Raw genomic sequence first — 42,016 nt, 5'->3', positions numbered from 1 at the left:
CCCGTTAAACGCGAACCAATCTGTGTGGCTAAACGAATACGCTGTGCTTCTCCTCCTGAGAGTGTAGAAGCCAAACGATCTAAAGTTAGATATCCTAACCCTACATGGTTTAAGAAAGAAAGACGATTGCGAATTTCTTTGGTTACTAAATCAGCTATTTTGGCCTGTGTTGGTGTTAACTGCAAATTATCCATGAATTCAAGTGCCTCTTTAACACTCATGCACGTCCATTCATAAATATTTTTACCAGCCACCTGTACGCTTAATGCCTGTTCATTTAATCTGGCTCCATGACATACTGGACATGGTGAATCCGCTAAAAAAGACCCATACCATTCTCTAGACATAGAAGACGTTGTCTCCATATAACGTCTTTCGATCAATGTACAAACCCCTTCAATATATTCAAGCTTTGTGGAAGTATTTCCACTTCTTGATTCAAGTTTATAGGCAATTGGTACATCGGATCCATATAGAAGATAATTTAACTTCTTCTTTGGAATGTCTTTCATAGGCATATCCATATCAATATCATAATACTTGATCAAAGAATGAATTCTTTGCCATTCTAGATTTTCCGTATTAACGATATTCTTATAAAAATGAATTCCTCCCTGACTGATAGATTTATTCCAGTCTGGAATCAATAGATCTAAATCTACTTTCTGCGTAAATCCTAATCCTTTACATTCAGGGCAAGAACCAAAAGGAGCATTAAATGAAAACAGTTTTGGTTCTAATTTAGGTACAGAAAATCCACAGATCTTGCAGGCATAATTGCTGGAAAAAAGGATTTCCTCTTCTTTTGTCAACAAGATTGCCAATCCATCACTTAATTTCAAGGCAGTTTCTAAAGAATCATGAAAACGAGAGCGATTATCCCCTTTTACGATCCTATCCACTACGACATCAATGGAATGTTTTTTGTTCTTTTCTAATTGGTTCACTTCTTCAAGATAAACAATTTCACCATCCAAACGAATACGCACATATCCTTCTTTGATCAATTTTTCAATCAAATCTTTATGTGTTCCCTTTTTACCTGAAATCACCGGGCTTAAGATCGTGCATCGTGTTCCTTCAGGAAGTTCCATGATCTTATCAATCATTTCTTTGATCGTAGATCCCGTGATTGGCTCATGGTGATGTGGGCAATATGGTACTCCGATCCTTGCATACATCAAACGCAAATAATCATAAATTTCCGTAACAGTTCCAACTGTTGAACGAGGATTGTTCGATGTTGTCTTCTGATCAATTGCTATTGCCGGTGATAATCCATCCATCTGATCCACATCTGGTTTTTCACTGTTTCCTAAAAACTGTCTTGCATAGGCTGACAATGATTCCATATATCGGCGCTGTCCTTCAGCATATATCGTATCAAAAGCTAAAGAAGTTTTTCCACTTCCGGAAACTCCGGTCATAATGACCAATTTATCTTTTGGTATCTGTAAATCAATATTTTTAAGGTTATTTTCGCGAGCTCCTTTTATAGTTATATATTTTTCTTCCATAAAGCCTCCTTCAAACCCATGATATTATATCATACTTAATTTAAGAAAGAATGTTTTGCTCATTTAAGTTTTCAGCTAAAAATTATTATGTAAGGCCATAAAATCAACATATCAATTTATTTTTTCTTTCGTCGTGCTGAAGAAGCAATTTTCATATTTTCACGATATTTTGCTACAGTTCTTCTGGAAACCTGGTAATCAAGTTCTCCCAGCTTTACAGAAATACTTTCATCACTTAAAGGATGACAAGGATCTTCTTGTTTTATCAACGTTCGAATAACATCCTGTATTTCTAAGACACTGTCAAGAGCAAGGCCTTTAGGAAAAAAATATTTAAGCGGAATGACCTGATCATTAAATATCAATGATTTCCCTGCAATACAACGACTAACCGTTGATTCATGTATTTTGGAAATATCTGCTATTTGTTTCATAGTACAAGGTTTTAAACCGGTAGAATGTATAAAATAGTTCTGTTGAAATCGACACACTGCATATCCAACTTTAAGAAGTGTTTGATTTCTTTTTTTTATAGCCGAAATAAGATTTAACGCATTACGATTCCATATCCTGTATTCTTTACGATCCATTTTAGGAAAATCTGACAAATATAATCCATACGTCTCATTCATCAACTCCAAATGAATTTCTCCGTTTTCTATATAACAATATAAATCAGGCTTTAAATATGAGGCTGTATTTGAAAATCTGGCTCCCGGCTTAGGATCCAAACTTTTTATCAAGTTAATCGCATCTTGGATAGTGGTCAAAGAAGTTTTCATTTGTTTTGCCAAAAATGATACATGATTAGAAGCTACCTCTTCTAAATGATCACGCACGATATGTCTAGCAATATCAACAACATATCCTTCTTTTGAAGAAAGCTGAATAAGAAGACATTCAGATAAACTTCTTGCAGCAATGCCTCTTGGCTCCATCATCTGCAAAACTTTTATCGTCTCTTCAACATCTGATTCATCATATTGTGGAAAATACTTTAACAATTCTTCGTTTTTGTAGGTTAAATATCCATTCGAATCAAGCATATCCGCAATGAAATATGCTAAATCTGTATGAATCGAATAATTGCACCATCGAATTTGATCATATAGTTCTTCACTCAATGTTTTCTCTTTAACAACATAATTTAACAATAATTCAAAGTTTGTTTCTTCTTTTTGGATATGTCCCGTTTCATAACTCATATCTTGTTCTAAACAAGGATTTGATTCCAATTCATTTTGTATCGCTTCTTGCAATTCCATATTGGATATTTCTAAAATATCTAGTTCATATCGCTGATGATAAGATAAGTTTTGCCTTTGTTTTAATATTTGACGAGAATCTATTTTATGTTTCATAACCTCATTTTATACTTCAAAATAAAATATTTCCATCAAAATTGGCATGTTTCTTGCGTATGTAATAAGTGAGGAGGTATTTTATGAATTCAATTTTCAAGATTATTTTAGGTAACATTTTTATTACCGGTGCATATGCTTTTATTACCGTTCCTAACGGAATCGTCAATGGCGGAATCACTTCGTTTTCCATGATTTTATCGTCTTTTACCGGAATCGGGATTTCTTTTTTTACAAATTGTATAACTATTCTTTTATTGATTTTATGTCTGATTTTTTTAGGAAAAGACTACTTAGCAAAATCCATTCTAAGCAGTGTTTGTTACATGGTATTTTTTTCAATATTCAGCAGTTTGGATATCGGATATATACAGTTTCCAATACTGATTGATGTCCTTTTAGCAAGTATACTAGTTGGCATTGGATATTATTTATGTCTGTCTGCACGTTCTTCAACAGTTGGATTCGATGTTATTGCTTTGATACTGCATCATAAAAATAAAAACATTCAAATTTCAAAAGTAATGCGTTATATTAACTTTATAGTTATTTTATTTGGATTATTTTCTTATGGGATTTACTCAGTGTTATTCGGAATTCTGTTCACATATATTCAAACAGCCGTCATTCATCTATTATTGGAACAAACAAATTTTGCAGAAAATTTACATCGTTTTATGAGAAAGTTTCGGGAGGTACTCTAATGAAAACAGGAATTACAACAGAAGAATTAAGTTATTTATATCCAGACGAATCACAAGCTATTCGAAAATATGCTGAGATAGGTTTTGATGCACTTGACTATAGTTATGACATGTATGCTTATCCGGATTCTGTTTATGCTCAAGACGGATATTTAGATCACGCAAAGAAAATTAAAAAAATTGCTGATGAAAACCATATAATCATTAATCAACTTCATGCCCCTTTATTCCATCATAGAATCGACAAAGAAATGAATGAACAAGAAATCGAAGAAGAAAATTTCTTAAGTAAAATGACTCTACGTAGTTTTGAAGTCGCTCAAATCTTAGACTGCCATTATATTGTCATGCATCCAAGAAAATTTTATCATTATAAAACTAAACAAGAACATCAAGATCTAAGAAAATACAATATTCAAATGTTCCGAAAATTTATACCTTATGCAAAAAAATATAACGTACAAATTGCTATCGAAAATATGTTTGCCTTCAATCCGAACACTCATACAGCTACTGATACATCACTTCGCACAGCTGAAGAGATAGTTTCTTATATTGAAGAATTAGGTGATGAATATTTCGTAGCCTGTTTAGATACAGGCCATGCAAATATAAATGGTCTAGAACCAGCTAAAATGGTTCATGTTCTAGGACGACATCTAAAAGTTTTACATATAAATGATAATTTTACACATATGGACCAACATTTGATTTGTGGACTGGGAACAATAGAATGGGATTTATTCATACAGGCATTAAAAGAAATTTCTTTTAATGGCGTCTTTTCTTTGGAAACAAATGGAATGGTTTCACATTTAGATGCAAGCATGTGTGAAGACTGTGTGCGCTTTGAATACCAAATCATAAAAAAACTACTCAGTAAATTTGATGAATAAACATTAATTGTGTAAGGAGGATGGATATGTTGCGAAAAGAAAAGATCTATCAAATCATCGACGATGATAGCAAACAATTCACATTAGAAGACCTCAAACAAAAAGATGTTGGCATTACTTCTTATCAAATTGCCGATCAACTTCATATTGCTCGAAATAATGCCAGTACAGACCTTAACGAGTTGTGGGAAGAAGGGAAAATCATCAAAATCACAGGAAAAAAGAAATTTGCGTTTTTTTCCCAGAAAATCTTTTCTGAATTAACCGGAATTTGTCTACAAAAGAAAACTGTCTGTCCTACTCTATCCAAACTTATGAGCGATCATTCTATCATTGAAACTACTCAAGATCCATTTTCCAACCTGATAGGAGCAGACAGCAGTTTAAAAAACTCCATAATATCAGCAAAAGCAAGTATTCTTTATCCTGGTGGGACCATGCACACCTTACTTTTAGGAGACAGCGGAGTCGGAAAAAGCTTATTTGCTAAAACAATGTATCAATTCGGTTTAAACGAACATGTATTTCAAGAAGATTCTAAATTCGTTGTTTTTAACTGTGCTGATTATGCCAATAACAGCGAATTATTGCTGAGCCAACTTTTTGGTAGCTTAAAAGGATCTTATACCGGTGCTGAACAAACCAGAGAAGGACTAATTGCCCATGCCAATGGTGGTGTTTTATTTCTCGATGAAATCCATCGACTTCCTCCGGAAGGACAAGAAATGCTATTTTATTTTATTGATACCGGTAAATATCGAATGTTAGGAGAGTCCGGAGTTGAACATCGAGCAAACGTTTCTTTGATCATGGCAACCACAGAGAATCCAGATAATCATTTATTGACAACTTTTTTACGTCGTATCCCCATGATCATAAGAATTCCAAATCTAGAAGAAAAAAGTATTGAAGAAAAGAAAAATCTTGTATTACACTTATACAACTTAGAGGCAATTGCCACACATATTCCTATCATGATCGATAGAGATGCCTTAATGGCACTCGTATTGTATGATCCTCCGGGAAATATTGGACAATTAAAAAACGATATCCGTCTATCCGTTGCAAGAAGTTATCTTGAACAAAAACAGAGTACCTTGGAACAGTTGAATGTCCATGATTATTCTCTGTCACAATTGGTGCAAAACAGTATAGAGCGTCTTGACAGCAAAACTAAAGAAGATTATACAAAATGCTTAATTAAAGATGCTTACTATGTTCCACCTTATCCTTGTCGCTTTAAAGATGATGAAAATATATCCCCTGTGGATTTTTCTCAACCTACACATACAGATATAAAAAGTCAATTTGAGGAATATGTTCAAAAAATAGCTGCTTCATTGGAAGATTCAACGCATCCAGCCTTTATTTTAGATGACGAAATACAAGATATCATGGCATTTACCCATGAATGGATCTTGTATCATATGAACTTACTATTGGAGAGAAGTCAAAATGCTGCTTTTGCATTTTATTTAAAAAGCATACACGAAAATAATAAAAATAGTTTTAATTTTGTAACTAATGACACCTCCGAGGAAATGATTGAAGTTGGGCGAAATTTGATCAAGGAAATTGAAACACGTTTTCATTTTCAAATACCGGATAGTCAAGTTCATATGATTGCCTCGATCCTTCAAACGTTTAAAAACAATGAACCTCGAACATCTAAAATTCATATGTTTGTATTAGCGCACGGAGATTCCTTAGCCACTAATATTGCAGGAGTCGTAAACAATCTATTAAATGGATCATTTTTAATTCCTTTTGATATGTCCTTAACAAAGAATGTAGATGAGATTTTGGATGATCTAATCATAACCATTCAAAAAGAGCCTGATGACGGAGATATCATTTTATTTGTAGATATGGGATCTTTAACCAGCATTGAAGATATATTAAAACAACATATTTCTCAACGTATTTTTGTGGTTCCTACAATTCATACTGTTATTTTGTTAGAATCTGTTCGCAAAGTATCTTATTTAAATTATACGGCTGAAGCTGTATTAAACGATGTAGTTCGCATGACAAAAAAACTAGATCACGCTCTAGAACATCATATAAAAAAATATATCAAACAATATACTGAAAAAGTAATTTATACAATTTGCCATTCCGGGGAGGGAACCGCTCGCTATCTAGAAATGTATTTAAAAAATATCTTAGAAAAAAATAATATTTTCAATATTGACATTATTTCACTTTCTAATGATTCCCCAAAGAAAATAAGAAAGATGATCCAAAACACTTCTCAAAGAAAAGAAGTCCTCTGCATCATCGGAAATATTGATCCCGAAATTGAAGAATATCCATTTATTTCACTTGAAGATATTTTGATGCGTGATGGAGTAACCAAAGTAATTCGTCTATTAGGAGATGAGCACCTTTTACAAGATCAAAAAACAATATATAGTTTTAAAAGAGATATATTTATTGATGTCTCTCTAGAGACTGTGCAAAAATATTTGCTATACCTTGATGCAAAAAAAATTGCTCCCGTTATTCTAGACTTTATTGAAAAAATCGAAAGAGTTCTTCAAAAAAACTGTGATAACAACATACTTATAAAATTGATCATCCACATCTGCTGTATGGTTGAAAGATTGATGTTTGGTGAATACAGCGCCCCAGATGATATAGAAACAAACACATCCGATCTTCTCAATGCCATCATAAAAAACAAAGCAATACTAGAAAACGCATTTCATATTCAGATAACCTTTGGAGAATGCAAATTCATTTCAGAAATATTTCAAAATGAACAATAAGATTCAACAGACAAGATAAAATTGCTCTTGTCTGTTTTTTTATGTCTTACCAACTGTCTTATTCTGTCTTAAAACATTATAATCCAATCATATAAATAAGTTTTTTTAATTTGGCACATAAATTGCGTATATATATGTGAAAGGATGTGAACAACGTGGATCAAAAAATCGGAATCATTATCACAAGCCACGGAGAGTATTGCCTGGGGGCAGTAGACAGCTTGAACATGATCATAGGAAGGAGTGAACATATTCAAACAGTATCGGTAACACCGACACTTAGTGTTCAAGATGTTGAGAAAAAAATGAATCAAGCATATGAGACACTCTGTGCAAACTGCAAAGAAATCATCATTTTTACAGATTTAATTTGTGGCACTCCCAATAATGTTGCCGTAAAACTGATGATGCAAAAAAATAACATCACCGTTATAACCGGATATAACTTAGCAATTTTGATAGAACTCATCAACAAAAGAAATTGTGGTTGTGACGATGTATCTGAATTATTGGATGGAGAAGAGGAAATATTTCAAAATTCAAATCGAATTTTAAAGAAGGAGGGAGCATAAAATGGCTATCGAACTAGTTCGAATCGATGATCGATTGATTCATGGGCAAATCGCAACAACCTGGATCAATGATTTCAATATCGAGCAGGTGCTGATCATCAACGATGACGTAGTAAAAGATTCAATGCAGCAATCTGTAATCGCTATGACAGCCCCGGCAAATGTAAAAGTAAAAGTTTTTGGTGTAGATTCTTTTGTCAACATCTACAAAAAAAATCCTATAAAACGAAGAACCATGATTATCTTAACCAACTCAATTGACGCTTACAAATTAGCTAAAGGCGGTGTTAAGTTTCCTTATTTAAACGTAGGTGGCATGCGTTTTGTAAACGGACGTACTAAAATTGCCAGAGCTGTGTCAGTTACACCTGAAGAAAGACAAGCTTTCAAAGACATTCTTAAATTGGGTATAAACATAAAAATTCAAATGATCCCTCGAGATGAAGTCGTTAATATGGAAGATGTAATTGACAAGAATATGGAAGGAGAGGAATGATATGTTATTACAAGCTTTATTAGTTGCCATATGGGCAGGATTATGTTCACTAGATGACGGAGGTATCCAATTACAAATTCGAAAACCTCTATTAGCAGGAACAGTAACAGGATTGCTGTTAGGTGATCTAGAACAAGGATTGATTATTGGTGGTACTTTGGAATTGATGTGGTTAGGTGTCAATTCTGTAGGTGCATATAATCCACCGGATATTACCGGAGGTGCCATCATTGGAACAGTTGCCGGAATTACAAGCGGTGGTGGAGTTTCTGTGGGTGTAGCTTTTGCAGTACCTGCAGCTACATTGATCTTACAATTGGTCGTTTTGTTACAAACATACTTATCTGTACATATTCATAGAGCAGAAGCAGATGCTAAAACCGGTGATTTTGATAAAGTCAATCGTTGGCATTTGTTAAGTGGATTATTCTTATTTTTAGTTCGTGCTGTACCTTGTTTTATTGCTGTATTTTTGGGAAACACTATACTGCAAGATTTTATTGACTGGCTTCCAGCTTTCATTACCGATGGTTTAACTGTAGCAAGTGGTATGATCCCTGCAGTTGGAATTAGTATGCTTCTAACAATGATGCTTAAAAAGAATATGTGGATGTATCTTGTTGCAGGATTTGCATTTTCTGCATATTTAGAATTACCGATCTTAGGTGTATCTTTAATTGGTTTAGTATTTGCGGGAATTCACGATTACAACTTTGTACAAAATAAAAAAATGGAAGAATCCATCAATTCAATGGAAGTTGAAGGAGGTATCGATCTATGACAACAACTCAAAACAACCAGACAGCTTCATCAAATGAATTTCAGATGACAAATAAAATTTATCGTGAAATGTTTATCCATCATTTAACTTTTCAATGGAGCTGGAACTATGAAAGACAACAAGCTGCCGGATGTCTTTATACAATGTCTCCTGTATTAAAAAGACTTTATAAAGATGCTTCCGTTGAAGTCAGAGAAAAAACAATTAAGCGCTACTTAGAATTCTTTAACACGCACGCTACTTTAGCTCCATTATTATTTGGTCTATTGGCTGCATTAGAAGTATCTACACCAGAAAACGAAAAAGATAACTTAACTTCAATTAAAACAGGTTTAATGGGACCAATAGCCGGATTGGGTGACGGACTGTTTTGGTTTACCATTTGGCCAATTTGTGCCAGCATTGGGGCATCTATGGCTGTAACAGGAAATGTTTTTGGTGCTATTTTCACATTTGTAGTCTTCAATATCATTAATCAAGGTGTAAAATGGTTCGGATTCCGTATCGGATATACCAAAGGTATGGATATCATTAACTCTGGAAAAAGTGATGAAATCATTCAAAGAATCTCTGGAGCCGCTACTGTACTAGGTTTATTTGTTGCAGGATGTCTAGTTTCCACTACTGTCAGCTTAACAATTCCTTTAGAATTTACAAGTGGAGAGGGTTCTATTGTAATTCAGGATCTAATTGATCAAATCATGCCAAAACTTTTATCTGTTTTATTAACAGCATTCTGCTACTGGAGATTAAAAAAGACAAACGGAAAAGAAACAGTACGTCTGATTTTTGGTATTATGATTGTCGCAATCGTTTTAACATATTTTGGAATTCTTTAATAATTTTATTGTAACCTTGGGAACATATCCTGAGGTTACTTTCAAATAAAGGAGAATAGTTTTATGAGCTATACAAGCATAACTATAATAATATTGATTGGTATATTTCTTGTATTTTATATACTGTTGATTATCGTAAAAAGTAAAATTCAGAAAACATTAATCACATTTTTAAAAAATCACGACTTTTATAGATTTGACACATTAATTTCAAAATCAATTGTGAAAGCTTTATTCCCTCCCTACAATCTAGAATATCTAATATTAAATCGCTATTTGTTAGAAGACAACAAAGCTAAAGTTGATAAACAATTTGAAAAATTATTGCGTGCCTCCAAAAAAAGTCAAAAAAAAGATATCTTCTTAAAAGCCTTTGAATATTACGCTTTTAATTCAGACAAGAAAAAAGCAGCTAGATATTATAATGAACTAAATAAATTACAAGATCCAAAATTGACCAAATACACAGATCTTATTTACGATATATTTATTTTAGATAAGCCAAATCATATTGAAGAATTGGAAAACGATTTTGAAACTCTGCATCCAAATCAACAAAAATTTTATGCACAACTTTTACTAACGCAATATAAATTAAAAGGGAATAAAGCTAAACAAATTTATTATGAAGATTTTTTAAAAAACAACTCATTCTCTATTCTTTAAAACATTAAATCAATAAGAAAGGATAGGCTTTTCTGCCTATCCTTTTTCACCTTCAACCAATGATTTTGAAACATTCTTATAATATTGAGCTTTTTCTTCATTCCCTTTATTTTTATATTGCACACTTAATAAATAGGCATTTGTTGCCCTTTGCATAACTGGTTGTTTATCAAAATCTTTCTCAAGTTCCTTAATATGATTTGATTTTTTTAAGATCATGATATCGTACATCATATTAGCGTATTTCAACATTTTTTCATCATCAAGTTTTTCGATTTCTTTAATGATCTGATCGCATTTTTCTTGATTTTCATCATATACATAATATTCAAAAGCTTTACCTAAAATATCTATTTTGGCATTCTTATCTTTTGCCATAGGGATTAATTTATCAAATGTCGCATCAATTTTTTCTTTACGATCCTGCATGATCAATGCGTTCAAACGAACATATTCTCGATTATACTCTGGAAAAATCGATTTGGTATAAAAAGAATCAATCTTTTTATATAACGTATCAAATTCATTATTCTGTAAAAGATACATGAATTGTTTTTGTTTGGAATTACGTAAAAACTGTAGGACAAACGATATTAACACCGCTACAAAAACGATAATACCGATCAAAACTAATATATTTCTCATAACAAACCCCTTTTCGCAAACATATTATCATAAAAGATTTAATTGTACAAAGCTATCGTTGTTTATATTTAAGGGCATCCTAAATGGATGCCCTTGTTCTTATTTAAATGCTCTTTTAAATCTTTCAAATGGCGAATCGGATTGTCCGCTCTTTAACTGTTCATACAATTCACGCTCTTTGCGAGAAAGTTTCTTTGGAATTTCAACAGCTACTTCAACATATTCATCTCCTTGACCGGAACGAGATTTAACACCTTTTCCTTTCAATCTGAATTTTGTGTTTGGCTGTGTTCCTTCTGGAATTTTCAAATCAATATCTCCATATACCGTAGGCACTTGAACTGTACATCCTATCGTCGCATCAATTGCACTGATTGGAACTTTAATATGAATATCGTTGTTTTCACGTTTGAATGTTGGATGTGGATTTACGATAATTTCGATATATAAATCGCCATTTGGTCCACCATTTGTTCCTCTTTCACCTTTTTGCGCAATACGAATCTGCTGTCCAGTTTGAATACCTGCAGGAATTTTGATATCCAGTTTAACTCGTTTATGTTCATATCCTTTTCCATGACATACATGACAAGAACGAGATACTTTCTTACCTGTTCCATGACAATCAGGACACACAGACTGTTGTTGGATCACACCAAAAGGTGTTCGCTGCTGGCTCATAACATATCCTGAACCATGACATGTAGGACATGTCTGAATATCACTTGGACTTTCTGCTCCACTTCCATTACAGTGTTTACATGTTTCATCGACTTCTAATGAAATCGTTTCTGTTTTACCAAAGATCGCATCCATAAAATCGATACGCATCTGCATATAGCGATCCTGTCCCTGGCGTGGCTGATTGCTTTGACGGCGAGATGAGCCACCAAAACCTGAACCAAATCCTCCACCAAAGAATGATCCAAAGATATCGCCTAAATCACCAAAATCGGTAAATCCCCCCTGGAATCCACCTTGGTTAAAAGCTCCATCCATTCCGGCATGACCGAATTGATCATATGTCTGGCGCTTTTGTTCATCACTTAAGACTTCATATGCCTCATTGATTTCTTTGAATTTATCTTCGGCTCCAGGATCTTTATTGACATCGGGATGGTATTTCATCGCAAGTTTTCGATATGCTTTTTTTATTTCATCGGGCGTTGCGTTTTTAGAAACTCCCAGGACCTCATAATAATCTCTTTTTTCGGCCATGATCCTTCCTCCTTCTACACATGTGAAAGTTCTAGCGCGGGCTAGAACTTTGTTTTATTAATGTTTTTCAGTGAATTCTCCGTCAACTACATCATCATTTGCATGTGTTGTGTTATCTTGTGATGCACCTTGTGACTGAGCTTGTTGTTGATACATCTGCTGACCAGCTGCCTGAGCTGCTTTTTCTAACATGTCAAGTTTAGATTTAACCTCATCCATGTTATTTTCGTCAAGGGCTTTTTGAAGGTCATCTCTTAATTTCTTAGTTTCTTCAGCTTGTTTTGGATCAATTTTATCTTTGTTATCTTCTAACATTGCATCGATTTGAGAAATGAAACCTTCAGCTTTGTTACGTAAATCAATTTCTTCTTTACGTTTTTCATCTTCAGCTTTATGATCTTCAGCTTCACGAACCATACGATCAATTTCTTCATCACTCAATCCACTTGAGTTCTGGATCGTAATAGACTGTTCTTTTCCAGTGCCTTTATCTTTAGCACTTACGTGTACGATACCGTTGGCATCAATATCAAATGTTACTTCGATTTGAGGAACACCACGACGAGCTGGTGCAATTCCTGTTAACTGGAAGTTACCTAATTCTTTGTTGTCAGCTGCCATTGGACGTTCACCTTGCAATACACGGATATCTACAGCCGGCTGATTATCTGCAGCTGTTGAGAAGATCTGTGATTTACTTGTTGGGATCGTTGTATTACGTGGAATCAATACTGTCATGACACCACCCATAGTTTCAATACCTAATGATAGAGGGGTAACATCAAGCAACAATACATCTTTTACATCACCAGAGATGACACCACCCTGGATTGCTGCACCCATAGCAACTGCTTCATCTGGGTTAACTGAGTGACTAGGTTCTTTTCCTAATGCCTTACGAACAGCTTCCTGAACAGCAGGGATACGAGTTGAACCACCAACTAACAATACTTGATCAATATCAGATTTAGATAATTTAGCATCTCTTAACGCATTTTCGATTGGCAATAATGTACGTTCTACTAGTGAACGAGTCATATCATCAAATTTAGCACGAGTTAATGTTGTATCGAAGTGAAGAGGACCAGCAGGACCAGCAGAGATAAATGGTAAGCTGATCTGCGTCTGCATAACTCCACTCAAATCTTTTTTAGCTTTTTCAGCTGCTTCTTTTAAACGCTGCATAGCCATTGGATCAGCTGTTAAGTTGATTCCGTTTTCTTTCTTGAATGTATCAACCATCCAGTCAACCAATACATTATCGAAGTCATCTCCACCTAAGTGGGTATCACCATTTGTAGATAATACTTCAAATGTACCATCGGCTAGATCCAAGATACTAACATCGAATGTTCCACCACCTAAGTCGTAGATCAATACTTTCTGTTCTTTTTCTGTTTTATCAATACCATAAGCCAATGCAGCAGCTGTTGGTTCGTTGATGATACGTTCTACATCAAGACCAGCGATCTTACCTGCATCTTTTGTAGCCTGACGCTGAGCATCATTGAAGTAAGCAGGTACTGTGATAACAGCTTTTGTAACTTTTTCTCCAAGATAGTCTTCTGCATACGATTTCAAATATTGAAGAATCATTGCGGAAATTTCCTGTGGTGTATACTGTTTTCCTTCTGCTTCTACTTTTTGATTTGTTCCCATCAAACGTTTGATAGAACTAATCGTGTTTTTATTTGTTACTGCCTGACGTTTTGCCGCATCACCGATGATACGTTCACCATTTTTAAATGCAACCACACTTGGTGTAGTACGGTTTCCTTCTGGGTTAGGAATTACTTTTGAATCCTTACCTTCCATTACGGCAACACAGCTGTTTGTTGTTCCTAAGTCAATACCAATAATTTTAGACATATTCTTTTCCTCCTTTATTCACTAACTTTGACCAATGCTGGTCTTAAGATTCGATCTTTTAACATATATCCTTTTTGTAAGACCTCAATAACGATACCTGGTTCGACGCCTTCTTTTGCTTCCTGCATTAAAGCCTGCATCGTATTGTGGTCAAAAGGTTTATTTAAAGCTTCAATTGGCTTTACACCTTCATTTTCCAAAACGCCTACAAGTTGTTTATGAATCATTTCAAAACCTTTGACATAATTCTTGATAGCTTCATCTTCAGATTCAACTTTTAACGCCAATTCCATAGAATCTAGAATTGGAAGAATTTCCAAACCTGCCTGCTGGAAACGATATTTCTTTGCGGTATCCGCTTCTTTTTGAAGACGTTTCTTCATATTTTCTGTATCTGCATAGGCTCTCGCCACATCATTTTTTGCCTTATCAAGTTGTACCAAAAGCCCCTGAATGATTTCTTCCTGTGTAGGTTCTTTTGTTTCTTCTTTTTCGACTTTTTCCTTCGTCGCTTCTTCTTTTACTTCTTCTTTTGTTTCAGGCTCTACCTTCTTTTCTTCTTTTTTATCTTTTTTATCTTTTTTACTCACCGTCTTTACCTCCTTTACCGTTACCAAAAACATCTTCGATAACGTTTGACATGTAATCCATCAAGGCTACGACTTTTGAATACTGCATTCGATTAGGGCCAACGACCATAAGTTGTCCTTCTTCTTCATTGTTGTAATGGAACTTTGTCGTTACGACTGAACAGTCCCCGATCTGGATAAGTTCATTTCGTGTACCAATTTGTACTGCTACATTATCCGCCTGGTCTGTCCATTGATGGAAAAGTCTACCATTATCCAGAACCTTCATAAGTTCTTTTAAACGATTGATATCGCTGAATTCTGGTTGACCCAGCATGTTATCTCGCCCTGACACCGCAACCTTCTCTGTAGCAAAGCGCATAAACGCTGTGACAAAAGCCTCAAACAAAACTTCATGTCGAACAAGTTTTGCAGCCATCATTGGTTCGATCTCACTCATCTTGTCAACAACATCACATATTGGTGTACCAACCAACTGATCATTTAATAAATCTGTACAGTTTTTAATATCTTCAACCGATACATCCTGTTCAAACTGGAACATCTTATTTTCCGTATGTCCTTGATTAGTCACAAAGATCGCAACAGCATTCTTTGAATTGATTGGAATCACTTGAATATGCTGTAGAGCTTGATGTCTAGCATCTGGGCCTAATACGATACTTGTCAAATTGGTCATATGACTTAAGATATCGCAACTTTTCTCAACCACTTCATCCAGTGAATAATGTCTTTCTCTAAAAACTTGCTGGAGCGAATTTCTTGTTGAGACATCCAAATGTGTTTCCATCAAATGTTCTACATAGAACCGATATCCTTTTTGACTTGGGATACGACCACTAGAGGTGTGCGTCTTTTCCAACAATCCCGCTTTTTCAAGGACTGCCATTTCATTACGAATCGTGGCACTCGATACAGGGAAATCTAATAACTGCATCAGCGTCTTTGATCCAACGGGTTCAGCCACTCTGGTAAACTCCTCAACGATGGTTTTAAAAATAATTTTTTGACGTTGCGTTAGTTTACTTTCCGGCATATTAAGACTCCTTTCTAGCATTCTTACTCCATGTCTGCTAATAGTATACCACACTTTTTAGCAGTGGCAAGCTTAAAGTGCTAGAAAGTTGCACTTTCTTAAGTTTTTTATTTATATTTTCATTGTTATAATAAGAATATGAAAAAAATATTAACATTTGACTGCTATGGAACTTTATTAGATACTTCAAGTCTTTATGATCTTATTGAAAATATCGCCAAAACAAACAACCTTTCCTCTATAGAAACAATCCATATTTTTTCAAGCTATGAAGATCGTTTAATGTATGGAGAACCATTCATATCCTATGAACAATTGATCAAAAATGTCCTAAGCTATTGTGACATGGAACTAAAGACTTCACTTTTTTCAAATTATTACGATGCAATCATGAAGGCACACCAAGAGTTTCCTGTTTTTGATGATGTCATGCCTTGTTTAACATCATTAAAAGAAAAAGGATATGAATTAGCTTTAATGTCCAATACAACAAACTCCTTAATGAAATACCATCTTCTAAAGATGAATAATATCTTTGATTATGTTCTGACCAGCGATGAAACCAAATGCTATAAACCAAACCTTGAATTCTTTCGATTGGCCGAAATAAAATTTGATCTTATAAACAAGGATCACACTCATATTGCGAAAGGATATTGGTGGGATATCGTACCAGCTGCTAAGATGAACTGGAATAAGATTTGGATCGATCGCAGCCATATAAAGGCAGGAAGAAACAATGAAAAGCCTTATACGATCATACCCAATCTAACAAAACTAACTTTATTATAGAAATAGAAAAGAGGTCATTATGAAACAAATCACATATGTCAATAATTCTATCGTACTTGGAGCAACCACCTTAAAAGATACATCTGTCCCTGAAAATAATAATATGGCTCTTCATGTCTGTTTAGATCCTGAAAAAGTTATGATAAATCGTTATCAATTAAGCCAGGAGTTAAATCAGCCTTTATCCAATTGGGCACTGCCTTGGCAAAAACATACAGCCAACATTTATGAAGTAACACAAAAAGATAAACAAAAAGGAGCTTTCGATAAAGATACAAGCATAATGAATGTAGATGCAGTATATACTTGCGAAAAAAACATTCTTATCGGTGTATTTACCGCAGATTGTGTTGGCATCTTTTTAGTCGATGAAACAAAGCCTAGTATCTGCTGCATACACTCTGGTTGGAAAGGGACCGTTCAAGCTATTACAGATAAGTGCGTCAAAGAACTCATTCAAAACAAAATAATTAATCCTAAAACCACGAAAGCTTTCTTCTCCCCAAGCATTTTATTTGATTCTTTAGAAGTTGGCATGGAAGTCATCGATCAAATTAAACAACTAAATTTTGATGTGGAACCTTTTATTCGTTATATGCCAAATCAAAAGGCGTTTATCGATAATCAAGGTTTAAATATTCAAATGTTATTAAATAATGGATTAAACATTGATAATATCTATCCTTCAAAACTCGACACAAAAAAAGAGCTGAATGATTGTTTCAGCTTTAGAAATGACAAAAAAACCGGTGAACATTTCACTTATGGTTATATAAAATAATCCGATCAATTGATCGGATTTATATCACGCAAGTAGTTATCAAGATTTATCTTTCGATACAAATCTTTATGCACATCATAGAAGCTGATTTTATCAAAATCTTCCTGTTTATTTGGTGCCGGAACAAAACGGTCCAGATAGTAAAGATTATGCGAATCCGAACACATATAAATTAGACCGGCAATCCCAGAATCAAGGACGTAAACTCTGGCATAAACAGATAATTGTTCTTTTTGAAGTATTTTTATAAATTCTTCCGGTTCTAAATGGACAACTTTATTGCACATAACCTTTACCTCCTTTGGACACTTTGATTATCGTTTTAACATCAATAAACCACAATATTATTTTTGAAATTAAATAAATTCAAAAGATATTTTTTTGGTATAATGAAATTAATTGATATAAATATTTTTTATTCAAAAAAGGAGATATTATGACAAAGAAAAAAGAAGCTCGTCAAATTCGTATTCAAAAGATTCTTCTTGAACGCACCAAAGTCAAGATTTCAGATTTAGCCAAAGAGTTAAATGTTACTCCAGAAACTTTACGAAATGATTTAAATGAAATGGAAAACTTATCTTTATTGGTGCGAGAGCATGGATATGCACGTGTGATTTCCTCTTCGTTTGAAACCCCTTTGACCATGCGAAACAGAGAAAATCCAGAAGATAAACGCCGTATAACTTTTAGAGCCTTTCAGGAAATTAAAGATGGACAAATCGTCTATCTGGATTCTGGAAGCACAGTATTGCTTGGTGCTAATGCATTACAGATGAAAAAGGATATTACCGTTGTCACCAACTCGATTCCTTTATTAACGCATTGTATCGCAATGAACATCAATACGATCGTATGTGGCGGTTTTCTCTTTAATACTGGAGCTAGAACATATGGTCATTTTGCCGCAAATATTATTGATCACTTGCATATCGATGTTGCGATCATGGGAACCGATGGAATTTTGGATTCCAATGGATTTACAACGATGAATTCTAACGAATTAAGTCTGAAACGTCATGTAATGAACCAAACAAAAAAACTTATTGCCGTTTGCGATGGCAGTAAGTTTTATACATCCGCTCCATATATATTTTGTAAGTTTAAAGAATTTGATATGTTGATCACAAATAAGCTAACTGATGAACAACGTAAAATGGTTCAAGATATAAAAGAAGTTGTTGAAGTTTAGGCAAATGGATGATCAAGCGTCATCACAAGATACACTTTCCTATCCGAAGAAAGATGATTTAAGATTTCTTCTTTGATTTGATCTTCATTTCGTTTTTCCTCATACGGAATAACCAAGTCAAAAACTAAATTCACATGCGTTGGCCCGGATACGATCCTAAAATCATGAAATTGCCAGGAAGGTTCAATTTCTTTGATTGCACAGGCCAGCTTTTCTTTATATTGGTCGGTTAATGGATCGTTTACTTTCACAGGATCCATATGTAAAGACATTTCTACATTAAATTTACTTTTAATCTCTTTTTCTACATTATCGATATGATCATGCACATCAAAGATATCACAATCTGAATCCACTTCCACATGCGCACTGGCAAACAACTTGTTAGGTCCATAATTATGAATGATCAAATCGTGAACACCTAAAACTCTTTTATCTGTCATCATTTCTTTAACAATATCATCTACAAGTGTTTTATCTGGTGCCTCCCCCAATAGAGAATTTACGACTTCTTTGATCAATCCATAAGCATTATACAAAATGATTGCCGATACGATTACACCCATATATCCATCTAAATTAAAGCCGATAAACGGAGAAATCACTGTAGATACTAAGACCGCACTTGTTCCTATCACATCTGATATAGAGTCTAGAGCTGTAGCCTCTAACATTGTTGATTCATATTTTTTTGATAACGATTTATTATAAAGATACATCCATAACTTCACTAAAATAGAAATAATAAGAATAAATACTGTTACAAGTCTAAAATCAATAGTATCTGGAGATAAGATCTTTCCAAAGCTTTCTTTTGCCATTTCGATCCCCAAAAATCCGATCATCAACCCAACAAACAAAGAAGCAATTGTTTCTGTTCTCTCGTGTCCAAAAGGATGATCTTTGTCAGCTGGCTTATTAGACAGGTAAAAAGAGAAGATAGCGATGATATTGGATCCTGCATCTGTCAAGTTATTAATAGCGTCTGCCTGAATAGAAACAGAATTCACGATAATTCCTATTACAAACTTAATTCCAAATAAAAAGACATTACACAAGATCCCTATCCATCCGCATAAACGTCCAACAGCACTTCTTACATCTGGATTCTTGGTATCTTCCGAATTTTTTACAAATCTTCTAACTATTAAATTAATCATATTGAGAGTATAACATTATCGGGTTTTTAACTCAATGGCATCTAGGTAGTAAAAACTTACTCTATCAACCACCTAGAAGCATGCTTAATAACGGTAAAGTAAATAGCGAAAACAGAGTAGAAACAAAAACCAGCTTTGATGAAAATACGGGATCTTTATCATATGTTTGAGCAAGCATTGCGGTTGTACTTGCAGCTGGCATTCCTGATAAAAGAACACATACATTGGCAACAAGTATATCTATATTCAAAAAACGTACAATTCCCAACAAAACTAAAGGTAATACAATTAGACGAATCATGCTATAAAATAGCGTGGTCTTGTCAAACACATCATCTACATTAACATCACTCAATATACCTCCAATAGCAATCATGCTTAATGCTGTATTACAGCTGGCAATAGCTCCAATCGTATCATCCAATGCTTCCGGTAATACGAATCCAAACATACGACCTATCATCAAAAGTACACCTATAAAAATGGCAATAATACAAGGATGAAATAAGACATTTTTGATCAAATCTTGTTTACGACTTGTCGTATATAAAGATAAACCATAAGACCACATACATACTCTTTGCGGAATCAAAAAAATTGATGCATATAACAAACCGATATCTCCAAATACACCCTGTGCTAATGGCATCCCCATAAATCCTGCATTAGAGACCATTGTGCCATACTGCAAATTGATTCTTCGCGCCAGTGATTGATTTTTCCAAAGAAAACAGTTAAAGAGCCAATATACAAATTGTGTCATAACAGATACCAAAAACACCATGATACAGGACACAATCAAATCATGATCTACATCTATTTCAAAAGATTGTATGATAGAACATGGCAAAACGATCGTCAATACGATCTTAGTTAATTGTTTTCTTGTTAAAGAACTCATTAATCCAGTCTTAGACAAAACAAGTCCAACAACGATCAGTAAAAAAATTTCAATTTGTAAATTTATCATGTGATCTCCTTTTGAACTTATTCTACTCTTTTGTCCAAGTGAATAAAATAATAAAATGTATGACCTTTTCAAAAATCTTAATCTAAGCAGGAGAATAGCAAAATATATATAACTCAAACAATAAACTTATATTATTAAAAAATTGACAAATAAAAAGACACTAGCGTGTCTTCGTTATTTTCATGATCCAATAACCTTTATCACGGGCAACCCTTTCTACATTTGCCTGTTTTTCTTCAAAATAATTAACGGCACTTTGCGCTCCATGTTGTTTGCGCATGACGATCCATAATCTTCCATCCTCATTTAAATGTTCTAAACATTGATCAAACAAGGAATAAATCACTTTCTTTCCCGTGCGTATTGGCGGATTTAAGAGGATACACTCAAAATTGCCCTCTTTGATTCCATCATCATTTTTCAAAGTGGCCTGAATCGAATGTCTTTCAAGATTCTTTTTTGCAAGTTCACATGCTCTTGCATTGATATCGATCATTGTCATGTTTGTTTTCCAAAAAGAGGAAAGTACAATTCCAATAACACCGATACCACATCCTAAATCTAATACTGTTTCAGGGTTGGATTCATATTCTAATACAGTATTTAATAAGATCTTTGTTCCTTCATCCAGCTTATCTTTTGAAAAAACGCCTTGATTCGATTCAAATTCAAATTTCTTTTCTTTTATTTGAAAAGAGAAAGTAAAAGGCTGATCTTTTACTTTCTCATCGTTTATAAAATAGTGACTCATAGATTATTCTTAACTACATTTACGATAGACTGTGGGTCTAAACCGTATGCTTCAAACAATTCTTTTGGCTTTCCGCTTTCACCAAAAACATCTTGAACTCCAACACGAGCCAATTTGCATGGGCATCCAGCTTCAGCCATTACTTCGGCAACAGCACTTCCTAATCCACCAATAATAGAATGTTCTTCACAAGTAACGATCAAATCATGACTGTTTGCCAATTCTACGATCAATTCTTTATCGATTGGTTTGATCGTATGAATATTTACAACAGTTGGTTCAAAGTCTAAAAGTTCACTTGCTTTTAAAGATTCCTGAACCATGCTTCCTGTAGCCACCAAAGCAACTTTAGTTCCTTCTTTTAATACGACACCTTTTCCTAATTCGAATTGGTATCCCTCAGGAGTTACTTCTTCAACACCACTTCTTCCAAGTCTTACATAACATGGACCATCATGGTAAGCAATAGAACGAACAGCCTGTTTTGCCTCGTTATAATCACAAGGAACAACAACAGTCATACCAGGAATACCACGCATTAAGTTAATATCTTCAATACATTGGTGACTTGCACCATCTTCACCAACACTAATGCCTGCATGAGATGCACAAACTTTAACATTTAATCTAGGATAACCAATACTGTTACGAATTTGTTCAAATCCACGTCCAGTTGCAAACATTGCGAATGTTGAGGCAAATGCAATTTTTCCACTTGCAGCCAAACCTGCAGCAACAGACATCATATTCCCTTCTGCGATTCCCATATCAAAATGACGAGATGGGTCTACCTTTTTAGCTTCACCACTCTTTGTACTTCCTGCTAAGTCTGCATCAAGTACAACGATATTTTCATCTTCCTGTAATAGTTCTTTTAACGCATCTCCATATGCGATACGAGTTGCGATACTAGCCATAATTAACAAGCCTCCAATTCTTTGATTGCTGCATGATACTGTTCTTCATTAGGGGCAACACCATGCCATCCAGCCTGATTTTCCATGAAGGATACACCTTTTCCTTTGATCGTTTTCGCAATGATCACAGTTGGTTGTCCTTTTGTTTCTCTAGCTTCTTTAAATGCAGCTCGAATCTGGTCAAAATCATGACCATCAATTTCGATTACATGACAATTGAATGCCTTCATTTTCTCATTTAAAGGATAAATACTCATAACATCTTCCACTTTACCATCAATCTGTAAGTTGTTGTTATCGATGATAATGCATAAGTTGTCAAGTTTATGATGAGCAGCTGCCATAATCGCTTCCCAAACTTGACCTTCCTGACATTCCCCATCCCCACATAATGTATAGATACGGTGGTCATTTTTATCTAATTTATTAGCAAGAGCCATGCCTACAGCACAAGAGATTCCCTGACCTAAAGATCCTGTGGACATATCAACCCCTGGAAGTGCACGCATACTTGGATGTCCTTGAAGTCTAGAACCTAAACGACGGAATGTCTTCAGTTCCTCCTTTTCGATCCAACCTTTTTCCGCAAATGCAGCATATAAAGCAGGACTCGCATGTCCTTTGCTTAATACAAATCGATCACGATCAATTGAATTTAGATTATCTTCATTGATATCCAATTCCTCGAAATATAGGCTCGTAATGATATCTGCTGCGCCCAAACTTCCTCCTGGGTGTCCGCTTTGTGCATAAAAAACTTCTGTTACAATACTCTTACGAATGCTGTTCGCATGTTTTTCCAGCTCAATGTTTTTCATTCTCGATCTCCTTTTCGCTTATCCATTATAACAAATTTTTTCTTACGTTGTACAAGAACTTGCTCTTTTTTAGGTCTTTGTTCACATTATAAATAACATGTTTTATAATGATGATAACTTATTTAGAAAAAAGAGGTAAAAAGATGGGTAATAAATCACTATACTATTTAACTTGTGTCTTGTTCTATATCGTTGCAATCATTAATTTTTTTAATTCTGATACAACAACTGGTGCTGTCTGGCTGTGCTTAGGATCGGTATTCTTATGCTTAGGAACATCTTCTAAACAAAAGAATAACGAAAATGATGATGACTCCAATCTCTAACAATTCATTGATCAAAAATGTCAATCAACTCTCGTAGCTATACCATTATTATTGCTCATAAAATATAAACTTTGAAAGGATTTTTCTATGGTTCGATATATTGCTTTATTACGGGGAATCAATATTAGTGGAAAAAACAAAATATCTATGCAAAAATTAAAAGAATATTTTGAAGAACTCTCTTTCCATGAAGTCAAAACATATCTTAACAGTGGAAATGTCATTTTTTCTACTCCAGAAACAAATATCTCAGATATCACATCCTCTATTGAATCTATGATCAAAAAAACATTTGATCTAAATATTCCTGTCCTAGTTATTTCTCAAAAATCGTTACAAAACGCTCTTCAAAAAGAACCAAGTTGGTGGAATTCAAAAAATAAAGACATTTATGATAATCTTATTTTTATCCTTCCTCCTGCCACATTTAAAGATGTATATGATAATTTAGGAAGACCTAATGATCAATACGAAAGAATAGAAAATGTAGAAAACTTTATCTTCTGGTCTTTTGATCGTAAAAACTACCAGAAAACATATTGGTGGGCAAAAACAGCCAGCTCTACTATCAGTACACAGTTAACAATTCGAACAGCCAATACAGTCAAAAAAATAATAAATTTATAGAATCGAAGGTAAATATGAAAACAACTTCTAAAATACTAAAAATCATTAACATTCTTTTTTTGATCCTTACGCTTATATTCCTTATAGTACAATGGAATCAAATCCCAATGCAGATTCCTACTCATTATGATTTATATGGGACAATGGATAATTATGGACAAAAAAACAGCTTGATTGGATTCTTTATTATTGAGCTTGTTATTTATCTTCTTTTAAAAGGCATTCAATGGATCGTAAAACTCGCTATTAATTCTTCCGATACAAAGAAATCATTTAAACAATATATTTCTTTTATCGCTGAATCTTTCATTTTTGTATCAAACTTTTCTTTTTCGATGTTGATTTACCATATGGCTACATCATCAAATATCTCTTTTTGGCTCACTTTTGGCCCACTAGTTCTCGCAATATTGATTATTTGTTTTACTTTCTATAAATTCGAAACTTGTTAACGCGAAAAGTGTTTTTGCGTTTATTAAAAAGTTAAAATCTATCCTTTTATCAAGAATTAACAAAACCAAGATGATTTGAATTTTCATCTTGGTTTTATTTTATCGATTATAATCGTCTTCAATACGTACTACATCATCTAGATGAGGTGTGCTCACTTCGATGATCGTTGTATCTTCTAAAGCGGTGTTTCTATGACGATATGTTGGCGGATTATGAATAATATCCCCTGGACCATAAACATGCGTTTCTAGTTCTCTGTTTTCATTATCTTCCAACACTTCTAATTTTCCGCTTAAGATATAGATATGTTCTTCTTTTTTATGATGATATTGAAAAGAGCATCTCTGTCCTTTTTTAAAGAATATTTCTTTTAAGGCGTAGTTATCTGTAATGGCAATCCATTTCTCATAGCCCCATGGTTTTTCTACATACTTATTTAATTCTACTTTCATAAACTACTCCATATTGGCATGACGTCCAAACATCGTATCGGAGTCCAAGCCCTTTCTTTCCATTAACATCATGATTGAAATATCCATAAAAATTCCTTCTGATTGTTCAAACAAAGAACCCATAGGCTGAATAGACACAACATCACCTTGTTTGGCACTCTTAGGACTTGGTGCACTGATTTCGACAACCACGTCTGCCATTTTCGCAATCGTAGATTCTGGATTAATTGTAATCAAAGCCACTTTAGCTCCAACTTCTTTGGCTTTTGTCGCATGATTTACCAAACTCTTTGTTTCTCCTGATCCACTGCACACAACCAAAAGACCATCTTCTTTAATATTTGGCGTGCATGTTTCACCAACAACATAACTGGCTTTGCCCATGTGCATCAAGCGCATTGCGAAACCTTTGATTTGAAATCCACTTCTTCCAGCTCCTGCACAGAATACTTCATTCGCTTCATCCACCAGTTCAACGAATTTTTCTGCGTCTTCTGTATCAATTTTAGTCAATGTATGTGTTAATTCGTCGATTACTTTTTTTGCGTATTCCTGATTATTCATACTATCCTCCTATTTTAAATGAGATTTCATTTCTTTTGATGTTGCAGCTCTATCTTTAGCATTGCAGATGGCACCACCAACCACGATGATTTCAGCTCCTTCATTAACGATGTCATCAATCGTTGATAGTTTCACGCCTCCGGCTACAGCACTTTTCGCATTTTTGATTACTTTATTTACAGCCTTTAGTTCTTCTAATGGATCTTTTCCGCTTGCCTGCACATCAAATGCAGTATGAACACAAATATAATCCACACCCATATTATCAATTTCGATTGTTCTTTGTTCTAGATCTTTTACCGCTATCATGTCCACCATGATCTTTTTACCATATTTCTTAGCAGAACGTACACAACCTTCAATTGTTTCATCGTTACTGACACCTAAAACAGTTACGATATCCGCTCCAGCTTCAAAACACTTATCCGCCTCAAATTCACCGGCATCCATGATCTTGGCATCTGCTAAAACTTCAATATTATCAAAATTTTCTTTAATAGCTCGAACTGGAACCATGCCCTCTTCAATAATAAATGGTGTTCCCACTTCGGCAATATCAATATACCCTTTTGTTTCTTCCAATAATTTTAGACACTCATCTAAAGTTAATGTATCTAGTGCAGCCTGTAATTTCATATTGATCCTCCTATCTGATATTCATAGAATAGTAAATTTTAAATTTAAAAACAACGAATTTATTGGTATTTCACAAAGAAAAACAATATAATATTGGAAATACAAAATATTTACCAATATTTGAAATAAATTTCCAACTTTTTACCAAGGAGGCATTATGTCAAAATCATCACTATCAAGACAGAACAAAATTTATCAAGCCATATTATCAAAAGGTAGAATCTACGTCAGTGAATTAAGCAAAAACTTCCATGTCAGTTCTGAAACGATACGAAAAGATCTTGATATTTTAGAACGACAAGGCCTTATCCTAAAGAAACATGGATACGCAGAAATCATGAATGATTACTTTCAGTTACCTTTAAATGTGAAGATTACAGAACACGCTTTAGCTAAACAAGCAATAGCGAAAAAAGCCCTGGAATATATCAAAGACAATTCTATGATTTTTCTTGATCCAGGAAGCACTACACTAGCTTTAGCTAAATATCTTCCTTTAAAGAAAGGATTGACCATCGTTACCAATTCATTGGCCATTGCCCAACTTGTTTCGGATATGAAACATGATTTGATCTTTACAGGAGGAAGACTTCAAAAGAAAGGAAAAGCCTTTGTAGGGGCATTTACCGCCAACAATATTGATGCGATCCAAATTGATACAGCTTTTATGGGATGCGATGGATTTCTAAATACAGATGGTCCAACGACATTCTCTTTTGAAGAAGTCTTGATCAAACAGCATGTCATTAAAAAAGCATCCCAAAAGATTCTGCTTTGTGATGCTTCTAAATTTGAAAAAACCGGTACATATACATTTGCCAGTTTTAAAGATTATGATGTTTTGATTACAAATCCGGTTTCAAACAAAGAAAAAGAATTTGTTAAAGATGTAAAAGAAGTAATATACGTTAATGCTGACCAATAGCCTTCAAAATTTCCTTAGAAGCATGCAAAGACATGATATTGCTTTCAATACAATTTGATTCAATACACTTTGCGGCATGTTCTATTTCTGAAGTAAAATCACTATAAAAATCAACCGTAATTTTTGTCGTTTTATCTCCTTGAATCAGAAATGCTTCTTTTTCTTTCCAGTAAGCAGGTATCTTAAAATATCCTTTGGTTCCATAAATATATCCCGTTCCCTTATGATCTTTATCATATAGCCAGCTGCTTTTTATGCTGGCTTTTATTCCGTTTTCATATTCTAAAAGCGATTGAAAAAAGAAATCACAGGGAAAATCTTTATATCCAGATTTCATGATATAATGGGACACGATGTCATTTTGGGCAAAATAATTTGAAAAACATGCAGGATACACACCAATATCTCGGCTTGCTCCTCCACTTTGACCAAAGACCCATTGTTCAAAATTGGGATCATCATTCAAAATATTATGACTATATTCTGCATCAATGTAATAAATATCTCCTATTGCCCCTTCTTGGATCATTTCTTTTACTTTAACTAATAACGGATTAAAAGCCGTCTTATGGGCTTCCATCAAAAATACTTTATTTCTTTTGGCAAGCTCAAACAATTTGTCCAGTTGAAAACTTTCTAAAACCATTGGTTTTTCACAAATCACGCTTTTTTTATTTTCTAAAGCCTCTTTAATTTGTTCATAATGAAGATAGTTAGGTGTACATAAATAAATTACATCCACATTTTCATCCTCATAAACATCTTTGATAGATGCATATGCCTTTTTAGCATGATACTCTTCTTTATATGTTGTTGCCTTATTAAAATCTCTACTCACAAAGCCATATAAGTTCATATTCTTAGCACCTAAACATCCATTACAAACTCGCCTTGATATTTTACCAAGACCATATACTACCATATTTATCATATGTAAACCTCCTTTAAAAAAGGGCATACACATGTATACCCTAAATACTACTCTACTTCTTTTTCTACTTCGAAGATCGTTGCTCCTAAAGCAGGAACATTTACTTCGATCATAAATGGCATATTATGTCTCTTGATTCGAATCGAATGACAAGATTGAGGTTTGGCATTTACCCATGTTCCATTGTATTTATCCCATTGGGTATTCAAAATTTCTTTATAGACACCTTTTACCGGAACCCCAAACTGTTGATGATCATAACCGTTTGTAGAGAAGTTGATAATGATTACAAAGTCTTTCTTAGTTCCCTTACGAACAAAAGAGAATGTATTTTGAGATGCATTGTCCGCATCGATCCATTGGAAACTTGTCCAACTATAATCATCTTTATAGAATGCATCATTATCGGCATAAATACCTGTTAGATCACTGAAGAATTTTTCAAATGCATCATGCATAGGATATTCACGCAAGAACCAGTCACAACTCTTCATTTCATCCCACTCACGAAGCTGTCCGATTTCATTCCCCATGAAATTTAATTTCTTACCTGGATGTGCATACATATATGTGTATAAAGCACGTGCTTGAGCAAACTTGTCTTCATAACTTCCCCACATCTTATCAACGATCGTTGCTTTACCGTGAACGACTTCATCATGGCTTAGTGGAAGGATAAATTTTTCAGAATAGAAATAAGCCATAGAGAATGTAACATCATTATGATGCCACTGACGATAAATTGGATCTTTTTTCAAGTAAGATAAAGTATCATTCATCCAGCCAAGATCCCATTTATAGTCAAATCCTAAACCACCATCTAAGCTTGATTTTGTGACATTTGGGAAATCCGTCGAATCTTCTGCGATCAACATGATCTTTCCATCATATTCTTTATTCAATAAATAATTCATTCGTTTCATGAAGTTGCAGGCACCCTCATTTACACCATTATTTTTGTTTCCATGCCAGAAAATCGCATTGGAAATCGCATCCATTCGTAACCCATCTACATGGTAAACATCCAACCAGAAGTTAGCAGCTGACATCAAGAACGAACGAACTTCTTCTTTCCACAAATCAAAATTTAATGTATCCCATTGAGAATTTGCATCTCTTTCATTTGGATATTCATATAATGGTGTTCCATCAAATAGTCTTAACGCAAAATCATCACGTACAAAATGCACAGGAACAAAGTCCATGATGATTCCAATACCTGCCTTGTGAAGAGCATTGACAAAATGCATCAATTCCATATTTGTTCCATAACGAGATGTACTTGAGAAATATCCAGTACTCTGATATCCCCATGATCCATCAAATGGATACTCACTTAAAGGCATGACTTCTACATGGGTAAAATGATGTTTCTTACAGTGTTCAATCAATTCATCTTGAATTTCATTATAATGTACGAAATCTTCCCCTTCTTTTTTCCATGATCCTACATGCATCTCATAAATATTGATTGGAGAATCAAATCCTTTATTACGCTTTTCCATCCATTCTTTATCTTCCCACTTATCAAATTTTAATGAAGATATGATACTTGCGTTTTGTGGGCGAAGTTCACTATAGAAGGCGTATGGATCGGATTTATCGACAACTTCTCCTCCTTTTCGAATAACACGATAACGATATGTGTCTCCTTCTTTGGCGTTGCGGATCGTACAGCTCCAAATTCCTTGATCATCTTTTTTCATGACATTCTTTTTGTCATCCCAATTATTAAAAGATCCTATTACAGAAATACCTTCTGCATTTGGCGCATAAACATTAAACTCTACTGATTTTGGTTTAACATGCGCTCCAAAAATGTTATATGCCTTGATTTCATTCCCTTCAAAAAAGGCTTTTGTCTTATTATGGTTCATATCTAGAACCTCCTTTAACTACCTCTTTATTTTACAACATAAACGAATAGTATGAAAGAACAAAAATGAAAACGCTATACAAATAAAAATACATTTATGGTCTTTTTAATACATATATCGCTTAAATGCTCTCATCAAAAATTGTTGTATTCCAACAAAAAAGGAACTCTTTAATTTAGAGTTCCTAATCAAAGATCACTTGATCTTATTTTTTTGCATTGCGCTTCTTCAACAATGTAGCTATGCCCGCTAAAGCAGCAGCATCGACTGCGAGTGAAGTAAATAATCCTGCAAATGTTCGAGTTGATGTGTTCGAAGTGTCACCTTTTTCCGGCTGCTCTGGAACACTATCTTTCTCAGCTTTATTTCTGAATACAATTGATGATACTTCTCCATCTTTTGTCGTTGTTGTTGTCATATTCAATGTTCCGTCTTCGTTATCGACAACCTCAACTTGGATGTTATAAACAGATTCATCATATGTAATTCCTTTAGCGTTTGTATTCTTTTCAGTTACTGTGTAGTTATAAGTACCTGCTTTATCGAATGTCAAATCGCTAAATGTTACCTTACCAGTCTTATCATTATATGCTTCTTCAACCACATTTCCTTCTTCATCGCTTAATACGAATAAGAATTCTTTGTCGGCAAGTTCTCTTCCTTCAAGAACTTTTGTAGCACCTAATGTTAAACTTGTTGGTTGAACTGTGTATTTATTGTTGAATGTGATTTCATTAATCTCTTTGCCTTGAGCATCCGTTACTTTCCATTCAACTTTTAACTTACCGCTTGTATCATCTGTTACTGTAGCAATCGCCTTGTAAGTAGTCGTATCGTAAGTAACTCCGCCTTTGTTGTCATTTGTTTCAGAAATCGTATATGTATAGATTCCTTCTTTATCAAATGTCAATTTAGGGAATACTACACTTCCATCTTCCGCATTTGTAGCTTGTACACCATTTCCATTTTCATCCATCATCGTAAATGAGAATTCATCTGCTTTAAGAGTTCTGCCATCAAGAACTTTCTTGATTGTTACAGCTGAATCTGTAGGTGATGTCTCATCCGTTTTTTCTGGTACATAAGTATTTACGAATTCGAATGTACCGTTTGTATCCGATGTTACACTGATTGTTCCATCGCCATTATCAGTAACTGTTACAGTAATGATCTTAGAAGTATCATTTGTAACACCTGGAACACTTCCGGATTCGTTGATTTCATATGTAAATGTCTTTTGACGTTTTTCAGAATAAGTTTCAACCTGTTCTGTTAATCCAACAACTTCTTCAGTTTCTTCTGAAACAGAACCATCTTCAGTTGTTGTTTGTTCTTCTGTCACCGGTGTTTCTTGTTCTACGATTGCTTGTTGTCCGTCATCACCAAAGACATTTTGCATTGTATAAACGATCTTACCAAAATCAACATTTCCTGCTGCATCATTTCTTACAGTTGTTTTTTCAGGCATTGGTGCCCCTTCTCTACCTGTAATCGTAAATTCAAATTTATCTGTGATATCTGGATGATTTGTTCCATTTTCAGCAAGTGATTTTTTACCGTTGATCTTTAATTCAGCGCTTGCACTTTGTCCATAAGCATTTTCAAAAGCAAGTCCACCTTCTGGATAGATAACTTTTGTTGTCAGTTTTCCATCCCCGTTATCAGTAACCTTAACAGTTACACTAAATTTACCAGCAACAATTGAAACGCCATTACCAGGAGTAACTTCTTCAACATCATAAACATAAGTATATGTGTTTCCATCTTTAGAAGCTATTCCATTTGCATGATCCTGAATCAACTGATCATTTGTGTAATTGATTGGAGTAAATGCAACTGTTCCATCTGCTGTGTTCGTACCACTTGAAACTACACTACCATTACTCAATACATTGAATTGGAATTCACCATCTACCATCGGACGGTTTGTCAATGTCTTAGTTCCTGTCAAATTAACAGAAGCATCATATCCTTCTGTGTTCGTTGAAGAAGTATATGTGTTATTAAAGACAACCTGTGCAACACCTGTCTCAGCTTTTTGCTTACTTTGAGTGTATTCATAAGTTATATCTGTTCCATTAGTTCCTGTTATACGTGTAGAAACAGTTAATGTTCCACTACCATCATCACTCGTACTAATCTGAATTGTATATTCAGTTGTATCGTTTGTATAACCTGGTTTTTGTTCAGATGTTTCAGAAATAGTATATTTATAAACTTTTCCTACATCATCCTGAGTGAATTTATCCATATTTGGTAACAACTGAATTGTTGAAGTACTTAAACCATTAGCATCCATTGTGTCATCTGTATTAAATACATCCTGTGACATATTTTCCATACCAGCTTTTACTCTAGAAGCTTCATCTTCTGCATTCAATGTGAATGTGAATTGATCATCTGTCAAATCATGACCTGTTAAATTCTTAATAAGTTTTATTCCACCTTTACCTACATAATCTAATTCACTTGAATATGTATTGGTGAATCTGCCATTTTCTACTTTCGCACTAGCAACCAGACCACCTTGTTTGTTATCTGTTACAGTAACTGTAATTTCGGCAACATTCTTGGAATAATCAATACCAGCATTCGTTCCTTCTGTTTCACTTACAGTGTAATGATATTCACCGACTGTATCATAAGAAATTGAACCAAAGTCAAAATTAGCAGTTTTTCCATCTTTTTCTGTTGGAGCATTTACTTGAACTGTTGGGTTATCAGGCATTGGTGTTTCAATACCAGCTGTATTTTCGCCAGCTGTCAAAGTAAATTCAAATACATCTTCAGTTGTCCATGTTTTTCCTTCAAACACTTTTGTTAACGTGAAGTGTGTTGGAATACCAACGAAATCAGATGCATCATATTTATTAATAAATGTAACACCATCAGCATCATATGTAACTGTAGGAACTAAAGTATTATTCATATAATCATCAGTCACTGTAACTGTTACAGTTTCTTTATGATTATCATATGTAACACCTTCTAATGTATAACCATTAGACTCGTTAGCCCCTTCTGGAAGAACCTCACTTACATAGAATGTATATGTTCCACGTTTTGTGAATGTGATATCTCCAAAGTTGAATCCAGATGCTTGTCCATCAGTTAATGATCCAACACTAGCCACATTACCGTTTTCAGCAATCGTATAACCAGACTTATCATTATTTTCATCTTCTGTTAATGCGAAATTGAATGTTTCGTTTTCTTTGCTATTACGACCAGTTAATGTCTTTGTTCCATGAATAGCATTTTCACCAGTTAATACAACTGAACTTGGTGTATAAGTGTTTTCAAAGACGATTGATTCAACTTTCTCTCCAGCCTTGTTTCTAATTGTTGGAGTAACAGTAAATGATCCGTTTCCATTTTCATCTTCAACATGAACACTTACTGTATATTCTTCTGTTGAATACGTAACATTAGCTTTACTATCATTAACTTCAGTTACTTTGAATTCATAATCGCCTGCTTTATTGAAAGTAATATCACCAAAGCTTGCTTTATGATCAACTGTATCTTTATCGATAGTTAATGTTGTAGATTGAGGCATAACTACATCAGCACCATAATCTTGGGTTGAAGCTAATGTGAATGTAAATGCATCTCCATCGATCCATTCATCATTGTTACGACCTTTTAAATCTTTTGTCACTTCAATGCTTGTTGTACCCTTTGCACTATAAGTATTAGTGAATACTCCTGTACCTTCTTTAAGGGTTGCTTTTGCACTCAAAGTTCCATCTTTGTTATCTGTTACATTTACTGTAATTTCAGCAACATTATCGGAATATGTGATTCCATCGTTATCACCTGTAACTTCACTTACTGTATAGTTATAAGTTCCTACTTTTGTATACGTTATGGCTCCAAAATCGAATGTTGCAGTATCTTTGCTTCCTTGATCTGGAGCACTTACAGTTTTTGTTGTTTCATCAGGCATTGGTGTTGTTACACCAGCATCATTAGTTCCAGCTTCTAATTTAAATTCAAATGCATAATCAGATGTCCATTCATGTCCCGTAAATACCTTTGTTAATTCGAAGCCTTGAGGAACACCAGTCACTGCGCTTGTACCATAAGTATTAACAAAACTTGCTTCAGATTGTTTAGCTTCTGAAATTGTTCCGTTTAATGTTTCATTACTTGCCACATAACCTTCAGCTTTACTTTCAGTCACTGAATATTTTGTTCCTTCTGGCAATCCATTAATTACTAAGTTTTCACCATGTTTTAGTGTAAATGTATCATCATTCTTAATGGTACCTGTAGTGTTATCTGATTTAACGAACTCATATTCTCCTGATAAAGGTTGATTGTCTTGTCCACTTAAAGATAGAGTAAATTCAAACTCTTTATTGGTATCAATCGTTGTTCCTTGATCTTCTGTTAATTGAATTTCTTTAGATACTAATAAAGATCCTTCTTTCGTTTCTAAACCAGGTGTATTTGTATTAACCTCTGGATCATCACCTATTTTAATCGTAGCTGTGTTAGAAACACTATCTACTTTAAATGCATCTTCGTTTACAATTGCTTTAAATGAAACTTTTCCTTTTTCATTTGCGCCTACATTAAACGACCATGCAAGATTTTGACCATCTACTTCAAATCCATCGCTAGGGTTTGCACTATTTTCAACATAAGTTAATCCATCCATTAATGTATCAGTTATTACAATTTCAGCTGGTTCATTATAAGGATTTACATAACTGATTTCATACGTTAAAGTATCTCCTACTTTAACATCACCATCATAACCCGTTACTGTTTTTCCTGGCACATAATTTGTTACAGTGTTTGTATCCACCTTATTATCGCCTATATTTACAGTAGCGGTATTTGTTACTTCATTTGTTTTAATTGCATCTTCTGTTACCCTAACCGTTAATGTTAAAGATCCTTCAGCTTCTGCTTCTTGTTGACCTAAATTCCATGTAACTGTCTTAGAAGATTCATCATAACTATACCCATCACTAGCCGTTACAAATTCTGTTCCTTCTGGAATGACATCTGTTACTGTAACTTCAGCCTTAACAGATTGTCCTGTCTGTTCATCCATTGCAGTGTTGACCCAATTAATTGTATACGTTAACTCGTCTCCAACACCAATCATTTGATCTTCAATGGATTGATCATCTTTAGAAACTGTCTTAGACTGTTCTTTTTCTTTATATGTATTCTTAAATTCTTTAGAACCATATTCTTGTATTTCATCAGAAATTTCTAATTTTCCAGTTTCTGGATTATCTTGCACATTAATCACTGCAACATATCTATGGCTATCATAGGTGATAAATTTTGATGGATTCTGAGGTTTTTGTTCTCTTACATATACATAGTATTTTCCAGGTTTTGTGAATGTAATATCACCAAATTCAACATTACCATCCGCATCATTTTCTACGATGGTTTTACTTGGTAATTGATATCCATCTGCATCACCTGAAACAGATAATTCAAACGAGAATTCTCCAGCCTGTAATCCTGGATCACGACCCTCTAATACTTTCGTGACATCAATAGGAGTGAATGTTATAGAATCCGGGGTATAAGTATTTGTAAACGTTGCCTCAGCAAGTCCTACATCTTTTCCAGATTCATTAGAACTTCCATCATCTAAGATACTTTGTGTAAGAATAACATCGCTATCCGCAATTGTGATTGTTCCATCATTATTATCAACAGCTTTTACTTTTACAATATATTCTGCTTTAGAATATGTAACATTTGGTGCAGCATCTTCTGTTGGAGTATTTTCAGTGATTATAAACTGATATTCTCCGGCCTTATTGAATGTAATATTTCCAAACGTTCCAGATTTATTGTTTGTCGTCAATGTTAAATCATTAGGTAAATTAATAATATTATCTTCAATCGCTTGTTTTGTTACATCATCATATCCAGCAATTGTAAATGTAAATGAATCGCTATCTATCCAATCACGTCCATTTAAAACTTTTTTAACATTTATCTTTGTACCTTCTAATACTCCACTAGAAGTATATTTATTAACAAAGTAAGCTTTATCAGTTACTTCAGATACCCCATTATTATTATAAGAAATACTTCCTAGAGCTAATTGTCCTGTGTGATTTCCATTTTTATCTTGATCAGTAATTACAACTGTAACTGTCTTACCAACTGTATCATAAGTTACTCCACCTGCATTACCACTAGATTCAGAGATTGTAAACTCATAAGTTCCTGCTTTAGTAAATGTTACAGAATCGAAGCTAAATAGAGTTTCTTGATCATCTAATCCACCAGTAACCGTTGCTGTTGGATTAGAAATTGTTACTCCACTATTTTGTGTATTTGTATTTCCGTTAACTTTAGATAATGCCAAATCAAATGTATAAGCTTCGCCTTCTAACATATCACGTCCGATTAACTTCTTAACACCTTGAATTGGCGTATTTGTGTCATCGATTGTATATGGTGTTACATTATATTCATTGTTAAATACAACATTTTCATTCTCAACAATAGAACCAGCCTTGTTATTTGGGTCTGTGTAATATGTATAAATTGGTTTAACTGTAGACACTTGAGCAGTTTCTTCTGCCTGAATTTCAATATCTACATAATATACTTTAGGATCATAAGTCATTCCGTTTACTGTATAACCATTAGTCTCATTAGCCTCTGAAGGTATATTTTCTGTAATGGTATATGTATAAGTGTGACCTACCATACTAGAATCAAACGTAATAAGATCAAAGTTCACATCTTGTCCGTCATTAAAAGTTGTGATTGAATCTCCCGTTGCATCTTTTGGCATTGGAGCTCCATCCAATCCTTTCAAAGTGAAACTAAACATACCATTTACTAGATTATATCCAGTATTATTAGGATCATAATTCTTGAATGCTACCGGTGCACTTTCTATGCTATCTGCACTAAATTTATTCTCAATCAAGATATTTTCTACAGGATCATTTGTCGTACTTCCTTCATCATTGCTTAATTGAGTTATTTCAATTGTATTTTCATCTACTTTTAATGTACTAGGATCTTTTTCATCTTGAATTACTGTAACATCCACTTTATACGTAGCATTAGAGTAAGTCATACCTGGCAATCTATCGTTAGGAACTACTTCAGATACATAATATGTATATTGACCTGGTTTAGTATATTTCAATTGACCAAACTTAAAGCTAATTTCTTGTCCGTCTGTATATTTATTACCCTGACCAGATAATGTAACAGTTACATATTTTCTATTATTTTCTTCTTGAGCATTCTGGATAGTATTTTGTGAAGCTGCTTCACCTAATCTAAATGTAAAGGTATCATCCTCTGTCCAATCACGACCTATTAATTTCTTAGCAGCAGTAAATAATGAACTTGTATCATCGATTGTCAAATCTTTTACTTCAAATTTATTTGTATAATCTACAGAAACTGTTTCATTAGCAGCTACTGTTCCTTCTGCAGCATTTGTTGCTCCTTCAGCAGAATCATTTGTTGTTGTATAATCTGTATTTGATGTTTCTACTACAGAATATTTAATTCCATCAGGCAAACCATATACCTCAATATATTGACCATCTTTTAAGGTGAATTTATTGTCTGATTTTATAGTATATGGATTATCTTGATCTGCTCCATTGAAACCTTCAACTGGGTTTCCTTCTGCATCAAAAATTGTTGCATAATATGATGCATTCGAACCTTCTCCTTCTAAAGTCAATGTAAACTCAAACGTATCATCTGGTGCTGTTATCCCTTCGTTTGTTTCTACAATTTTAGAAACCTTCAAAGTTCCTGGTAAATTAAGAGCTACTCGTCCATTATTACCTAACGCTACATACACTTTGTTTGGATCTTGTTGCCCTTGTCCCCAAGATGGAGATATTACATTCGTTGCAGTACCTGTTATATTGCCATTTTTTGCGCCTACAAATTGATCAGCACGAGATAATTTTCTTGTCCCTGCTATAACATATATTTGTCCATCTCTGTATTCAATTTGATTACGTAGTAACCCCGATACTGATACATTTTCTACATCTTGAACAGCTTTACCATTTTGTGAAATATAATACTCATTTTTATAATAATAAGTTCCTCCTTCAACAAAATTTGTTGCCGGATTTTCACAGTTCTTATCGGTATATAATAAAGTTGGTTCTGTAAAATAATAGAACTTATTAGACCTAGCAGGTGTAAAATCAGCTATTGTTGTTCCATTAGAACCACTATTAAACTGATTTGAATAGAAATATGCTTGTTTTCCATCATCTGACTTATGAGCATTAATATATGTTTTTAAAGTTTCATCTGCCGTTCCGTTTAATAAAGAATCTTCTACTTCATCCTTTAAGCTTGCCGAATAGAACAAACGAATAGGATAAGCTTCCTCAACAGACATATTATTTTCTTCATCAATATCAAAATATCTTAAAGGAATCAAAGATGCAGGTATCTGTACCGTAATCGTATCACCAACACCATCTTGCCCTTTTGTCACATGAATTTTAATATTGCTCAAATTAGTACTGTCGTACACTGGATTATCTTCTATTGAACCCTCAAAGTAGTAATCCGTTTCATTACTTGCACTTGTTTTAGTAAACTTCTTTCCACCATAAACAATGGCATTGACATCATCAACTTGCATGTAATCACCTAGTTTATCAGTGAAAGTTATATAACCATCTGTATCTTGAGCACCTTCAGTTTCTTCTACTTGTGTAGGGCCTCCTGATCCTTGAGTAATCGAATCAAAAATATCCGTAAAAACTTGCGATAAATCCGATGCATTGGAAGCCGCTTTATAATATGAAGCATCTGGTGCTCTTGTTCCTAAGTTTGTATAAGATTGTGCATTAGGATAATTGCTAGAAACACCATTCATATAGGCATTAAACTCATTAGTTGTATCATCTGGATTGGCATCACCAAAGACACCTATACTATAAATTAATGTGTCATTATTTTTTAATAAGCCTGAATTAACAATTGCATCATTAGCAACATCTTCGTCAAATCCGCTCTGATGATTAGGTTCTCCATCTGTAAAAAATATAACTGCTTTTTTAGCGTTTTCTCTAGCGCCTGCTAAATCACCTGTACCATTAAATACATCGTTTGCAAGTTCTAAACCATAATCAGCTGATGTTGCACCAGCGGGATTAATACTGTTGATAGTCCCCTGAACTTCATTAACATTATTACTTTTCACTTCCGTGAAATCACGCATTACCTGCGTGTAATTATAACGACTGTTATTATAATCATTTCCTACATGATCCTTTTGAGTCTGACCCCGTCTGTTTTTATAAAACGAATCATCAGCAAATTTAATAATAGACACTCTATGGCCTTCTCCTTCTGGCATATTTGCATTAGCATCAGAAGTTAATTGTATAAAATTATTCACGGCATTTTTAAGAGCTGTGATCTTTTTTTCACCTGTTCCTACTTCTTCAATGTTTCTTATATATAAATGATCAGCATACGGTGCAGGTATATCATCGTTACCAGTTAAATTGTCAATTGTTGGTAAACCCTCAGCACTTATTGTATATCTTGTTCTAATGAATCCTTCTTGACTCATATTAATTTTAATATAATCTTGTCCATTTGCAGAATAATAAAGATCACCTCTATCCTGCCATGCATCCCCAACATTATTAGCTCTATTACCACTAGTCCTATATTCTTCATAAGTAATTCTGGTTTCAGTCATTTCATCACTCATGCTACCGGATACATCCAATACCAGAACAATATCCAAAGGAGTTGTTGTAGTTGTAACAAGTGTTGAAGCACTAGATAACGCTGATAAAGACACTAAAAAATCCGAAGTATCTGGTTTCTCAATTGTTTGAGTCTGCGATCCTTCTAAATCTGTTAAAGTGACATTTTCTTTATAAACAGACTTATCCGTCCAAATACGTCCAGTGTATTGGGTTGAATTTGTTTTATAATCTTGCCAAGAATCTTGTGTACCTGCATCAGCCTCTACTTGAGTTTCCAATGCATAAGTAGTAATGGCTTAATTGCTTAACAAATTAACACCCATTACCCCTGCTAAAAACAGAGCCAGTGCACCTACTCCTATTCTCCTTTTGTTCTTTTTAATTTTTTGAATCCATTTACCTATCATAATAAATACCCCTTTCGTATTAAAACTTTTAAGATAAAGTATTCAATAGTTTTATTCTTAATAGCTTAAACAACTAAGCATAAGAAAAAACAACATGGTCTTAGTTAGAGTCATTATAACGCCCCCTCTCGATTTTTTTCAATGATGATTTTCAGCAAAATTTAAGTTTTGAACTGTTTTTAATAATAAAGACAAATTATTTGTTAATTTTTAACAATGGTCTTATAATTTTCATATGAAAACACTAGAGAAATCCACGTATAAAAGAGAGTTTAAAGTACTTAAGAAGAAGGAACAAAAGTATCTGAGAAAACAATCTATATCTTCAGATCATATTGTTAATCGTAAATTGAAAGGTAAAGTTGATCCTAAATTAGAACAAACATTAAATACTGCTTTTCAAAAAGCTTTCACTTTGGTCTTTGATAAAGGAGTCGGTATTATTCAAAAAACATATAATGCTGACAAGATCAAAGAAAAACATGATTCTATTGATTCTAGAATCACTCGTAAAAATATTCGTAAACAAAAAAATATTTCTAAATCATCCAATATAAAAAATCTTGCATTTACTTCTATTTCTTCAACCGCATTAGGTATCTTAGGAATTGGTATTCCTGATATCTTTCTTTTTACGGCTTTGATCATTAAAAATCTTCAGGAAATATCTCTTTCTTATGGAATTGATTTTAATAACGATAAAGAAAAATATTTTATGCTGATGATAATTGAAGGCGCTTTAGCACATGAATCCATCTATGAAGTAAATGAAAGAGTTGATTCATTTATTGAATCTTATCGTTCATATGATATTGATTTTCAAATAAAACAGACCTCTAAGACTCTAGCTTCTGAATTGCTATATTTGAAATTTATCCAAGGTATTCCAATAGTTGGTGCTATTAGTGGATTCTACGATTCAAAATATATGAATCAAATTTCCAAATATGCAAATTTAAAATATCAACTGCGTTTTTTAAAAAATAAACTATAATATATACTATGAATAAAGTAATAGGACATTTAAAGACAATCAATAAACATAAATACATGGTGACAAAACTTTGTTTTCGCTGTCATTTATACAAACAAGGAATCTTGCACGATCTCAGCAAATACTCTATTTGTGAATTAAAGACAGGATTCAAATATTACCAAGGTTATCGTTCTCCTATTGATGCACAAAAAGAAGATATAGGGTATTCTCTATCCTGGCTTCATCATAAAGGAAGGAACAAACATCATTGGGAATATTGGCTGGATAATGGTCCAAATGGAATTCAGCCAGTAAAAATGCCTACAAATTACGTTATCGAAATGTTTTGCGACCGTGTTGCAGCCAGCATGATTTATCAAAAAGATAAATATAAAGATGACAGCGCACTTATATATTATGAAAATGGAAGAAATCGAATCATGATCCATCCCGAAACTGATAAACTCATTCATCATTTACTACAATATCTTGCAAATAACGGACTAGATAAAACCGTAGATTACATTGTTAAAGAAATCAAAGAATGATCATGGATATATAATCTTTGTATCTGCACTTCGTCACAAGCTTTCTTGTGACTTTTTTATAGCGATATTTTTTAGAAAATTAATGTACTAAAGAAATCTGTACGAAATAAAAAAAGGTTATTCAAACACTAAAAATTAAATGATTCATTGAATATCAATAGAGCCTGAACCAAGACTTTATAAAAAAAGAATTCTTTATTTTGTTGCTTTTTACAAGCATAGTTAGCTCGTTT

35 protein-coding genes and 1 pseudogene are annotated in these 42,016 nt (G+C 33.9%); 17 read left to right on the top strand and 19 right to left on the bottom strand.

Annotated features, from left to right (window positions below):
• Together HMPREF0367_RS01075 and rpoN are read right to left on the bottom strand one after the other, a co-directional pair.
• A pseudogene (locus HMPREF0367_RS01075) lies at positions 1-1,517 on the bottom strand (UvrA family protein); the annotation flags it as partial.
• A gap of 116 nt (positions 1,518-1,633) precedes the next feature.
• On the bottom strand, positions 1,634-2,878 hold the full coding sequence (gene rpoN, locus HMPREF0367_RS01070) for an RNA polymerase factor sigma-54 (RefSeq protein ID WP_035400300.1): 1,245 nt from the start codon (positions 2,876-2,878) through the stop codon (positions 1,634-1,636).
• 83 nt (positions 2,879-2,961) lie between these two features.
• On the opposite strand from rpoN, the gene HMPREF0367_RS01065 reads away from it, so the two are divergent.
• From HMPREF0367_RS01065 to HMPREF0367_RS01030, 8 genes are all read left to right on the top strand, one after another.
• A complete protein-coding gene (locus tag HMPREF0367_RS01065) occupies positions 2,962-3,582 on the top strand; it encodes a YitT family protein (RefSeq protein ID WP_081683602.1) in 621 nt (206 codons plus the stop codon).
• Positions 3,582-4,478, top strand: coding sequence for a sugar phosphate isomerase/epimerase family protein (locus HMPREF0367_RS01060; RefSeq protein ID WP_035400298.1), 897 nt, complete (start codon positions 3,582-3,584; stop codon positions 4,476-4,478). The genes HMPREF0367_RS01065 and HMPREF0367_RS01060 overlap by 1 nt, the downstream gene beginning before the upstream one ends.
• A gap of 26 nt (positions 4,479-4,504) precedes the next feature.
• The gene (locus tag HMPREF0367_RS01055; RefSeq protein ID WP_169815926.1) at positions 4,505-7,249 is read left to right on the top strand and encodes a sigma 54-interacting transcriptional regulator; all 2,745 of its coding nucleotides are present in this window, start codon (positions 4,505-4,507) and stop codon (positions 7,247-7,249) included.
• A gap of 155 nt (positions 7,250-7,404) precedes the next feature.
• A complete protein-coding gene (locus tag HMPREF0367_RS01050; protein WP_035400295.1) occupies positions 7,405-7,821 on the top strand; it encodes a PTS sugar transporter subunit IIA in 417 nt (138 codons plus the stop codon).
• 1 nt (position 7,822) lies between these two features.
• The gene (locus tag HMPREF0367_RS01045) at positions 7,823-8,317 is read left to right on the top strand and encodes a PTS sugar transporter subunit IIB (RefSeq protein ID WP_035400293.1); all 495 of its coding nucleotides are present in this window, start codon (positions 7,823-7,825) and stop codon (positions 8,315-8,317) included.
• A gap of 1 nt (position 8,318) precedes the next feature.
• Positions 8,319-9,098 (top strand): PTS mannose/fructose/sorbose/N-acetylgalactosamine transporter subunit IIC, encoded by a 780-nt coding sequence (locus HMPREF0367_RS01040; protein ID WP_035400290.1) that lies wholly within the window; start codon positions 8,319-8,321, stop codon positions 9,096-9,098.
• Positions 9,095-9,937, top strand: a complete 843-nt coding sequence (locus HMPREF0367_RS01035; RefSeq protein ID WP_051335111.1) for a PTS system mannose/fructose/sorbose family transporter subunit IID — start codon at positions 9,095-9,097, stop codon at positions 9,935-9,937. The genes HMPREF0367_RS01040 and HMPREF0367_RS01035 overlap by 4 nt, the downstream gene beginning before the upstream one ends.
• Before the next feature lie 63 nt (positions 9,938-10,000).
• Complete coding sequence (locus HMPREF0367_RS01030) at positions 10,001-10,603, top strand: hypothetical protein (RefSeq protein ID WP_035400287.1); 603 nt, start codon at positions 10,001-10,003, stop codon at positions 10,601-10,603.
• Positions 10,604-10,639: 36 nt separating this feature from the next.
• Here HMPREF0367_RS01030 and HMPREF0367_RS01025 read toward each other — a convergent pair whose 3' ends face one another.
• The 5 genes from HMPREF0367_RS01025 to hrcA all read right to left on the bottom strand — a co-directional run bounded on the left by HMPREF0367_RS01025 (position 10,640) and on the right by hrcA (position 15,961).
• Entirely contained in the window at positions 10,640-11,248 is a 609-nt protein-coding gene (locus HMPREF0367_RS01025) for a hypothetical protein (protein WP_035400285.1), read from the bottom strand.
• Between the two features lie 99 nt (positions 11,249-11,347).
• Positions 11,348-12,466 carry a molecular chaperone DnaJ gene (gene dnaJ / locus HMPREF0367_RS01020; RefSeq protein WP_035400284.1) on the bottom strand — a complete coding sequence of 373 codons (1,119 nt, stop codon included), beginning with the start codon at positions 12,464-12,466 and terminating at the stop codon, positions 11,348-11,350.
• Positions 12,467-12,523: 57 nt separating this feature from the next.
• The gene (gene dnaK, locus HMPREF0367_RS01015; protein ID WP_015535682.1) at positions 12,524-14,335 is read right to left on the bottom strand and encodes a molecular chaperone DnaK; all 1,812 of its coding nucleotides are present in this window, start codon (positions 14,333-14,335) and stop codon (positions 12,524-12,526) included.
• Between the two features lie 14 nt (positions 14,336-14,349).
• Positions 14,350-14,925, bottom strand: coding sequence for a nucleotide exchange factor GrpE (gene grpE / locus HMPREF0367_RS01010; RefSeq protein ID WP_022355322.1), 576 nt, complete (start codon positions 14,923-14,925; stop codon positions 14,350-14,352).
• Positions 14,918-15,961 carry a heat-inducible transcriptional repressor HrcA gene (hrcA, locus tag HMPREF0367_RS01005; protein ID WP_035400280.1) on the bottom strand — a complete coding sequence of 348 codons (1,044 nt, stop codon included), beginning with the start codon at positions 15,959-15,961 and terminating at the stop codon, positions 14,918-14,920. The genes grpE and hrcA overlap by 8 nt, the downstream gene beginning before the upstream one ends.
• Positions 15,962-16,099: 138 nt before the next feature.
• Here hrcA and HMPREF0367_RS01000 point away from each other — a divergent pair, with 138 nt between their 5' ends.
• The gene (locus HMPREF0367_RS01000) at positions 16,100-16,753 is read left to right on the top strand and encodes an HAD family hydrolase (RefSeq protein WP_035400278.1); all 654 of its coding nucleotides are present in this window, start codon (positions 16,100-16,102) and stop codon (positions 16,751-16,753) included.
• Positions 16,754-16,772: 19 nt separating this feature from the next.
• Entirely contained in the window at positions 16,773-17,534 is a 762-nt protein-coding gene (locus tag HMPREF0367_RS00995) for a purine nucleoside phosphorylase YfiH/LACC1 family protein (protein WP_035400276.1), read from the top strand.
• A 5-nt stretch (positions 17,535-17,539) separates the two neighbouring features.
• Here the strand turns inward: HMPREF0367_RS00995 and HMPREF0367_RS00990 are convergent, their stop codons facing one another.
• On the bottom strand, positions 17,540-17,821 hold the full coding sequence (locus HMPREF0367_RS00990; RefSeq protein ID WP_015535686.1) for a hypothetical protein: 282 nt from the start codon (positions 17,819-17,821) through the stop codon (positions 17,540-17,542).
• 149 nt (positions 17,822-17,970) lie between these two features.
• Between HMPREF0367_RS00990 and HMPREF0367_RS00985 the strand changes: the two genes are divergently transcribed.
• Positions 17,971-18,726, top strand: a complete 756-nt coding sequence (locus tag HMPREF0367_RS00985) for a DeoR/GlpR family DNA-binding transcription regulator (protein ID WP_015535687.1) — start codon at positions 17,971-17,973, stop codon at positions 18,724-18,726.
• On the opposite strand, the gene HMPREF0367_RS00980 is transcribed toward HMPREF0367_RS00985, so the two are convergent.
• The 5 genes from HMPREF0367_RS00980 to HMPREF0367_RS00960 form a co-directional block, all read right to left on the bottom strand.
• Positions 18,723-19,886, bottom strand: coding sequence for a cation diffusion facilitator family transporter (locus HMPREF0367_RS00980; RefSeq protein WP_035400274.1), 1,164 nt, complete (start codon positions 19,884-19,886; stop codon positions 18,723-18,725). The two genes, HMPREF0367_RS00985 and HMPREF0367_RS00980, sit on opposite strands and share 4 nt — an antisense overlap.
• Before the next feature lie 64 nt (positions 19,887-19,950).
• Positions 19,951-20,856 (bottom strand): AEC family transporter, encoded by a 906-nt coding sequence (locus tag HMPREF0367_RS00975; RefSeq protein ID WP_035400271.1) that lies wholly within the window; start codon positions 20,854-20,856, stop codon positions 19,951-19,953.
• 160 nt (positions 20,857-21,016) lie between these two features.
• On the bottom strand, positions 21,017-21,607 hold the full coding sequence (locus tag HMPREF0367_RS00970; RefSeq protein ID WP_035400269.1) for a class I SAM-dependent methyltransferase: 591 nt from the start codon (positions 21,605-21,607) through the stop codon (positions 21,017-21,019).
• Complete coding sequence (locus tag HMPREF0367_RS00965) at positions 21,604-22,524, bottom strand: transketolase family protein (RefSeq protein WP_015535690.1); 921 nt, start codon at positions 22,522-22,524, stop codon at positions 21,604-21,606. Before HMPREF0367_RS00965 ends, HMPREF0367_RS00970 begins: the two co-directional genes overlap by 4 nt.
• 2 nt (positions 22,525-22,526) lie before the next feature.
• Positions 22,527-23,342 (bottom strand): transketolase, encoded by an 816-nt coding sequence (locus HMPREF0367_RS00960; protein ID WP_035400267.1) that lies wholly within the window; start codon positions 23,340-23,342, stop codon positions 22,527-22,529.
• 143 nt (positions 23,343-23,485) lie between these two features.
• Between HMPREF0367_RS00960 and HMPREF0367_RS00955 the strand changes: the two genes are divergently transcribed.
• From HMPREF0367_RS00955 to HMPREF0367_RS00945, 3 genes are all read left to right on the top strand, one after another.
• Positions 23,486-23,668: a hypothetical protein gene (locus HMPREF0367_RS00955; RefSeq protein WP_206383586.1), complete on the top strand. Its 183-nt coding sequence runs from the start codon at positions 23,486-23,488 to the stop codon at positions 23,666-23,668.
• Positions 23,669-23,755: 87 nt separating this feature from the next.
• Positions 23,756-24,295, top strand: a complete 540-nt coding sequence (locus HMPREF0367_RS00950; protein WP_035400265.1) for a DUF1697 domain-containing protein — start codon at positions 23,756-23,758, stop codon at positions 24,293-24,295.
• A gap of 14 nt (positions 24,296-24,309) precedes the next feature.
• Positions 24,310-24,747 (top strand): DUF1648 domain-containing protein, encoded by a 438-nt coding sequence (locus tag HMPREF0367_RS00945; protein ID WP_035400263.1) that lies wholly within the window; start codon positions 24,310-24,312, stop codon positions 24,745-24,747.
• A gap of 99 nt (positions 24,748-24,846) precedes the next feature.
• Here HMPREF0367_RS00945 and HMPREF0367_RS00940 read toward each other — a convergent pair whose 3' ends face one another.
• From HMPREF0367_RS00940 to hxlA, 3 genes are read right to left on the bottom strand one after another with little or no spacing between them, the layout of a single operon-like run.
• Positions 24,847-25,200, bottom strand: a complete 354-nt coding sequence (locus HMPREF0367_RS00940; protein ID WP_022355333.1) for a cupin domain-containing protein — start codon at positions 25,198-25,200, stop codon at positions 24,847-24,849.
• A gap of 3 nt (positions 25,201-25,203) precedes the next feature.
• On the bottom strand, positions 25,204-25,764 hold the full coding sequence (gene hxlB, locus HMPREF0367_RS00935) for a 6-phospho-3-hexuloisomerase (RefSeq protein WP_022355334.1): 561 nt from the start codon (positions 25,762-25,764) through the stop codon (positions 25,204-25,206).
• A gap of 9 nt (positions 25,765-25,773) precedes the next feature.
• Complete coding sequence (gene hxlA / locus HMPREF0367_RS00930) at positions 25,774-26,400, bottom strand: 3-hexulose-6-phosphate synthase (protein WP_035400261.1); 627 nt, start codon at positions 26,398-26,400, stop codon at positions 25,774-25,776.
• Positions 26,401-26,557: 157 nt separating this feature from the next.
• Here hxlA and HMPREF0367_RS00925 point away from each other — a divergent pair, with 157 nt between their 5' ends.
• Positions 26,558-27,325 (top strand): DeoR/GlpR family DNA-binding transcription regulator, encoded by a 768-nt coding sequence (locus HMPREF0367_RS00925; protein ID WP_035400259.1) that lies wholly within the window; start codon positions 26,558-26,560, stop codon positions 27,323-27,325.
• Here HMPREF0367_RS00925 and HMPREF0367_RS00920 read toward each other — a convergent pair.
• From HMPREF0367_RS00920 to HMPREF0367_RS00910, 3 genes are all read right to left on the bottom strand, one after another.
• The gene (locus HMPREF0367_RS00920) at positions 27,309-28,256 is read right to left on the bottom strand and encodes a Gfo/Idh/MocA family protein (RefSeq protein WP_035400257.1); all 948 of its coding nucleotides are present in this window, start codon (positions 28,254-28,256) and stop codon (positions 27,309-27,311) included. The two genes, HMPREF0367_RS00925 and HMPREF0367_RS00920, sit on opposite strands and share 17 nt — an antisense overlap.
• A 47-nt stretch (positions 28,257-28,303) precedes the next feature.
• Positions 28,304-30,133 carry a 1,4-alpha-glucan branching protein GlgB gene (gene glgB / locus HMPREF0367_RS00915; RefSeq protein ID WP_035400256.1) on the bottom strand — a complete coding sequence of 610 codons (1,830 nt, stop codon included), beginning with the start codon at positions 30,131-30,133 and terminating at the stop codon, positions 28,304-28,306.
• Positions 30,134-30,338: 205 nt separating this feature from the next.
• Positions 30,339-40,130, bottom strand: coding sequence for a Spy0128 family protein (locus HMPREF0367_RS00910; RefSeq protein WP_035400254.1), 9,792 nt, complete (start codon positions 40,128-40,130; stop codon positions 30,339-30,341).
• Between the two features lie 364 nt (positions 40,131-40,494).
• Here HMPREF0367_RS00910 and HMPREF0367_RS00905 point away from each other — a divergent pair, with 364 nt between their 5' ends.
• Together HMPREF0367_RS00905 and HMPREF0367_RS00900 are read left to right on the top strand one after the other, a co-directional pair.
• Positions 40,495-41,253 carry an EcsC family protein gene (locus HMPREF0367_RS00905; protein WP_035400253.1) on the top strand — a complete coding sequence of 253 codons (759 nt, stop codon included), beginning with the start codon at positions 40,495-40,497 and terminating at the stop codon, positions 41,251-41,253.
• 8 nt (positions 41,254-41,261) lie between these two features.
• Positions 41,262-41,783, top strand: coding sequence for a DUF5662 family protein (locus tag HMPREF0367_RS00900; protein ID WP_035400252.1), 522 nt, complete (start codon positions 41,262-41,264; stop codon positions 41,781-41,783).
• The last annotated feature ends 233 nt before the right edge of the window (positions 41,784-42,016 follow it).

The organism is Faecalitalea cylindroides ATCC 27803 (assembly GCF_000469305.1).
Taxonomy (GTDB): Bacteria; Bacillota_I; Bacilli_A; order Erysipelotrichales; family Erysipelotrichaceae; genus Faecalitalea; species Faecalitalea cylindroides.
This window is presented reverse-complemented; position numbering and strand designations above follow the sequence as displayed.

Coding starts and splice junctions, on each gene's coding strand:
- rpoN (WP_035400300.1), bottom strand. CDS start 2,878: ATGAAACATAAAATAGATTCTCGTCAAATATTAAAACAAAGGCAAAAC.
- HMPREF0367_RS01065 (WP_081683602.1), top strand. CDS start 2,962: ATGAATTCAATTTTCAAGATTATTTTAGGTAACATTTTTATTACCGGT.
- HMPREF0367_RS01060 (WP_035400298.1), top strand. CDS start 3,582: ATGAAAACAGGAATTACAACAGAAGAATTAAGTTATTTATATCCAGAC.
- HMPREF0367_RS01055 (WP_169815926.1), top strand. CDS start 4,505: ATGTTGCGAAAAGAAAAGATCTATCAAATCATCGACGATGATAGCAAA.
- HMPREF0367_RS01045 (WP_035400293.1), top strand. CDS start 7,823: ATGGCTATCGAACTAGTTCGAATCGATGATCGATTGATTCATGGGCAA.
- HMPREF0367_RS01040 (WP_035400290.1), top strand. CDS start 8,319: ATGTTATTACAAGCTTTATTAGTTGCCATATGGGCAGGATTATGTTCA.
- HMPREF0367_RS01035 (WP_051335111.1), top strand. CDS start 9,095: ATGACAACAACTCAAAACAACCAGACAGCTTCATCAAATGAATTTCAG.
- HMPREF0367_RS01030 (WP_035400287.1), top strand. CDS start 10,001: ATGAGCTATACAAGCATAACTATAATAATATTGATTGGTATATTTCTT.
- HMPREF0367_RS01025 (WP_035400285.1), bottom strand. CDS start 11,248: ATGAGAAATATATTAGTTTTGATCGGTATTATCGTTTTTGTAGCGGTG.
- dnaJ (WP_035400284.1), bottom strand. CDS start 12,466: ATGGCCGAAAAAAGAGATTATTATGAGGTCCTGGGAGTTTCTAAAAAC.
- dnaK (WP_015535682.1), bottom strand. CDS start 14,335: ATGTCTAAAATTATTGGTATTGACTTAGGAACAACAAACAGCTGTGTT.
- hrcA (WP_035400280.1), bottom strand. CDS start 15,961: ATGCCGGAAAGTAAACTAACGCAACGTCAAAAAATTATTTTTAAAACC.
- HMPREF0367_RS01000 (WP_035400278.1), top strand. CDS start 16,100: ATGAAAAAAATATTAACATTTGACTGCTATGGAACTTTATTAGATACT.
- HMPREF0367_RS00995 (WP_035400276.1), top strand. CDS start 16,773: ATGAAACAAATCACATATGTCAATAATTCTATCGTACTTGGAGCAACC.
- HMPREF0367_RS00990 (WP_015535686.1), bottom strand. CDS start 17,821: ATGTGCAATAAAGTTGTCCATTTAGAACCGGAAGAATTTATAAAAATA.
- HMPREF0367_RS00985 (WP_015535687.1), top strand. CDS start 17,971: ATGACAAAGAAAAAAGAAGCTCGTCAAATTCGTATTCAAAAGATTCTT.
- HMPREF0367_RS00980 (WP_035400274.1), bottom strand. CDS start 19,886: ATGATTAATTTAATAGTTAGAAGATTTGTAAAAAATTCGGAAGATACC.
- HMPREF0367_RS00975 (WP_035400271.1), bottom strand. CDS start 20,856: ATGATAAATTTACAAATTGAAATTTTTTTACTGATCGTTGTTGGACTT.
- HMPREF0367_RS00970 (WP_035400269.1), bottom strand. CDS start 21,607: ATGAGTCACTATTTTATAAACGATGAGAAAGTAAAAGATCAGCCTTTT.
- HMPREF0367_RS00965 (WP_015535690.1), bottom strand. CDS start 22,524: ATGGCTAGTATCGCAACTCGTATCGCATATGGAGATGCGTTAAAAGAA.
- HMPREF0367_RS00960 (WP_035400267.1), bottom strand. CDS start 23,342: ATGAAAAACATTGAGCTGGAAAAACATGCGAACAGCATTCGTAAGAGT.
- HMPREF0367_RS00955 (WP_206383586.1), top strand. CDS start 23,486: ATGGGTAATAAATCACTATACTATTTAACTTGTGTCTTGTTCTATATC.
- HMPREF0367_RS00950 (WP_035400265.1), top strand. CDS start 23,756: ATGGTTCGATATATTGCTTTATTACGGGGAATCAATATTAGTGGAAAA.
- HMPREF0367_RS00945 (WP_035400263.1), top strand. CDS start 24,310: ATGAAAACAACTTCTAAAATACTAAAAATCATTAACATTCTTTTTTTG.
- HMPREF0367_RS00940 (WP_022355333.1), bottom strand. CDS start 25,200: ATGAAAGTAGAATTAAATAAGTATGTAGAAAAACCATGGGGCTATGAG.
- hxlB (WP_022355334.1), bottom strand. CDS start 25,764: ATGAATAATCAGGAATACGCAAAAAAAGTAATCGACGAATTAACACAT.
- hxlA (WP_035400261.1), bottom strand. CDS start 26,400: ATGAAATTACAGGCTGCACTAGATACATTAACTTTAGATGAGTGTCTA.
- HMPREF0367_RS00925 (WP_035400259.1), top strand. CDS start 26,558: ATGTCAAAATCATCACTATCAAGACAGAACAAAATTTATCAAGCCATA.
- HMPREF0367_RS00920 (WP_035400257.1), bottom strand. CDS start 28,256: ATGATAAATATGGTAGTATATGGTCTTGGTAAAATATCAAGGCGAGTT.
- glgB (WP_035400256.1), bottom strand. CDS start 30,133: ATGAACCATAATAAGACAAAAGCCTTTTTTGAAGGGAATGAAATCAAG.
- HMPREF0367_RS00905 (WP_035400253.1), top strand. CDS start 40,495: ATGAAAACACTAGAGAAATCCACGTATAAAAGAGAGTTTAAAGTACTT.
- HMPREF0367_RS00900 (WP_035400252.1), top strand. CDS start 41,262: ATGAATAAAGTAATAGGACATTTAAAGACAATCAATAAACATAAATAC.